43 protein-coding genes, 6 tRNA genes and 1 rRNA gene (1 of these 50 cut by a window edge) are annotated in these 53624 nt (G+C 45.4%); 33 read left to right on the top strand and 17 right to left on the bottom strand.

Going from position 1 to position 53624, the window contains the following annotated elements; all coding sequences use genetic code 11:
* Positions 1-111 (top strand): 5S ribosomal RNA (rrf, locus tag AB4351_RS05700); the annotation flags it as partial.
* Positions 112-182: 71 nt separating this feature from the next.
* A tRNA-Ser gene (locus tag AB4351_RS05695) sits at positions 183-273 on the top strand.
* 116 nt (positions 274-389) lie between these two features.
* Here the strand turns inward: AB4351_RS05695 and ilvY are convergent.
* Positions 390-1280 (bottom strand): HTH-type transcriptional activator IlvY, encoded by an 891-nt coding sequence (gene ilvY, locus AB4351_RS05690; protein ID WP_017061966.1) that lies wholly within the window; start codon positions 1278-1280, stop codon positions 390-392.
* Between the two features lie 146 nt (positions 1281-1426).
* Between ilvY and ilvC the strand changes: the two genes are divergently transcribed.
* Entirely contained in the window at positions 1427-2911 is a 1485-nt protein-coding gene (gene ilvC, locus AB4351_RS05685) for a ketol-acid reductoisomerase (RefSeq protein ID WP_017061965.1), read from the top strand.
* Positions 2912-3073: 162 nt separating this feature from the next.
* Here the strand turns inward: ilvC and ubiK are convergent, their stop codons facing one another.
* The 4 genes from ubiK to AB4351_RS05665 form a co-directional block, all read right to left on the bottom strand.
* Positions 3074-3325, bottom strand: a complete 252-nt coding sequence (gene ubiK / locus AB4351_RS05680) for a ubiquinone biosynthesis accessory factor UbiK (protein ID WP_017061964.1) — start codon at positions 3323-3325, stop codon at positions 3074-3076.
* Between the two features lie 119 nt (positions 3326-3444).
* Positions 3445-6573, bottom strand: coding sequence for a multidrug efflux RND transporter permease subunit (locus AB4351_RS05675; RefSeq protein ID WP_017061963.1), 3129 nt, complete (start codon positions 6571-6573; stop codon positions 3445-3447).
* Positions 6574-6584: 11 nt separating this feature from the next.
* Positions 6585-7691, bottom strand: a complete 1107-nt coding sequence (locus AB4351_RS05670; RefSeq protein ID WP_017061962.1) for an efflux RND transporter periplasmic adaptor subunit — start codon at positions 7689-7691, stop codon at positions 6585-6587.
* Positions 7692-7709: 18 nt separating this feature from the next.
* Positions 7710-8291, bottom strand: a complete 582-nt coding sequence (locus tag AB4351_RS05665) for a TetR/AcrR family transcriptional regulator (RefSeq protein ID WP_017061961.1) — start codon at positions 8289-8291, stop codon at positions 7710-7712.
* Positions 8292-8471: 180 nt separating this feature from the next.
* On the opposite strand from AB4351_RS05665, the gene rep reads away from it, so the two are divergent.
* Complete coding sequence (gene rep, locus AB4351_RS05660; RefSeq protein ID WP_372125331.1) at positions 8472-10490, top strand: DNA helicase Rep; 2019 nt, start codon at positions 8472-8474, stop codon at positions 10488-10490.
* Positions 10491-10571: 81 nt separating this feature from the next.
* Here rep and AB4351_RS05655 read toward each other — a convergent pair whose 3' ends face one another.
* The gene (locus AB4351_RS05655) at positions 10572-10985 is read right to left on the bottom strand and encodes a cytochrome c5 family protein (RefSeq protein WP_017063036.1); all 414 of its coding nucleotides are present in this window, start codon (positions 10983-10985) and stop codon (positions 10572-10574) included.
* A gap of 298 nt (positions 10986-11283) precedes the next feature.
* Here AB4351_RS05655 and AB4351_RS05650 point away from each other — a divergent pair.
* From AB4351_RS05650 to AB4351_RS05600, 11 genes are all read left to right on the top strand, one after another.
* Positions 11284-11360, top strand: a tRNA-Arg gene (locus AB4351_RS05650).
* A gap of 48 nt (positions 11361-11408) precedes the next feature.
* Positions 11409-11484 (top strand) — tRNA-His (locus AB4351_RS05645).
* A gap of 77 nt (positions 11485-11561) precedes the next feature.
* Positions 11562-11638: transfer RNA gene (locus AB4351_RS05640), tRNA-Pro, on the top strand.
* Between the two features lie 44 nt (positions 11639-11682).
* A tRNA-His gene (locus AB4351_RS05635) sits at positions 11683-11758 on the top strand.
* Positions 11759-11813: 55 nt separating this feature from the next.
* Positions 11814-11890: transfer RNA gene (locus tag AB4351_RS05630), tRNA-Pro, on the top strand.
* 890 nt (positions 11891-12780) lie between these two features.
* Positions 12781-14508 (top strand): ABC transporter ATP-binding protein, encoded by a 1728-nt coding sequence (locus AB4351_RS05625; protein ID WP_048607507.1) that lies wholly within the window; start codon positions 12781-12783, stop codon positions 14506-14508.
* Positions 14509-14602: 94 nt separating this feature from the next.
* Positions 14603-16156 carry an ABC transporter substrate-binding protein gene (locus AB4351_RS05620; RefSeq protein WP_017060133.1) on the top strand — a complete coding sequence of 518 codons (1554 nt, stop codon included), beginning with the start codon at positions 14603-14605 and terminating at the stop codon, positions 16154-16156.
* A 178-nt stretch (positions 16157-16334) separates the two neighbouring features.
* A complete protein-coding gene (locus AB4351_RS05615) occupies positions 16335-17312 on the top strand; it encodes an ABC transporter permease (protein WP_008218600.1) in 978 nt (325 codons plus the stop codon).
* Positions 17313-17314: 2 nt separating this feature from the next.
* Positions 17315-18253 carry an ABC transporter permease gene (locus AB4351_RS05610; protein WP_017060135.1) on the top strand — a complete coding sequence of 313 codons (939 nt, stop codon included), beginning with the start codon at positions 17315-17317 and terminating at the stop codon, positions 18251-18253.
* Between the two features lie 187 nt (positions 18254-18440).
* Positions 18441-19403 (top strand): SPOR domain-containing protein, encoded by a 963-nt coding sequence (locus AB4351_RS05605; protein ID WP_029235875.1) that lies wholly within the window; start codon positions 18441-18443, stop codon positions 19401-19403.
* A gap of 198 nt (positions 19404-19601) precedes the next feature.
* Entirely contained in the window at positions 19602-20843 is a 1242-nt protein-coding gene (locus AB4351_RS05600) for an NADH:ubiquinone reductase (Na(+)-transporting) subunit B (RefSeq protein WP_372125329.1), read from the top strand.
* A gap of 92 nt (positions 20844-20935) precedes the next feature.
* On the opposite strand, the gene AB4351_RS05595 is transcribed toward AB4351_RS05600, so the two are convergent.
* From AB4351_RS05595 to AB4351_RS05580, 4 genes are all read right to left on the bottom strand, one after another.
* Complete coding sequence (locus AB4351_RS05595) at positions 20936-21187, bottom strand: DUF6482 family protein (protein WP_017103429.1); 252 nt, start codon at positions 21185-21187, stop codon at positions 20936-20938.
* Positions 21188-21328: 141 nt separating this feature from the next.
* Positions 21329-23026 carry a hypothetical protein gene (locus AB4351_RS05590; protein WP_372125327.1) on the bottom strand — a complete coding sequence of 566 codons (1698 nt, stop codon included), beginning with the start codon at positions 23024-23026 and terminating at the stop codon, positions 21329-21331.
* Between the two features lie 201 nt (positions 23027-23227).
* On the bottom strand, positions 23228-24583 hold the full coding sequence (gorA, locus tag AB4351_RS05585) for a glutathione-disulfide reductase (RefSeq protein ID WP_372097542.1): 1356 nt from the start codon (positions 24581-24583) through the stop codon (positions 23228-23230).
* 187 nt (positions 24584-24770) lie between these two features.
* Positions 24771-25610 carry a 23S rRNA (adenine(2030)-N(6))-methyltransferase RlmJ gene (locus AB4351_RS05580; protein WP_137002170.1) on the bottom strand — a complete coding sequence of 280 codons (840 nt, stop codon included), beginning with the start codon at positions 25608-25610 and terminating at the stop codon, positions 24771-24773.
* Positions 25611-25889: 279 nt separating this feature from the next.
* Between AB4351_RS05580 and prlC the strand changes: the two genes are divergently transcribed.
* On the top strand, positions 25890-27932 hold the full coding sequence (gene prlC, locus AB4351_RS05575) for an oligopeptidase A (RefSeq protein ID WP_017071475.1): 2043 nt from the start codon (positions 25890-25892) through the stop codon (positions 27930-27932).
* A 91-nt stretch (positions 27933-28023) separates the two neighbouring features.
* Here the strand turns inward: prlC and asnC are convergent, their stop codons facing one another.
* Positions 28024-28488: a transcriptional regulator AsnC gene (gene asnC, locus AB4351_RS05570; protein WP_008218581.1), complete on the bottom strand. Its 465-nt coding sequence runs from the start codon at positions 28486-28488 to the stop codon at positions 28024-28026.
* A gap of 126 nt (positions 28489-28614) precedes the next feature.
* Here asnC and AB4351_RS05565 point away from each other — a divergent pair, with 126 nt between their 5' ends.
* The 3 genes from AB4351_RS05565 (at position 28615) to AB4351_RS05555 (ending at position 33361) form a co-directional block, all read left to right on the top strand.
* Positions 28615-31737 carry an EAL domain-containing protein gene (locus AB4351_RS05565; protein ID WP_372051201.1) on the top strand — a complete coding sequence of 1041 codons (3123 nt, stop codon included), beginning with the start codon at positions 28615-28617 and terminating at the stop codon, positions 31735-31737.
* Between the two features lie 112 nt (positions 31738-31849).
* Positions 31850-32629 carry a class I SAM-dependent methyltransferase gene (locus AB4351_RS05560; RefSeq protein ID WP_017063046.1) on the top strand — a complete coding sequence of 260 codons (780 nt, stop codon included), beginning with the start codon at positions 31850-31852 and terminating at the stop codon, positions 32627-32629.
* 141 nt (positions 32630-32770) lie between these two features.
* Complete coding sequence (locus AB4351_RS05555) at positions 32771-33361, top strand: hypothetical protein (protein ID WP_102394321.1); 591 nt, start codon at positions 32771-32773, stop codon at positions 33359-33361.
* Positions 33362-33508: 147 nt separating this feature from the next.
* On the opposite strand, the gene AB4351_RS05550 is transcribed toward AB4351_RS05555, so the two are convergent.
* On the bottom strand, positions 33509-34387 hold the full coding sequence (locus tag AB4351_RS05550) for a carboxylate/amino acid/amine transporter (protein ID WP_372125325.1): 879 nt from the start codon (positions 34385-34387) through the stop codon (positions 33509-33511).
* A 52-nt stretch (positions 34388-34439) separates the two neighbouring features.
* On the bottom strand, positions 34440-34874 hold the full coding sequence (gene uspA, locus AB4351_RS05545) for a universal stress protein UspA (RefSeq protein ID WP_017060149.1): 435 nt from the start codon (positions 34872-34874) through the stop codon (positions 34440-34442).
* 189 nt (positions 34875-35063) lie between these two features.
* Here uspA and ftnA point away from each other — a divergent pair, with 189 nt between their 5' ends.
* The 3 genes from ftnA (at position 35064) to AB4351_RS05530 (ending at position 37427) form a co-directional block, all read left to right on the top strand.
* Positions 35064-35591, top strand: coding sequence for a non-heme ferritin (ftnA, locus tag AB4351_RS05540; protein ID WP_017066029.1), 528 nt, complete (start codon positions 35064-35066; stop codon positions 35589-35591).
* 68 nt (positions 35592-35659) lie between these two features.
* Positions 35660-35983, top strand: coding sequence for a universal stress protein UspB (uspB, locus tag AB4351_RS05535; RefSeq protein ID WP_048661272.1), 324 nt, complete (start codon positions 35660-35662; stop codon positions 35981-35983).
* 250 nt (positions 35984-36233) lie between these two features.
* Entirely contained in the window at positions 36234-37427 is a 1194-nt protein-coding gene (locus AB4351_RS05530) for an NAD(P)/FAD-dependent oxidoreductase (RefSeq protein WP_213864798.1), read from the top strand.
* 128 nt (positions 37428-37555) lie between these two features.
* On the opposite strand, the gene AB4351_RS05525 is transcribed toward AB4351_RS05530, so the two are convergent.
* On the bottom strand, positions 37556-38449 hold the full coding sequence (locus AB4351_RS05525; protein WP_102432216.1) for a DMT family transporter: 894 nt from the start codon (positions 38447-38449) through the stop codon (positions 37556-37558).
* Positions 38450-38587: 138 nt separating this feature from the next.
* Between AB4351_RS05525 and rmuC the strand changes: the two genes are divergently transcribed.
* The 7 genes from rmuC to tatC all read left to right on the top strand — a co-directional run bounded on the left by rmuC (position 38588) and on the right by tatC (position 44923).
* Complete coding sequence (gene rmuC, locus AB4351_RS05520; protein WP_371713829.1) at positions 38588-40120, top strand: DNA recombination protein RmuC; 1533 nt, start codon at positions 38588-38590, stop codon at positions 40118-40120.
* Positions 40121-40185: 65 nt separating this feature from the next.
* Complete coding sequence (gene ubiE, locus AB4351_RS05515) at positions 40186-40965, top strand: bifunctional demethylmenaquinone methyltransferase/2-methoxy-6-polyprenyl-1,4-benzoquinol methylase UbiE (protein WP_026012235.1); 780 nt, start codon at positions 40186-40188, stop codon at positions 40963-40965.
* Between the two features lie 98 nt (positions 40966-41063).
* The gene (locus AB4351_RS05510; protein ID WP_017063051.1) at positions 41064-41669 is read left to right on the top strand and encodes an SCP2 domain-containing protein; all 606 of its coding nucleotides are present in this window, start codon (positions 41064-41066) and stop codon (positions 41667-41669) included.
* Positions 41666-43300 carry a ubiquinone biosynthesis regulatory protein kinase UbiB gene (ubiB, locus tag AB4351_RS05505; RefSeq protein WP_372125322.1) on the top strand — a complete coding sequence of 545 codons (1635 nt, stop codon included), beginning with the start codon at positions 41666-41668 and terminating at the stop codon, positions 43298-43300. The genes AB4351_RS05510 and ubiB overlap by 4 nt, the downstream gene beginning before the upstream one ends.
* A gap of 53 nt (positions 43301-43353) precedes the next feature.
* Complete coding sequence (tatA, locus tag AB4351_RS05500; protein WP_017060154.1) at positions 43354-43608, top strand: Sec-independent protein translocase subunit TatA; 255 nt, start codon at positions 43354-43356, stop codon at positions 43606-43608.
* 3 nt (positions 43609-43611) lie between these two features.
* Positions 43612-44019: a Sec-independent protein translocase protein TatB gene (tatB, locus tag AB4351_RS05495; RefSeq protein WP_017060155.1), complete on the top strand. Its 408-nt coding sequence runs from the start codon at positions 43612-43614 to the stop codon at positions 44017-44019.
* Positions 44020-44167: 148 nt separating this feature from the next.
* Entirely contained in the window at positions 44168-44923 is a 756-nt protein-coding gene (gene tatC, locus AB4351_RS05490; RefSeq protein ID WP_017060156.1) for a twin-arginine translocase subunit TatC, read from the top strand.
* A 288-nt stretch (positions 44924-45211) separates the two neighbouring features.
* Here the strand turns inward: tatC and AB4351_RS05485 are convergent, their stop codons facing one another.
* Positions 45212-45973, bottom strand: a complete 762-nt coding sequence (locus AB4351_RS05485; protein ID WP_017063053.1) for a TatD family hydrolase — start codon at positions 45971-45973, stop codon at positions 45212-45214.
* Between the two features lie 208 nt (positions 45974-46181).
* Here AB4351_RS05485 and hemB point away from each other — a divergent pair, with 208 nt between their 5' ends.
* The 3 genes from hemB to polA all read left to right on the top strand — a co-directional run bounded on the left by hemB (position 46182) and on the right by polA (position 51215).
* Positions 46182-47225: a porphobilinogen synthase gene (gene hemB, locus AB4351_RS05480; RefSeq protein WP_017060158.1), complete on the top strand. Its 1044-nt coding sequence runs from the start codon at positions 46182-46184 to the stop codon at positions 47223-47225.
* Between the two features lie 76 nt (positions 47226-47301).
* Positions 47302-47736, top strand: coding sequence for a GNAT family N-acetyltransferase (locus AB4351_RS05475; protein ID WP_017063054.1), 435 nt, complete (start codon positions 47302-47304; stop codon positions 47734-47736).
* A 680-nt stretch (positions 47737-48416) separates the two neighbouring features.
* Positions 48417-51215, top strand: coding sequence for a DNA polymerase I (polA, locus tag AB4351_RS05470; protein WP_372125321.1), 2799 nt, complete (start codon positions 48417-48419; stop codon positions 51213-51215).
* 507 nt (positions 51216-51722) lie between these two features.
* Here polA and AB4351_RS05465 read toward each other — a convergent pair.
* Complete coding sequence (locus AB4351_RS05465; RefSeq protein WP_017060161.1) at positions 51723-52322, bottom strand: GTP-binding protein; 600 nt, start codon at positions 52320-52322, stop codon at positions 51723-51725.
* Positions 52323-52540: 218 nt separating this feature from the next.
* Positions 52541-53200, bottom strand: coding sequence for a ribosome biogenesis GTP-binding protein YihA/YsxC (yihA, locus tag AB4351_RS05460; protein ID WP_017060162.1), 660 nt, complete (start codon positions 53198-53200; stop codon positions 52541-52543).
* A 148-nt stretch (positions 53201-53348) separates the two neighbouring features.
* Here yihA and AB4351_RS05455 point away from each other — a divergent pair, with 148 nt between their 5' ends.
* Positions 53349-53624, top strand: partial view of a cytochrome c gene (locus tag AB4351_RS05455; RefSeq protein ID WP_012602993.1) — the start only. Its footprint extends 342 nt past the window's final position; the window shows 276 of its 618 coding nt (coding positions 1-276); it begins with the start codon at positions 53349-53351; its stop codon lies beyond the right edge, outside the window.

Below are 53624 nucleotides of genomic sequence, written 5' to 3'. Positions count from 1 at the left end.
CGACCATAGCATTGTGGACCCACCTGATTCCATGCCGAACTCAGAAGTGAAACACAATAGCGCCGATGGTAGTGTGGGGCTTCCCCATGTGAGAGTAGGACATCGCCAGGCTTTAAATATCGTTACCTGTGTATACATGTAACAACATCTACAGTGTACTAATCTGTTGATGACAATTTTTTGGAGGGATGGCTGAGTGGTCGAAAGCACCGGTCTTGAAAACCGGCAACCGTTAATAGCGGTTCTAGGGTTCAAATCCCTATCCCTCCACCACCATTAGAAAGCCCGCTGAGAAATCAGCGGGCTTTTTTCTTATCTGCGATATACATAAATAAAAGGGGAAGGGCACTGACGTGCTCTTCCCTTTTTTGTATTTAAAACAATGACGACTAGTCCGCTAAATATTTCCCTTCTGCAACTTGCCAGAACGCTCGAATTAGAGGGTTATCTAGCTGTGCTCGCTTACAACATACGCCTAACTCAAATGGCTTGATAGGTTCTATCTTTAAGCGGCTAACTTTATCTCTTACTGGACTGTTGTTTATGACCACATCAGGTGCGATGCCAACTCCACATCCTAGTGCCACCATACTTACAATCGCCTCATGGCCAGAAACTTGCGCGTATATGTTGGGTTTTATCTTCATCTTTTTAAACCATGCATTGGCTCGTTCACGCGCTGTTCCTGCTTCTGGGATGATAAAGGGCACTTCATTCCAGTTTGGCTTATCGGATTGCAGTTGTTGGCTAAAGCTACTCACACCAGATGGAATGATGACTGACAGTGGAATATCGCTGATGGTTTCGAATTCTAACCTTGAAGGAAGGATGTCTGGCTTTGCTGAAATCGCGATATCCGCTTCATCGTTTAAGATCTTGTCGATGGATTGAGCTGGATCACCAGTAGAGAGCTTAAATTCAATATACGGATGAATAGCCCTAAATTCGGTTATGAGTTCAGGTAGGTGACTGTAGCTAGCCGTTACTGAACAAAATATACGGATCTCACCTTTAAGTTCTTGCTCTCCGCCCTTCAGGTGAAGGTTATATTGCTGCCACTCTCCCACGATGCTCAATGCTACAGGCAATAGGTGTTTTCCTGCTGGGGTAAGATCAACACTGCGGTTGTCTCTGATTAGCAGTTCTTGTCCTGTTTCCTCTTCAAGCTTTTGTATCTGACGGCTCAGCGCTGAAGGACTGACGTGCATAGCAGCAGCGGTTTTGCTGAAACTCTTGCTGTCGCATAAATGTATAAATAATTGTAGAGATTTTATGTTCATGTTCTGCGATCGTTTCCATGTTGCATTTATTGCAATAACTAATTGTGAATATATCACTTTCAGCAACGGAGTGTCTGTTTTAGTATGAAGTCATTCGATAGAGAGATATCGACCTTACGGACTTATTTTTAAAGGAGTGCCCTAGAATGGCTAACTATTTCAATACATTAAACCTTCGTGAACAACTAGACCAATTAGGTCGTTGCCGCTTTATGGATCGTGAAGAATTCGCGACAGAAGCTGAATACCTTGAAGGTAAGAAAATCGTAATTGTTGGTTGTGGTGCTCAAGGCCTAAACCAAGGTCTAAATATGCGTGATTCTGGTCTAGACGTATCTTACGCTCTACGCCAAGCGGCAATTGATGAAAAGCGTCAATCATTCAAAAATGCTGATGAAAACGGCTTTGTTGTGGGTAGCTACGAAACGCTAATCCCTCAAGCAGACCTAGTAATCAACCTTACTCCTGATAAGCAACACACAAACGTTGTTGAAACAGTAATGCCTCTAATGAAGCAAGGCGCTGCTCTTGGTTACTCTCACGGCTTCAACGTTGTGGAAGAAGGCATGCAATTACGTGCTGACCTTACTGTAGTAATGGTTGCACCTAAGTGTCCAGGCTCTGAAGTTCGCGAAGAGTACAAACGTGGCTTCGGTGTACCAACACTTATCGCTGTTCACCCAGAAAACGACCCTAAAGGCGAAGGTTGGGATATCGCTAAAGCTTGGGCTGCAGGTACTGGTGGTCACCGTGCAGGTTGCCTAGAGTCTTCTTTCGTAGCAGAAGTTAAATCTGACCTGATGGGTGAGCAAACTATCCTTTGTGGCATGCTACAAGCGGGTTCTATCGTATCTTACGAGAAGATGATTGCTGATGGCATCGAACCTGGCTACGCAGGCAAGCTTCTACAATACGGTTGGGAAACGATTACTGAAGCACTTAAGTTTGGTGGCGTAACTCACATGATGGATCGCCTATCTAACCCGGCTAAAGTTAAAGCGTTTGAGCTTTCTGAAGAGCTTAAAGACCTAATGCGTCCGCTTTACAACAAGCACATGGATGACATCATCTCTGGTCACTTCTCTAGCACAATGATGGCTGACTGGGCGAACGATGACGTGAACCTACTAGGCTGGCGTGAAGAGACAGGCGAAACTGCATTCGAAAACTACCCAGCTTCTGACGTAGAAATCTCAGAGCAAGAGTACTTCGACAACGGTATCCTAATGGTTGCTATGGTTCGTGCCGGTGTTGAGCTAGCATTCGAAGCTATGACGGCATCAGGCATCATTGATGAGTCTGCTTACTACGAATCTCTACATGAGCTTCCACTAATCGCAAACACAGTTGCTCGTAAGCGTCTTTACGAAATGAACGTTGTAATCTCTGATACTGCTGAGTACGGTAACTACCTATTCGCTAACGTAGCAACACCGCTACTACGTGAGAAGTTCATGCCTTCAGTAGCAACGGACGTCATCGGCCGTGGTCTAGGTGAGACATCTAACCAAGTTGATAACGCTAAGCTAATTGAAGTAAACGAAGCTATCCGTAACCACCCTGTAGAATACATTGGTGAAGAGCTACGTAGCTACATGAGCGACATGAAGCGTATCGCTGTTGGCGGTTAATCTTCCAGTTCATCACTGAATAAAAATAGCCCTGAACATTTGTTCGGGGCTTTTTTATGCTTGCAACTATTTTACCGGTGAAGGCTTGATAGATTGAGGAAAAAATAAAGGCTTACCCGAAGGTAAGCCTTTATTCGAACTTGAACTGATTGAAAAAAATGACTATTTGTCTGAAAGCTTTGCTTCTAGTTCAGCCAGTTTTTGTTCCATTTCAGTGAGCTTCTGGCGAGTGCGAAGCAGTACTTGTGTTTGAACATCAAACTCTTCACGGCTCACAACGTCTAGCTTGTTGAGTTGGCCTTGGATAACTTGGCGAACTTTTTGGTCTACGTCTGAACCAAGCTCTTTTACTGGTTGAGGCATAGAATCGTGGATCTGCTTAGCAATTTGCTCTAGTTTTTTTGGATCAAACATATCAATTAAAACTCCTTAATATTTATCACTATTCTATTTAATCACATCAAAGATGTCGCCTATGGCGTACAAAAAAAGGCCACCGAAGTAGCCTTTTTATTGTTAATACGACAGGGAAATTACTTATTGTTAGCTAATTCTCTGTGCGCCGCTTTTGCTTCATCAACACGGGCCAGCTTCTCGAGATCTTTATCTTCGAGGAAAACTGGAATTGGTTTATGTTTTTCGGCTAAGTAGCTATAAATAACCGGCAGAACAAACAGCGTAAACAGCGTACCAATCGCCAGACCAGCAACGATAACAATACCGATACTAAAGCGCTGAGCTGCACCTGCACCCGTGGCGTACATCAATGGGATCAGGCCTGCAATCATCGCCGCTGTTGTCATTAGGATTGGACGTAGACGTACCCTTGCCGCCTCCATAACCGCCTCTTTGCGTGATAATTTATTATGCAGCTGCTCTTCTTTTGCTACCTCACAGATCAAGATACCGTGCTTGGTAATCAGACCAACCAAGGTAATCAGCCCCACTTGCGAGTAGATGTTCATCGTCGCTGCGCCCCAAGCGAGCGCAATCAATGCACCACATATTGCGAGTGGCACCGACACCATGATAACCAATGGATCTTTTAACGACTCAAATTGAATCGCCAGAACCAAGAAGATGATCGCCAGTGCTAAACCGAACGTCACATACAGTGCGCTGCCTTCTGTTACAAACTGACGCGACTCACCCATGTAGTCATGGTTATAGCCTGCAGGTAATTTGGTTTGGGCAATGTTTTCAAACCAGTTTACCGCATCACCCATCGCCGCGCCCGGCATAGGAACCGCACCGACCGTCGCTGAGTTCAACTGGTTGAAGTGAGGAAGAGAGCGAGGCTCTGCCACCACATCAATTGTTACCAAGCTACCGAGAGGAACAGCATCACCATTGCTGGCTCGAACGTAGTAATGATTCATTGACTCTGGGTTTAAGCGGAACTTACGCTCAACCTGAGGGATCACTTCATAAGAACGACCGTTGAGGTCAATACGGTTAACGTAACCATCCGACATCATGGTGCTTAGGGTGACACCGATATCTTGCATCGTTACCCCATAAGCGCCCGCCATATCTTTATCAATTTGAATCTTCATCGTTGCTGAATCGTAGTTCAAATCAAGGTCAGAGTAGACAAAGAGAGGGCTATCTTTCACATCCGTTAAAATATCGGTTGCGATAGCGAATAAGCTCTCAAAGCTGCTTGGTGTGGTAATCACAAACTGGAGTGGTAGACCAGAACCGGCACCCGGCAACTCTGGCATTTGGAACGCGGTTACTGCCATGCCTGGGATATCTTGTAGCAATCCACTGATACGGTTCGTTACCTCAGATTGGCTAGCCGTGCGCTCACTCCATGGCACCATTGAGGCAATACCAAATGCTTGGTTTGAGTTTGGTACACCAGTGAAGGATTGAGCGTATTGGATTTCAGGCTGGGTCACCAAGATACCGCTCACGTCATCCATCGTGTTACTTAGGTAGTCTAGGTTAGCCGTTGATTGACCAGTACCAATCATCATCACCACCCCTTTATCTTCTGCAGGGGCAAGTTCACTTGGGATGAATTTAAACAGCATCGGCAAGCTTAAAAATACAATGACCGCAAAGCCAATGATAACCGGACGATGATCCATGATCGCATGCAGCATCTTAGAGTAACGGCCTGTCATACGATCAAGTACGCTGTGTACCTTCAGTTCAAACTTGCTCGGCTGTGCATTTTCTTTTAGCAGCTTTGAACACATCATTGGAGACAGTGTTAAAGCGATGATTCCAGAAACAAATACCGCGCCAGCGAGGGTTAATGCGAACTCTTTAAACAGCGAGCCTGTGATACCACCCATCATTGCGATAGGGGCATAAACCGCGCCCAATGTCAGTGTCATTGCAATAACCGGTACTGCAATTTCACGGGTACCAATGATGGCAGCCCTGAAAGGAGATTCCCCCAATTTGACGTGTCGATCGACGTTTTCCAGTACTACGATTGCATCATCAACCACTAGACCGATTGCTAATACCATCGCCAGTAGCGTCATTAAGTTCCATGAGAAACCCATGACTTGCATCACCATCGCAACACCAACCAGCGATAAAGGGATGGTTACGATAGGAATGATAACCGCACGCAATGAGCCTAAGAATAGCGTGATAACCACTAATACAATCAGCGCGGCTTCAACAATCGTGTGTATAACCTCTTGAATGGATTCATTAATCGCAATGGTTGAGTCATACATGATATTCATGCTGATATTGCTTGGTAGGTTTCGCTCCAACTCAGGATACAGCTGCATAACATCAGCAGCAATGTTGATCGGGTTAGCACTTGGCGCTGCATTGATGGCGGTTACAACCGTTTGTTTGCCATTAGCACTTGCGCGAACCACATCGTGGCTTTTTTCTAGTGAAACCTTAGCAATATCACCTAAGCGAACAATAGAACCGCCATTTTGACTGGTTTTGACCACCAACCTTTCTAATTCATCGGTATTGGTTACTTGGGTATTGGCACTGCCGTTGTACAGCATAAACTCACCAATTGCTTGGCCAGTTGCTGATTGGTAGTTGTTTGCATTAAGCACCGTCATCACGTCAGTGGCTGTCAGGTTTAATGCTGCCATTTTGGAAGGATCAAGCCATACACGTAATGCGTATTTGATCCCGCCGTACAAGTCGACCTTTGATACGCCATTAACGGTAAACAGTTGTGGGTTAACCACTCGCTCAAGGTAGTCGGTAATTTGGCTTGCAGAGAGTTCATCACTCGTAAAACCAATGTAGAGTACCGCCGTTGTTGAACCGGTAGACATAGTTACGGTTGGATCTTCGGCTTCTTTAGGAAGCTGAGAACGTACCGAGTTAGTCTTGGCCAGTATGTCAGACAGCGCGGCATTCGGGTCGGTATTGAGCTTCATATTGACCGTAATAGTCGAGCTACCGAGTACGGACTGCGACGTCATATAATCAATATTATCGGCTTGAGCGATCGCTTGTTCTAATGGCTGAGTTATAAAGCCTTGGATCAGATCGGCACTGGCACCGTAATAGCTCGTCGTGACCGTCACGATCGTATTTGTCATGTCTGGGTATTCACGAACCTGCATTTTGAAGATTGCTTGGAAGCCAAGCAATGCGATCAAAAAGCTGATTGAAATAGCCAGAACTGGACGTTTAATAAAAACATCAGTAAAGCGCATGATTCCTCCAATTACAGCATTGGTGTTTCAGCTGGCGGCGTCGTTGCATCACTTTCTACAACTCGAACTTTAGCATTGTTACTTAAACGAACTTGACCCGTTGTCACGACAACATCGCCAGGCTCTACGCCTTCCAGTATGTGAGCAATACTTTCTGTACGTTCACCTACTTTCACCACTTGTTGTTTCACACGCTGCACACCATCTTCTTCACGTAAAATATAAACATTGTCACCGTAAAGTGTGAAAGTGATGGCCGTCTGAGGCAGTGTCACTTGGTTTGCTAGTTTAGGTAGAATGATGTTAGCGCGCGCAAACATACCGCTACGTAACTTACCATCGTTGTTTGGGATATCGGCTTGTACTTGGATAAGACCACTTTGGATGCTAACCGCAGGCTCAATGGCACTAATAGAACCTTTAAACGGTTTTTCTGGGTATGCATCAACGAAGATGTCGATCGCCTGACCAACCTCAATACGAGAGATGTCATTTTGAGAAATAGTGAAGCGTAGGCGCATAACACTGGTGTCTTCTAGGCGAACGATGTCAGTGCCAGATTGTAGGTATTGGCCTAGATACACATTACGAATACCGACAGTGCCGTCAAACGGAGCGCGGATCTCGCGACGGGCAATCGATGCTTTAAGGCTTTCAATATCAGCTGAAAGAGAGAAGTAGTTAGCTTCTGCTTCATCGTACGCTTCTTTAGAAATAGAGCCTTTCTTGAATAGCCCTTGGTAGCGCTTGTATTTAGCTTCAGCAGCCGGTAAGCGTGCCTCAGAGCTTTTTAGATTGGCTTTCTCTACATCAGAATCAAGGCGGATCAGTTGTTGGTCATTTTTAACCTCAGTACCTGATTCGAAAGAAATTTGATCGATAACACCGCTGGTTTCGTTCGCTAGTGTCACACCTTGGTTAGGTTCGATGAAGCCGATAGCTTCAATCACTGGAACCCAGTCGATCGGCTGAACTTCAGTTACCGTTACTGGAAACTCTGGTTCAGGGCGGTTGGCCATATACTCAGCAATTTTTTGTTGTTTGAACATGTTAAACCCAATAACGCTGCCGAAAAGTAGTACAGCGATGAGTAACATGAAGAAAGTCCACTTTTTCATTATGGTCAAAACTCCGATCTAGTGTTTAATTATTGCGTCCCAACTGGCTTCGATTGCAGATTCTAGTTCTGCCTCATCAAGTTGGTAAAATCCTAAAGAATGCTTGCGTGCTAGAGAAACACTAGCCGCCAAGCTCAATCCACCTAATACTTCATTGTTAAGTGGTTTAAACAATCCTTGTTCTTTCCCCTCATTAAATAGCAGCTCAACTTGGGCAAACATTTTACGTTCTAGTTCCCTGAAGTTTAGGCTATTTGTGATGGGTAGAGAGTCATACTGAACCCGATTTTTTATTGCGGCTAAATTCGTTCCTGCTAAGTTCCATATGTTCAACCACATAGTACGGTAGCGTTGTTTAATTGGATCCGAATCATTAACCCCTTGTTGAACAGCATCAGCTACTCTTTGAGTCACGAGCATTCGAACATCTTCTATCAAATGCTCTTTATCATCGAAGTAGCGATAGATAGTGCCTGCAGCCACTCCCGCTTCTTTGGCTAATTTTTGCATTGAAAGGCCTTGGAAACCGACCTCTGCAATTAGCTTTTCAGCTGCAGAAAGTATTTGCTGGCGTTTATCCCGAGGTGCATGAGTTGTCATATTTCAACCACCAATGAATGAACGTTCATTCATTATAGCCTAATAACCACACACATGTGCAACAAAGTTTTACATAATCAGCGTAAAAATCTTGTATAAGAGAACGTAGCATTCGTGCTGTTGCAGCATTATTATAGGCGCGCAATTGAATTCGCCCCTCTAGACCAAACTGAGAATCAAATGAAACTGAACCCAAGACAAGATGAAGCCGTGAAATATGTTTCGGGCCCCTGCTTAGTATTAGCGGGCGCTGGATCCGGTAAAACACGTGTTATCACCAATAAAATTGCTTATCTGGTTCAGGAATGTGGCTATAAGGCGCGTAATATTGCGGCGGTGACCTTTACTAATAAAGCGGCACGCGAGATGAAAGAGCGTGTTGGGCAAACTCTAGGTAAGGGCGAATCGAAAGGGCTGATTGTTTCGACTTTTCATACCATGGGCTTAACCATCATTCGCCGTGAATACAAAGCGCTGGGTTTGAAAGCGGGTTTCTCTCTGTTTGATGACCAAGACCAGTTAGCTTTGTTAAAAGAGTTAACAGAGAGACAGATCGATGGTGATAAGGATTTGCTACGCGCTTTAATGGGCACCATTTCGAATTGGAAAAATGACATGCTGACGCCAGATCAGGCGAAAGCACGTGCTCAAGGCGAACAAGAGCAATTGTTTGCATTCTGTTTTGAGATGTACCAGAAACAGATGAAGGCATACAACGCACTCGATTTTGATGATCTGATCGCGATGCCTGTATTACTACTGAAAACCAATCAAGAGGTGCGTGAGCGCTGGCAGTCGCGTATCCGCTATTTACTGGTCGATGAATACCAAGATACCAACACCAGCCAATATGAGTTGGTTCGTTTACTGGTGGGAGAGCGTGGTCGCTTGACGGTAGTAGGTGACGATGACCAATCTATCTATTCATGGCGTGGTGCAAAACCGCAAAACTTGGTGTTGCTGGGTGAGGACTATCCAAATCTTCGCTTGATCAAACTCGAGCAAAACTATCGCTCAACCAGCCGAATATTACGTGCGGCGAACATCTTGATCGCCAACAACCCACACGTTTATGAAAAGTCACTATTCTCAGAGATCCCAGACGGTGAAAAGCTCAAGGTACTGAATGCTAAGAATGAAGAGCATGAAGCAGAGCGTATTACCGGCGAGATCATCGCCCACAAGTTTTTGAACCGTACTGAGTACAAAGATTACGCGGTGCTTTACCGTGGTAACCACCAATCGCGCTTAATTGAAAAAGCGCTGATGCAGAACCGCGTGCCCTACAAGATCTCTGGCGGAACCTCTTTCTTCGCTAGAGCCGAAATTAAAGACATCATGGCTTACCTACGAGTGTTGGTGAACCCTGATGATGACAACGCCTTCCTGCGTATTGTAAACACGCCTCGCCGTGAGATAGGCCCGGTTACGCTAGAAAAGCTAGGTAGCTATGCCAATATGCGTGGCAAGAGCTTGTTTGAAGCCAGCTTTGAGATGGGCTTAGAGCAGACACTGACGGGGCGTGGTTTAGAAAATTTGCGCCGCTTCGGTGACTGGATTGTTCGTATCTCAGACAATGCCGAGCGTGGTAATACGGTTGAAGCCGTTCGTTCTTTGGTTCGTGACATCAACTACGAAGATTGGTTGTACGAAACCTCAGCGAGCCCGAAAGCCGCTGAAATGCGAATGAAGAACGTCTCTGATCTGTATAGCTGGATTGTGGCCGATCTTGAGGGTGACAACTACGATAAAGAAGAGAAAACCCTGCGCGAGGTGGTTCAACGTTTAACGCTGCGCGATATGATGGAGCGTGGTGAGGATGATGACGATGCAGATCAAGTCCAATTAATGACATTGCATGCATCGAAAGGTCTAGAGTTCCCATATGTATTCCTGATGGGTGCAGAAGAGGGCATCTTGCCGCACCAAACCAGTGTCGATGAAGGCAACGTAGAAGAAGAACGTCGTCTTATGTATGTGGGGATTACTCGAGCACAGAAAGAGCTGACTTTTACTAAGTGTCGTGAACGTCGTCAATATGGTGAATTAATAAAGCCAACACAAAGCCGCTTCCTCGATGAGCTGCCGCACGATGATGTGGAGTGGGAAAGCGTTAAGAAGCCTCAATCCGCTGAAGAAAGAATGGAAAAAGGGCAGGCGCACATTGCGAATATTCGAGCGATGTTCAACAAGAAGTAATGCCCTACTTTAATCGCACTATATAGAAGCCAATAAAAAAGGTGACCATGAGGTCACCTTTTCTGAATCTGGCATTTTTAATTACAGACCGGCAATCATGTGCTCGATAGCATCTTTGATTTCGTCGTCTGAACAATCCATACATGAACCTTTCGCTGGCATCGCATTGAAGCCGTTGATTGCGTGGTCAGCTAGAATGTCGCGACCTTGAGCAATGCGAGGACCCCAGTCACCAGCATCACCTGTTTTAGGTGCGCCACTTACGCCAGATGCGTGACAAGCGATACAAAAGGTACCGTAAACTGCTGCGCCATCACGAGGGCCTGTTGGTTCTGCGGCTACTGGCTCGCTGCCGACTAGGTAAACTTGGCCAACTGGTTTGATGCGTTCAGCAATTGCATCGTGCTCCGCTTCGCTTAGGCCTGCAGCCATTGCGCCAGTTGAAAAGGTTAAAACTGCGATGACAACGCTTAAAATTCGACGAGACATATCCATTAAACTCACTTTACATTCCCAAGGTAAGTACATGCTTACCAATTTATAGTGTTGGAAGGGTGTTTTGGCTTTAACCAGCAAAGAGCAACTGTTAAACCAATGTAAATAATGGGTGATTATATCCCGATAAGTTGTTGCAATAAACAACAACTTATAAGCTGTGGCGGGTTGTAGTACTCAAATAAGGGGTTTATCACATATTAACTGTCGAAAAAGAGACCAAACAGAAAAAAAAGTTAAAAAAGTACTAGACGGCATTGGGTGATATACGTATTATTCCACTCCGCCGACAGGGCATGCGCCTGTAGCTCAGCTGGATAGAGCGTTGGCCTCCGGAGCCAAAGGCCGAAGGTTCGAATCCTTTCAGGCGCGCCATCCGGTCTCTTACTTCGGTAAGTGAGAAATTGGCAAAAAGAAATAATGGTGGCTATAGCTCAGTTGGTAGAGCCCTGGATTGTGATTCCGGTGGTCGCGAGTTCGAATCTCGTTAGCCACCCCATTCTTTCTTTACAAAATATCGGTAGCTTCGGCTTCCAGTGTTGATTCATTATTCCCAAGAGTCGATACAAAACTAGTCGGTGAATAGCGCAGCTTGGTAGCGCATCTGGTTTGGGACCAGAGGGTCGGGGGTTCGAATCCCTCTTCACCGACCACTATTTCAATAATCGCTTTTAAGCGGTTATATAAAAAATTAGTGGTGGCTATAGCTCAGTTGGTAGAGCCCTGGATTGTGATTCCGGTGGTCGCGAGTTCGAATCTCGTTAGCCACCCCATTAATTTTGGTAGCTTCTTTGAAGTTCCCAGTTTGAGAAATCAAACGAAACGTCTCGGTGAATAGCGCAGCTTGGTAGCGCATCTGGTTTGGGACCAGAGGGTCGGGGGTTCGAATCCCTCTTCACCGACCACCTTAAGAAGCCCTAGTCGAAAGACTAGGGCTTTTTTACATCTGAAACTTAGATAACTTGAACAGAGTGGGGTTCGCCTGATGTTCAAAGAATGTCTCTTCACTGATCACTTAAGAAGCCTCAACTAGCCGTCCGCGTCAGAAATGACGGGGCTTCTTACATCTATCTCCCCTTCTTATATAAGACAGATTCCTAACGATCTGCTTGATAATGGTGCTGCTACAGAGTTGCTTTCTTTATCAAATGTACAGTTCTATATCTAATTTTATATAAATGGAGTGCTCAATAATTCGACATATTAATGGGTTTGGTCTAAAGACTTTTATGAAAAGTGAAACCTGACCCTAAATTTGCTCACTAAGGCCTGAATTTGACAGCTTTGTACGCATTTGGTCGTTCAAAAACTCCTCTGATTTATTAGGCCTTTCGTTTGTCTGTTTTGTATTTACCAAAATAATACAGATGGTTAAATGTATGGCTAATTAACGTTTATCTGGTTGTTTTATTTGTTCAAATTAACAAAATTAGCGTTTGTTTCTATAGTGTTAATTGTTTTTTGGAATAATTATTTGTTTTTAGTGGCTGGTAGTGAGATCTGCTTTGAAGCACGGCTTTAACTCTACAAGTAAGTAGTGGTAAGGAGTTTGTGAGTATTTCTTGCCGATAATATAATGTTGATTTTTCTTACTATATGCTCTTTTGGTGAATAGTTATGTGGCACTTTTGCTTGCTAAGCGTTTAATGTCGACTTTTTATCCTATTTTTGTTGCTTTTCTGTGAATTATTTGCCAAATTGTCAACCGTATAAAATATCAGAACAATATTCTGGTAAGAATGGATTCAATTTTGCAGACAGGGCAGAAAGCTGCCAAAGCAGTAGAGGTCTGGTAATGTCACTTTTAGAAGTAAAAAATCTTCGTATCGAATACCCATCTCGTCATGGAGTTCACGCCGCAGTTAAATCACTTTCGTTCAACATTGAACGTGGTGAGATTGTTGGTGTTGTAGGCGAGTCTGGTGCAGGTAAATCAACAGTAGGTAATGCTGTAATCGATTTGCTGAGCCCTCCTGGCCGCATTGCTAGCGGCGAGGTATTTCTGGATGGCGAAAAAGTCTCTGGTTTATCTCCTGAACAGATGCGTTCTGTTCGCGGCTCAAAGATTGGTTTTATCTTCCAAGACCCAATGACTTCTCTTAACCCTCTATTTACAGTAGAACAGCAGTTAAAAGAGACGATTCATGCCAACATGAAGGTTTCGGATCAAGAAGCCTACCAGCGCTCATTAGACTTAATGAACCAAGTGGGTATCCCACAACCAGAAAACCGTTTAAAGCAGTACCCACACCAATTCTCAGGCGGTATGCGTCAGCGTGTGGTTATCGCGATCGCATTGGCAGGTGAGCCTGATCTAATCATCGCAGATGAACCAACAACGGCACTTGATGTTTCTATCCAAGACCAGATCTTGGGTTTGATTCGCGACCTATGTATCAAGAAGAACGTAGGTTGTATGTTGGTCACGCACGACATGGGTGTGGTATCTAACGTTACTGATCGCGTAGCCGTGATGTATCGTGGTGATTTGGTTGAGTTTGGTCCGACGGCGAAAGTCCTTGGTACTCCTGAACACCCATACACACACAGTCTTATCTCTGCGGTTCCTCGTTCAGATCGTAAACTCGATCGCTTCCCTCTTGTTAGCTACATCGAAGAAGCACAAGAGATGGAACCTCTAGATGTGAAAAACCACTGGTTAGGTCAAAGCCAAGATCACCGTGATTACACTGGTCCATTGTTGAATGTTGAGAACGTAAACTTGCGCTTCACCACCAAAGATTCTTTCTTTGAGAGCCGTCGTGAGTACGTTCAAGCATCCAACAACGTGAGCTTTGAAGTACATGAAGGTGAGACGTTTGGTTTAGTAGGTGAATCAGGCTCAGGTAAATCAACGATTGCTCGTGTGATTGCTGGCTTGTACGCACCCAACTCAGGCAAGGTAACGTTTGAAGGCGTTGACCTGACTGGGCTTAAATCTGAAAAAGAACGTCGCCCTATGCGTCGCCAAATGCAGATGGTTTTCCAAAACCCTTACACATCAATGAACCCTCGAATGAAGATATTCGACATCATTGCTGAGCCTATCCGATTCCATAAGCTTACTCGTAACGAAAATGAAACTCGTCAGATCGTGAACGATCTACTAGAGCACGTTGGTTTGGGCGTAATGGCCGGGGTTAAGTACCCACACGAATTCTCAGGTGGCCAACGTCAGCGTATTTCTATCGCTCGCGCCTTGGCAACTCGCCCTCGTCTTTTGATTTGTGATGAACCTACGTCGGCACTGGATGTGTCGGTACAGGCTCAGATCCTCAACCTATTAAAAGACTTACAAGACGAGCTAAACCTAACCATGCTGTTCATCAGTCACGATTTACCGGTTATTCGCCAAATGTGTGATCGTGTTGGTGTGATGCAAATGGGAGAGCTATTGGAAGTTGCGCCAACCGAGCAGCTATTCCAATCGCCTCAGCATGAATACAGCAAACACCTAATTTCTTTAATGCCTGAATTTACAGGTTTAAGAGAAGAAAAAGCAGTGGCACAAGCCGCGGTATAAAAATCAGCAGGCTGGAGTTTAGCTTGCTAAAAACAATAAACAGACGCAAATACAACAACTAGGGATCTGGATTCCCGCATGAAGGAGTTATGCAATGAAAACCATGAAAAGCAAATTAGCAGTAGCTTTAATGGCAGCTGGCCTAAGCTTTAGTGCAGCAGCAGCAGATATTACCGTTGGCTACGCAGCTGACCCAGTATCACTTGACCCGCACGAGCAGCTGTCTGGTGGCACACTGCAAATGTCTCACATGGTGTTTGACCCTCTAGTACGTTTCACTCAAGAGATGGATTTTGAAGGCCGCCTAGCATCTAGCTGGGAGCGTGTTGATGAAACGACTTTCCGCTTCAACCTACGTAAAGGTGTGAAATTCCACTCTGGTAACGAACTGACTGCTGATGATGTTGTGTGGACTTTTGAACGTCTACAAGCTTCTCCAGACTTTAAGTCTATCTTCACGCCATACGAAAAAATGGTAAAAGTGGATGACTACACAGTTGAGCTAGTATCAAAAGCGGCTTACCCACTAGTACTACAAACAGCAACTTACATCTTCCCAATGGACAGCAAGTTCTACTCTGGCCAAACAGCGGAAGGTAAAGACAAGTCTGAGCTAGTTAAGCACGGTAACTCGTTTGCTTCGACTAACGTTTCAGGTACTGGTCCATTTATCGTAACGCAGCGTGAGCAAGGCGTTAAAGTAACGTTCGAGCGTTTCAACGATTACTGGGACACAGAAACTGAAGGCAACGTAGACAAGCTAACACTTGTGCCAATCAAAGAAGACGCGACACGTGTTGCAGCACTTCTTTCTGGCGACGTTGATATGATTCACCCAGTAGCACCAAACGATCACAAGCGTGTTAAAAATGCTAAGAACATCGATCTAGTGACGCTACCTGGTACTCGTATCATCACGTTCCAAATGAACCAAAACAGCAACGAAGCACTTAAAGATGTTCGCGTTCGTCAGGCGATTGTTCACGCAATCAACAACGAAGGTATCGTTAAGAAGATCATGAAAGGCTTCGCAACAGCAGCTGGTCAGCAAAGCCCAACAGGCTACGCGGGTCACAACGAAGACCTAGTTCCTCGTTACGATCTGAAAAAAGCGAAAGAGCTGATGAAAGAAGCGGGCTACGAAGATGGCTTTACGCTAACTATGATGGCTCCAAACAACCGTTACGTGAACGATGCGAAAGTAGCGCAAGCGTCTGCGGCAATGCTGTCTAAGATTGGTATCAAAGTTGATCTTAAAACTATGCCTAAAGCACAGTACTGGCCTGAGTTTGACCTATGTTCAGCAGACATGATGATGATCGGCTGGCACTCAGATACAGAAGATTCAGCTAACTTCAACGAGTTCCTAACGATGACTCGTAACGAAGAGACTGGCCGTGGTCAATACAACTGTTCTGGCTACTCAAACCCAGAAATGGATGCGATCGTAGAAGCTTCTAACACTGAAACTGACCCAGTTAAGCGTGCTGAAATGCTGAAAGGCGTTGAAGCAACACTTTACAACGACGCAGCATTCGTACCGCTACACTGGCAAAGTGAAGCGTGGGGCGCGAAGTCTAACGTTGGTGCAGCAGACGTAGTAAACCCAATGGTTATGCCTTACTTCGGCGACCTAGTTGTAAAATAATCTAGCTTGCTAGAATCGAGAGCCTGAAGCTTTTCAGGCTCTCAAATTATTAAGATATAGATTTAAGTTTCGGTATTTGGTCTTCCTTCAGTCTGGCTAAATACCTTTTTTAAGACTGAATTTTGTTATCTAGTCGCGGATTTCGACTAGATAGTCATGGATAGATAAGGGGCAAGGAATGGTTACGTTTCTGGTCAAGCGCCTGTTTCAGGCACTGATAGTGATGTTTGTGATCAGTTTGGTGGCGTTTGCCATTCAGGATAACCTGGGCGACCCGTTGCGTGAGTTAGTCGGTCAATCTGTTTCAGAATCGGAGCGTCAAGCGCTGCGTGATGAACTCGGCTTAAATGATCCCTTCATTACAAAATACACTCGCTTTGTGGGCGCAGCTCTACAAGGTGATCTTGGTACTTCATATTTCTTTAAACGCCCAGCTGTGGACGTAATCTTAGATAAACTAGTCGCAACGCTTGAGCTTGTGTTCGGCGCTTCTCTGATCATTGTTTGTCTGTCGATTCCACTTGGCGTTTATTCTGCAATACACCCAAAAAGCTTCTTCACTAAACTGGTGATGGCGGGCAGTAGTATCGGCATTTCTGTGCCTGTTTTCTTAACCGCAATCATGTTGATGTATGTATTCTCTATTGAGTTAGGTTGGCTGCCGTCGTTTGGACGTGGTGAAACCGCAAACTGGTTTGGCTGGGAGTCTGGTTTCTTAACGATAGATGGCCTTGCACACTTAGTGCTGCCGAGTATTGCTCTAGCATCTATCATGCTGCCTCTGTTCATTCGTCTAGTACGCTCTGAAATGCTAGAGGTTCTTAGCTCTGAATATATCAAGTTTGGTAAAGCAAAAGGTCTAGCGCTGAACAAGATTTACTACCAACACGCTTTGAAAAACACAATGCTGCCAGTACTAACGGTAGGCGGTGTTCAAATCGGTACTATGGTGGCTTACACCATTCTTACTGAAACTGTATTCCAGTGGCCGGGTACCGGCTTCCTATTCCTTGAAGCGATTAACCGAGTGGATACACCACTGATTACCGCATACGTTATCTTCGTTGGCCTGATCTTCGTAGTAACTAACACCATTGTTGACTTGCTATACGGCATCATTAACCCAACAGTGAACATCACAGGGAAAGGAGCATAATCATGGAACAAACAACAACAGCTCCATCTCGTTGGGAGCGATTCAAGCAGTCAGACATTCTGTACTACTTCTTACGTGACAAAGTGGCAATGGTGAGCTTCGCTATCTTTGCAGCTTTCCTTGTTATGGCATTAGCGGCACCTATTCTAGCGCCAACAGACCCGTATGACGTGACGTCTATCGACATCATGGATTCTGAGTTGCCACCATCTTGGATGGAAGACGGCGAAGAACGCTTCCTACTGGGTACTGATGAGCAGGGTCGTGACATCTTATCTACGATGCTTTACGGCTCGCGTCTGTCATTGACGATCGGTTTCCTAGCGGTAGGTCTTCAGCTGACTCTCGGTATCATCATTGGCTTGTCTGCAGGTTACTTCGGTGGTCGTATTGATAGCTTCCTGATGCGTTTTGCCGATGTTCAGCTTTCGTTCTCAACCATGATGGTTGCGATCATTGTCTCGGCCATCTTTAAGGCGAGTTTCGGTAGTGACTTCTACGCGCAATATGCGGTTGTTATGCTGGTGGTGATCATCGGTATTGCTGAATGGCCGCAGTATGCTCGTACGATTCGTGCATCGGTATTGGCAGAGAAGAAGAAAGAGTACGTAGAAGCGGCACGTGTGATGGGCTTTAGAGCGCCTCGCATCATGTTCCGCCATATTCTGCCTAACTGTTTATCACCGATTTTGGTTATCTCTACGGTACAGGTGGCAAATGCCATCATGTCAGAAGCGGCACTTTCTTTCCTAGGTTTAGGTCTTCCGGTAGACCAACCATCACTCGGTGCCCTGATCAGTACTGGTTTTAACTACATTTTCTCAGGAGCATGGTGGATCACAGCATTCCCAGGTGTGCTTTTGGTAACATTGGTTCTCGTTATTAACCTATTAGGCGACTGGTTACGTGACGTGTTTAACCCGAAAATTTATAAAGGGTGATAGCCCGGTTTGATTTTTAGTAAAAAAAGTCACTAAATTAAGAGCCGTAAGCAATTACGGCTCTTTTTTTGCTTAATGGATCTGGAACTTAGTATTATTGACAGTGTCAATAATAGTTAAAATGGAATTCATGTTTTATCGACATAGATTCGGTAATAATTAGCCCGCAAGGGTTTAAGTGGTGGTTATGAAATTGACAATGAATGCTGTATGTCGTGCTGTGACGAGAAATTATCGTATGGGACTTATCGCTGCATCTCTTTTGGTATCGAGCCAAGTGAATGCAGAGTCGGTTCTATGTGATGCAACTCAGGCAAGCACCAACCAATTACCACAGCTAGAGCAATCATGTCCGATCGGTAAGGGCGTGTGGGGCAGTAAAGCACCAAAACGTCATTCAGATAACGAACTGTTTTGGGTTCAATGTGGCCTGCTGAACAAGCCTTTGTCACTGAGCCGAGCAAAGCCTCTGTATGAGAAGATCTCGACCAACGTTTGGATGAAGCCGGAAGGCGGAGACTACCGTTGCTTAATCGGACCTTATTCTACCTTCTCTGATGCGAGAAAAGACCTAGCTCAGGTACGTAAGGTTTCTGGTTACGGTGAAGCCTTTATTCGTATGGTCGATAAGTCGAAAACCTCATCACAGCCTATTGTGGCAAAACCAGCAGAGCCAAAAGCGGTGACGCACAAGGCTCCTGCAAAAGTAGAAGCTAAGCCTGCACCGAAACCTGTGGCTACTAAGCAAGTGGCGGCGGTAGCGAGCGCTGCAGCAATTCAGACGCTACCAAGCGGTAACGCGAGTTCAGACAATGATCTAGAGATCGAGATTCGCGTGAAAGCAGACATTGCGGGTAGCCAATATGCTATTCCTTACCTTCTAGATCATCAACAACAGTTCTACATGGAGCAAGGTAAGCCTTGGAGCCGCCTAGATTACGATAGCGCTGAATTGGTGTGTAATCAGGTCAACATGAAGCTGATGAGTGAGAAGCAATGGCAAAGCATCTTGAGCTCAAAGGTTATGGAAAAACAGAACTGGCCAATGCATCTCCCTTATTGGGGCGCAGATAAGAAAGGTCTGTTTACCAACGGTAACGTCAACCAGTTGAAAGGTTCTTCATTGCTTAATGTGATGTGCGTTAAGTAACGACGACCGTTACCAAACCAAATAAGCCTCAGCCATTGCTGGGGCTTTGTTGTTTATACGCCTCTCTTTTTCAACATCGGTTCGACTTTTAGACACTCGTTCTTCAAGACGAATTTGATTAAAAATCGTTAAAAATTGTTCAAATAGCGCGGCTGATGCGTAGAAAACCATAACTCAAGTAATAAGGTGATTGAGATTATGAGTTTAAAGAAACGATTAGAAGACGTGGCTCCACGCTTTGAAGCCGGAGGGAAGTACGAAAAGCTCTACCCAGTGTATGAAGCTTTCGCGACAATATTCTATACACCCGGAAACGTAAACCGCGGTATAACCCATGTTCGTGACAGCATTGACCTAAAGCGCATCATGATTCTGGTATGGCTGGCGACTTTCCCGGCAATGTTCTGGGGGATGTATAACGTCGGACACCAAAGCGTCCTCGCATTAACCTCCAGCTATCAACTTAACGAACTTGCCTCGGTTATTGAAAGCAGCTGGCGTCTGTCGTGGGCATTTGGTGATGCGCAGTCATTGGTGGCAAGTGGCTGGGAAAGTCAGATGTTGCTTGGTGCACTCTATTTCCTACCCGTTTATGCCACGGTGTTTGTGGTAGGTGGCTTCTGGGAGGTTTTATTTGCCGTTGTACGAAAACATGAGGTGAATGAAGGTTTCTTTGTTAGCTCGGTACTATTCGCACTCATTCTTCCGCCAACCATCCCGCTTTGGCAAGCCGCTTTAGGTATCACCTTTGGTATCGTTGTCGCCAAAGAGCTGTTCGGTGGTACAGGACGAAACTTCTTGAACCCAGCCCTTGCAGGCCGCGCGTTTCTCTATTTCGCCTATCCAGCCAACATGTCGGGTGGGCTTGTGTGGGTTGCCGCTGACGGCTATTCAGGCGCGACACCGCTGAGTCAATGGTATGAAGGCGGCAGCACGTCACTCATCAATAACATGACTGGCGAGGCGATCACCTGGATGGATGCCTTTATCGGTAATATTCCAGGTTCGATGGGTGAGGTGTCGTCACTGCTGATCATGCTGACGGGGTTGATTTTGATTGTGATGAAGATAGCGTCTTGGCGCATTGTCGCCGGTGTGATTGTTGGGCTTGTGGCGACCTCGAGTTTACTGAACTGGATAGGGTCGGATACTAACTCGATGTTTTCGATGCCGTTTTACTGGCACTTTGTGTTGGGTGGTGTAGCGTTTGGTACCTTCTTCATGGCAACAGACCCTGTATCTGCCGCGTTTACTAATCAGAGTAAGTGGGCTTACGGGATTCTGATCGGTGTGATGACGGTCGGTATTCGAGTGCTCAACCCTGCTTATCCAGAGGGCATCATGTTGGCGATCTTGTTTGCTAACCTGTTTGCTCCGCTGTTCGACTTTGTAGTGAAAGAGCAAAACATCAAACGTAGACAGAAACGAACATTACGCTGATTTCAATGCGGAGCAGGGAAAGTTACTCCCATAAGAAAGGCTTGCATCGCTGCAAGCCTTTCAATTTTTATTGCGATTGATTTGAAGTTGATTTAACTCCATTTCAAATCAATTTCGAACGGTTGGGTGTTACCACAATGCTCACCGCACATCTCGTCGTATGCACTGTTGTGTATCAGCATTGCTGACGATACGCCTTGATCACTGAAGTGGTCGCGGGCTTGGTTAACACTCAAAAACTTCATTGGGTGCTGGTGGTCGTCTTTGATTAACTGCTTTTGCTCGCCAATGATTTGGTAAGCCAAGTAGATCCCGCCTTCAAATGATTCAATGAGTAGATTCATAACAAACTCCATGTTGTTCTCGATAGTTCTTTGTTTCTGTATCTACGTTGATGGTTGTTTGAAGGTTCATGTGTGTTAAAAATGAAAAAACCAGAAGCTCAGCTTCTGGTTTATTAATAAGTCATCAAACTAACTCAAAGGTTAGTTGATTTTCTGCATGATGCTAACACGGCCTGTTGTTGATCCGTCTGGAGTCATTTTACGGCGAGTTAGCAACCCTTCATCCCAGTTAGTACCTGCTGGCTGATACTCCCATTTAATGATGTATTCTTGATTATTACCATTTGCATCAACAGGACATTTATCTCCTGAACCAGGAATATAACCATTGTCAGTATCATCACAGAAGCGCACGACTGAGTTTAGATCTGTCAGTGTTGCTTTTGATTCACGTCCTGAAATGTTAAACCACCAATAGTCAATTGCAGCAAGCTCTTTATAGGTATACTTCTTGCCTGAGTCTTCAAGATCTGCCGGTGAGTTTGCATTGCACTCTTTCCCTGATACGGTAGCGCCCTCAGAATCAAATACCATTCTCATGACAGCATTTTGTCCATCAGCGCAAATCTGAGTGGTATCCCAAGACCCAGTGAAATCCACGTACCTTTCGTCACTAGGTGTTTCTACGTGATAGTAGAAATTCAAACTTTCTTCGATACGCTTTGCTTTACTTGATTCGCTTGATGGGTCGCTTAACTCTGTTTTTGAACGAATTTGTGTGTATATTTTTGTAATTGGGTCATAGCTACCTGAAAGAGTTTCATATTGGTATGAAGGGGTTGCATCGCCTTCATCTCGATCATCTTCCAGTTTGTTTGGCGTGTAGTGGTTGAGGACTTGTTGATTCCCTTCAATGAAAGGTGCCCAACCGTAACTCTTTGGTTTAGGTGTGGTATTTTCTTTGCTTTTATCAAGTAGAAGGTAAGAAAACGGAGCGTTTAGGGTGAAGTCTGGGTTAGCTGTTTGATTGCAGCCTGCAGAACTCCCTGCCAATACACAGCTGATGTACTTTTCAGCGTCTGCGTATGACAATAAAGAGTCGCTGTCACTTACAGCAATAAGACCATTGGCTGAATCTTGATAAGTGAAGTAAGGCGTGCCACGTGTATGTTCAAACACAGCTTTAGGGAGCATTTTGTCAGCGTGAACTAACATTGTTTTGTCGTTAGGGCGGTTGTTTGGATCGTTAATATCATACTGTCTCACCATGATTGAGCGAATAAATTGCCCATTTTTCGCTACAAATGGATTGGCATCAGCGCTGCCGCGAACAGTCCCTGATTTTTCTCCGAATGCTTTCTCCATATGAGCCAATGCTTCAGTTTCATTAGTAATTGAAGTGACTCCCATCGCTGTTAGGAAGTCTGTAACAGAATCACGGTCATCTAGACTTAGGTTTTTCATCTTCGCTAACGTCGCAGCATCAGGTTCGCGCAACGCATCTGGAATTGTCAGTACTTCATCAGAAGCGCTACCAAATTGGTTATCCAGAGACTGAAGTAGAATTGCTAAATTTAGAGCTCGGTCGTATTTGCCCGCCGCTTCAAATGGTGTCAGTACATCACGGTTTGATGCTGCCCCTACTTTCAAGCCATTTTCACCACCAATGAAGAAGGTCACCGTATCGTCAGACTTAGCGGTAAATTCGCCTTCGCTGTTTGTGATGCCCTTTGAACCAGAGCTAGTGCTGTAGTAGATACCTTCAACAGCGGCATCGATAAATTTGTTGGTTGTTGTTGATGGTTCTGTCGGTGTTGTGACACCTGAATTAGAACTGTCGCTACCACAACCTGTTAAAGCCACTGCAATCGCCGCTGCGAGAATACTCACTTTTTTCATTACTCGTACATCCTTTCTGTAATAGAGCTATTTGTTATTTTTATGCGTGTAATTTTATAGCGCGCGATTGTAGCGTGATCTTTCTTCCAAGTTAAGTGTGTAAAATGCTGTTCGGTTAATAAACATTCAAACATACGGTAAAAAACAAAAAAAAGCCGACAGATGTCGGCTTTTTCATAATATTTCTTTGACTTACAAAGGTTAACGCATGGTAACAAACTCTTCGCTGCCCGTTGGGTGAATTGCCACAACAGAGTCGAAGTCTGCTTTGGTTGCGCCCATCTTCATTGCAACGCCGAAGCCTTGAATCATCTCATCAACCGTGAAACCGATGCCGTGTAGGCCAACGACAGTCTCTTCTTCGCCAGCACATACTAGCTTCATCTTACAAGGTTGACGGTGCTTGGTTACTGCTGTGTACATCGCAGTGAAGCCAGATGTGTAAACCTTGATGTTGTCTTTGCCGTACTTCTCTTCAGCTTCTTGAGTCGTTAGACCAATCGTGCCGATAGGTGGGTGGCTGAATACAACAGTAGGAACTAGGTTGTAGTCCATTTTCGCGTTAGTTTGACCGTTGAATAGACGCTCAGAAAGCTGACGACCTGCTTTAACCGCTACAGGAGTTAGCTCGATACCGCCTTCCATGATGTCGCCAACACAGTAGATGCCAGGAACGTTGGTTGCTTGGAATTCGTCTACTTTGATGTAGCCACGGTCGTTAGTTGCAACGCCAGTTGATGCTAGGTTGATAGCGTCAGTTGCTGGGTGGCGACCGATAGCCCAGATTAGGTGGTCAACGTTTTGAGTGTTGCCGTTCTCTAGGTGTAGAGTCAGTGTGCCGTCTGCTTCTTTCACTACTTCTTTTGGAACAGAGTGTGTATGAAGTGTTGGGCCTTCCGCTTCCATTACTTCTACTAGCGTTTCGATGATCATTGGATCGAAGCTACGTAGTGGAGATTCTTTACGACAGAACAAGTGTGTTTCTGTGCCTAGTGCGCTTAGTACACCTGCGATCTCAACTGCGATGTAGCCAGCACCGATAACCGCAACGCGTTTTGGTTGCTCCATTAGGTCGAAGAAGCCATTTGAGTCGATGCCGTATTCTGCACCTGGGATGTTTGGAATTGTTGGACGACCACCTACCGCGATCAGGATGTGATCTGCTGTGTAGTGTTCACCGTTCACTTCAACTGTCTTTTCATCAACGAACTTAGCAAAGCCTTTGATTACGTTTACTTTGTTGTTACCTAGTACGCGGTCGTAAGATTGGTGGATACGACCAATGTACGCTTGGCGGTTTTCAATCAGCTTGCTCCAGTTAAAGCTTTTTACTTCAACGTCGAAGCCGTAGTCCTCAGAGTATAGGTTGATCGCTTCAGCAACTTGAGCGCCGTGCCACATTACCTTTTTAGGAACACAACCAACGTTTACACAAGTACCACCAAGGTCTTGAGCTTCGATAAGTGCAACCTTTGCACCGTGCATTGCTGCGCGGTTTGCTGATGCGATGCCGCCTGAACCGCCGCCGATACAGATGTAATCAAAATGAGTCGCCATTACTTTCTCCATTTATTGAAGGCTGTGGGTACAGTGAGCGCACTGAACACCTACGTCCTATAGATTCTTAAATTGTCTAATTATTATATTGAGGGCAGATCGGTTGAACTCAATCTCCCTGTTTAAAATTTATTCGTCCACATCACAGTCTATTGAAGATTCTTCTGTCTATGATGTGGATTCGAGATTACTCGGGTACGATCCACTCTACTTTGAAGTGACCGGTCGCCGGCGCAATTGCTTCCTTCAAGAATGGAAGAATCTCTTTCATTTGGCTTTCTAACTTCCAAGGCGGGTTAATCACGATCATGCCTGATGCTGTCATACCACGCTCGTTGGTGTCTGGTGATACGCCAAGTTCGATTTGTAGAATCTTGTTGATGCCTAAGCCTTCAAGGCCTTCGATCATGTCTTCGATGTCACAACGGTTTACTACCGGGTACCAAATTGCGTAGATACCGGTTGCCCAACGCTTATGGCTTTGAGCGATTGCTGTCACGACATCACGATACTCTTTTGCCAGCTCATAAGGTGGGTCGATCAGTACTAAACCACGACGCTCTTTTGGTGGCAGGCTTCCTTTTAAGCGTTGGAAGCCATCTTCTTTGTAGATAGATACCTGACGGTCGCGGTGGAACTCTTGCTCAAGCAGCGGGTGATCGGCTGGGTGAAGCTCAGTCAGTACCATGCGGTCTTGGTCACGCAGGTGTGCACGTGCAACACGTGGAGAACCCGGGTAGTAACGCAGTTTCTCGCCATTATTGAGAATGGAAATAGACTCAAGGTAGCTTTGAATGTCTTCAGGAAGGTCTGTTTGCTCCCACACACGAGCAATACCTTGCTTGTATTCACCGGTTTTTTCAGACCATTCATGCGTTAAGTCGTAACGACCTACACCAGAGTGAGTGTCATGATAAACAAAAGGCTTATCCTTTTGTTTCAAAGAATTAAGAATAAGGCTCTGTACGATATGCTTTACTACGTCGGCATGGTTACCTGCGTGGAAGCTGTGGCGATAACTTAACAAATTAAACTCTCGTAACACTCTCGAATTAGAGTGTGGTTAGTGTAGGTGGGGTTAATCAGACCATTATAACCCTCAATGGACCATAAATTCTCGAACAATTCAGGGACAGTCGTCAGCTATCTGCAGTTAGTTATTGGTTCTACTATTGAAATTTGCCTTTATGGGCACTATTTAATAACTATTCGCAGGTGATTTTTTAGGGCGAACTTTAGCCTGATGACTGTAAGACGACCTCATTACAAAAAAGACGAAAGTCTCTAAAGCCAAAGGAATGTTTATATGTCTAATCCGCTATTAACCTTCACGGACTTACCTCCGTTTTCACAGATCAAGCCAGAGCACGTAAAGCCTGCAGTTGAGCAAGTGATTGAAGCGTGTCGCAACAAGATAGAACAAGTACTTGAAGGTAATACTTCACCAAGCTGGGACAACCTAGTTGCTCCAATTGAAGAAGTGGATGATCGTTTAGGTCGCATTTGGTCACCTGTAAGCCATATGAACTCTGTCGTGAACAGTGACGAACTGCGTGAAGCGTATGAGAGCTGCTTACCTGTGCTATCTGAATACGGCACTTGGGTTGGCCAACACAAAGGCTTGTTCGAAGCGTATAAAGCGATCAAGGCGAGTGAAGCATTCTCTGCACTGAACCGAGCTCAACAAAAAACTATTACCGACGCACTGCGCGACTTTGAATTGTCGGGCATTGGCTTACCTGCAGATGAACAGCATCGTTACGGCGAGATCAGCAAGCGCCAGTCTGAGTTAGGCTCTCAATTCTCAAATAACGTGCTTGATGCAACCATGGGTTGGAGCAAGCAGATCACAGACGTAGCTGAGCTGGCAGGTATGCCTGAATCAGCACTGGCGGCAGCTCAAGCGGCGGCTGAGTCTAAAGAGCAAGAAGGCTACCTACTGACTTTAGATATCCCATCATACCTACCTGTGATGACCTACTGTGATAACCAAGAACTGCGTAAAGAGCTTTATGAAGCGTACGTAACGCGCGCTTCAGATCGCGGTCCAAACGCAGGTAAGTGGGACAACACTGAGATCATCACCGAGCAACTTAAGCTGCGCCACGAGATCGCGCGCATGCTTGGTTTCAGTACTTACAGCGAAAAATCACTGTCGACTAAGATGGCAGAAACGCCAGACCAAGTGCTTGGCTTCCTAAACGACCTAGCAGTAAAAGCCAAACCGCAAGGTGAGCGAGAAGTTGAAGAGCTACGCCAGTTTGCTGAGAAAGAATTTGGTGTCTCTGAGCTAAACCTGTGGGACATCGCTTACTACAGTGAGAAACAAAAACAGAAACTGTTCGAGATCTCTGATGAAGAGCTTCGTCCTTACTTCCCAGAATCTAATGTGGTTTCAGGTCTGTTTGAGGTACTGAACCGCGTGTTTGGTATGTCGGTAACAGAGCGTCAAGGCGTAGACACTTGGCATGAGTCAGTGCGTTTCTTTGATATCTTTGATGCGACTGGAACACTGCGTGGTAGCTTCTACCTAGATCTATACGCACGTGAACACAAACGTGGTGGCGCTTGGATGGATGACTGTCGTGGTCGTCGCATTACCGAATCTGGCGAGCTACAGACCCCGGTTGCTTACCTAACGTGTAACTTCAATAAGCCAGTTGGTGATAAGCCAGCACTGTTTACTCACGATGAAGTGGTGACCTTGTTCCACGAATTCGGTCACGGTATCCACCACATGCTGACGCAAGTAGAAGCGGGCGCAGTTGCGGGTATCAATGGCGTGCCTTGGGATGCGGTTGAATTACCAAGTCAGTTCCTAGAAAACTGGTGTTGGGAAGAAGAAGCGCTGTCGTTCATCTCTGGTCACTTCGAAACGGGTGAAGCGCTACCAAAAGAGATGCTAGAGAAGATGCTAGCGGCGAAGAACTTCCAATCTGCGATGTTTATCCTGCGTCAGCTAGAGCTTGGTTTGTTCGATTTCACGCTACACACAGAATACGACCCTGAAGTGGGTGCTCGCGTACTAGAAACGCTAGCGGATGTTAAGTCTAAGGTGTCGGTACTGCCAAGCCTAGATTGGAACCGTTTCTCACACAGCTTTGGTCATATCTTTGCTGGTGGTTACAGCGCGGGCTACTACAGCTACCTGTGGGCAGAAGTGCTATCGGCAGATGCGTTCTCAGCATTTGAAGAAGAGGGTATCTTCAACACTGAAACGGGTAATCGCTTCCTGAACAACATCCTTGAAATGGGTGGCAGTGAAGAGCCAATGGAGCTGTTCAAACGCTTCCGTGGTCGTGAGCCACAAATCGACGCAATGCTGCGCCACGCGGGAATCAACGCATAATCACGGTAACTATCTAGTTTATTGCGAAAAGAGCCTCTAGTTAGAGGCTCTTTTTTTGTCTGTGCGTTATGCCAAGCAAGGCGAATCAATGTTATGGATTCACATTGCGGTTGATAGGGTTCTGCAATGAAATCAGTGTCTCTGTCGACTGAACTTCATCGATCGCTTGCAGCTTATCGATCAATACAAACTGCAGCTCTTCTATCGACTTACACATCAGCTTTACAAAGATATTGTAAGCACCAGTGGTGTAGTACGCCTCAACCACTTCGTCTAAGGCATTCAGCTTAGCGATCGCCGAGTGGTAATCTTTGGCAGCATTAAGGTTGATGCCAATAAAGCAACACACGTCGTAACCCAGTTTTTTGGTGTTTACCACAACTTCCGTTCGCTCGATAATGTCTGCCGATCTCATCTTTTCGATGCGAACGTGAATCGTCGCAGGGCTGACATCGAACTGCTTTGCCATTTCAGCGTAAGGAGTTCGTGCATCTTCCATCAAGGTTTTGAGAATGGCACGGTCTAGATCATCTAGACGAGCTGTGGTTGTGGACATGCATAATCCTTAGGTTGAATGAAAAACATACCGGCTTGAGTACACATCATAGCCAAGGGTGATAATATTAGCAGTAACTATAGGGTTAGGGTGAATTCAGTGCGATTTTCGTTATTTTTTATTGTGATGTGTTGGAGTGTTTTTGCTTCAGCTCAGGCAAAAGATGTGTTGGTTATTCACTCTTATCATCAAGGCTTTTTCTGGACAGATGATTTCCATAAAGGACTTTCTGATGAGCTCGATCGCGATGGGTTATCTTACCGGGTTGTTTATCTCGATACCAAGCGAACTCAAAACGCTGAATACTTAGAGCGAATTTATCAGCTATACCGCACTAAGCTGTCGCATGAAGAGTTTGCCGCTGTAGTCGTCAGTGATAATAACGCCCTCAATCTGATGAAACGCTTAGCGCCCGAACTCAATGGCACGCCCGTTATTTTTGGTGGCATCAACAATTTTTCTCCGCAAATGATTGAAGGCTTGCACGCAACCGGTATCACTGAAGATATTGATATGGCGAGCAATATTGAGCTGATCAATCGACTTCAATCGACGGTTAAAAAAGTTTACGTGGTTACCGATCACTCGGTAACGGGTGAAGCTATTCGCGCTCAAGTGGATTTATTTCTACAAAAACGCCCTGAGTTTTCTGGGATGGTGGAGCAATATACGCCTGATTCTTATCAAGAACTGATGACGTTCGCGCAACGCGCTGATCTAACTAAAAGCTTGTTGTTCTGGGCCTACTACCGCGACATCAATGGTCGGGTCAGCAGCAAAGAAGACTGGCGTCAGCTCAACAAAAAAACTCAGATGCCATTGTATATTGTGCATGATTTAGGACTTGGGTTTGGTGCGATTGGTGGCGTGATCCACAGTGGAGAAACGCAAGGTCGAGACACGGGGCGCGTGCTGTTGAGCGTGCTGAACAATCCTAAGGCTCCATTGCCATTGGTGGTTGCTGGCGCGCCAGAAATCAAACTCGATTACCAACAGATCTCACGTTGGGATTTGGGTGCAGAGAATGAAGCCTCAGTAACCTTCCTCAATAAGCCGAAGTCATTCTTAATGCGCTATCGCGATGAAATTCGCACCATCGGTTTAATGTTCTTGAGCATGTCGTGTGTTATCGCGGTGTTGGTGTATTACCTTAACCGTCTGAAGAAGAGCGAACGTGCAAGTCGCCAAAGCCAACGACTGTTGGAGTCGATATTTGATCAGAGCCTGCAATTTATGGGCATCATTGATAAGGGTGGCGTGCTGCTGTCGAGTAACAGCAAGTTACATGAGCTGCTTTATAATCAAGGCTATAAACTGGGAACGCCGCTGCAACAACACCAACATTGGGAAAGTTCTGCGCGAGAAGTGCTAGCCGAATATTTCATCGCAAAAAGTGAGCACCCAGCCTTACGATTTGAAGCCGAGGTGTGGTGTCGAGATCGCGGTGCGATGGTGTTGGATATTTCATTGAAGCCGATGCCGGGCAGTGAAGACGAAGACATTCAGTTTCTCTTTGAGGCGCGCGACGTGACCTCACGTAAGCTTGCTGAGAATAAGCTGTTCCAACGTGAAGCAAACTTGAAGCTGTATTACGACAAACAGCCGGTGATGATGATTACGCTCGATGGCAATAATCGCATTCAACAAGTGAACCAGTTTGCCGAAGAGCTTTTGGGATACCCTCTCGATCAGTTGTTGGGCCATCGCCCTAGAGAATTCTATGTTGATGAGAACGCGATGATTCCTCGTCATATCTTGCTGCAACCTCAGCATAAGATTCGTGGTGTGTGGCGTCGTGATATCGAATATCGCCATGCCGACGGCAGCAAGAGCTGGATTCGTGAAAATATCCGCCCGTTGGTGGAGTCTGATCAGCTGTTGATTGTGGGTGAAGACATCACCGAAACGCACGAGCTTTCTGAAAAGCTAGAGTATCAGGCTCGCTATGACCTACTGACTGACACCTTTAACCGCAACCACTTTGAGCAAGAGCTGCAAAAGGCGCTGAAAGAGGTTGAGAGCCACATGCGAACTCACGCAATGTTGTTCCTAGATTTGGATCAGCTGAAAGTGCTGAACGATACCGCAGGACATGAAGCGGGTGATGCTGCGATCTTGTTTAGCGCCAAACTGCTAGAAGACGTACTGCCTTACAATGCGGTGTTAGCGCGAATGGGTGGTGATGAGTTTGCTGTGCTGATGAAAGACTGTACTGAACGAGATGCGGTGAATGTGTGTCGCAGTATTATCTCGATGATGAGTGAGAATCCATTCTTGTGGGATGATATTCGACTCAACCTGACGTGCTCTATCGGTATTCGATTGATCGACCATACAGCAGCTTCACCACAGATGGTGCACGCTCAGGCGGATGCAGCTTGTCATGCCGCTAAAGAAGAAGGTCGCAATCGCTATCATCTTTACCATCAAGATGATGAAGACCTGCGTCGTCGCCATCTTGAGATGGAGTGCGTTAACCTAGTGCATGAGGCCTTGGCTAACGATCGCTTAGAGTTGTTTGCGCAGCGAATTCTTGGCCTAGATGAAGACAGCGATAAAATGCACTTTGAAATCTTGGTCCGCATCAAGAACATCCAAGGGGAATACATCTCCCCGGGGATCTTCATGCCAGCCTCAGAGCGTTATAACATCGCGCATTTGATTGACCGCCAAGTCGTCAGTCAAACCTTGGGTTGGTTGGAGCAACGCCCTGAGGTTATTGAGGAACTGGGGATGTGTTCAATCAATCTTTCCGGTCACTCGATGGGTAACCGTGAGTTTGTCGAATTTTTGATAGATAGCCTGAGCGATTCATCGATACCGTGTCATAAGATTTGTTTAGAGATCACCGAAACAGCGGCCATGAGTAACATGAAGCAGGCGATCAAGTTCTTCACTCGAATCAAAGAGCTTGGCTGCATGATTGCATTGGATGATTTTGGCTCAGGGCTATCGTCATTTGGCTATCTGAAAAAGCTGCCTGTCGATATTGTGAAGATCGATGGCTTGTTTGTACGTGATATTGATGTGAATGAGATGGACCATGTGATGGTTCGCTCGATCAATGATCTTGCCAAGCAGATGGGCAAGCACACCGTGGCTGAGTTCGTTGAAAATACCCAGATTATCGACAAGCTTATCGAACTGGGTGTGAACTACGCGCAGGGCTACATCATAGGGCGACCTAAGCCACTCGCAGAGCTTGTTGAAGAGTTAAGACAAGAGCGAGAGACAGAGCCATTGGTTTAGGTAAGCCGACTTTAGCTGGGAATACTTTTCACCGCTAATATGTATTGTTGAGGCAATCAGGTAAACTGGTTGCCTCTTTTGTTTTGAATACTACTGTCTGTTGGAGACGACCTTGCAACTACAACTGATTTGCGAAGATGCTACCCAAATCGATCATTTGAATGACTTAGCGACCCGCTGGAACTTATCTCATGATGAAAGCAGCGATTTTGCTTTGGTACTGACTAGTGAGCGACTTGAGCTACGTAAAGTCGATGAGCCCAAGCTTGGCGCTATCTTTGTTGATTTAGTGGGAGGCGCAGTTGGTCACCGACGTAAGTTTGGCGGTGGTAAAGGTCAGGCGATTGCCAAAGCAGCTGGTTTAAACAAAGGCGCAACGCCAACTATTCTTGATGGTACTGCAGGCTTAGGGCGCGATGCGTTTGTGTTGGCTTCTCTAGGTTGTAAGGTGCAAATGGTCGAGCGTCACCCCGTTGTGGCCGCACTGCTTGATGATGGCTTGCAGCGAGCGCAACAAGACCCAGATATCGGTGGTTGGGTAACTGAACGCATGAAGTTGATTCACGCATCCAGTCACGATGCTTTAGACAAGCTCAGTAACGATCCTGACTTTGAACAACCTGATGTGGTGTACCTCGACCCTATGTACCCACACCCAGAGAACAAAAAGAAATCGGCTCTGGTCAAAAAAGAGATGCGCGTATTCCAATCTTTGGTGGGTGCCGATCTGGATGCTGATGGCCTATTTGAGCCAGCGATGAAGTTGGCATCGAAGCGAGTTGTGGTTAAAAGACCGGATTACGCAGCTTGGTTAGACGAGCAAAAACCGAGCATGGCGATCGAAACCAAAAAGAACCGTTTTGACGTCTATGTGAAAGCATCAATGACTTAATTGAAGCATCAATAACTTAGATACACGCTAAGAAAATTTCCCGTCATAAATACGATAAATTGCCATTTAACACTTGCGATAGTCGCGTTACAGATGTATATCTAACTAAGAATCATTATTATTCTTAGCTGGAGTTGAAGCATGGCTAAACGCTTTTGTAAGTTAAACCGTCGAGATATCACCGAACACTTGGGCGAGATCCACAGCTTGGTGACTGAACCTAAGTTCGTGTGTCGTTCTTGCGCGCGTTCTTCGGCGGATCAAGCGAATCTATGCAAACCCACCGCAATTCCACCTCTTGGTTGTCAAAACAAACCCGTTGAAGAGAAAGTCGCATGCGGCCTGCTAGCGGAAACATTACCTGCACCAGAACTGTCGCTTGCGGAAATCAACGAGGCAATTGAACCGAGCGTACAAATGTTCGATCCAGCCGCCGCTGATATGGCCCCTGAGCTTGCCAAAAAAGAAGCCGCACAGAAAAAAGCCAAGCTGAAAAAACTGATGGCGAAGGCGAGCGGCGATGAGAAAGCTGAACTCAAACAAGCGAAGAAAGCGGCGAAGAAACAAGAGAAGTACAACAAAAAGCTCGCGAAGATGATTAAGAAGCAGCAAAAGCTGTTTAAGAAAAGCCAAAAACTGGAAAGTGACCTGGAACGCATCAACCTACAACTTGATGACGTTGCCTTCACTGAAAGTAAGACTCAGGTGGTGAGCCACAATCACATCCACTGAAGTTAATTCGAAGAGCTTATTGCTACACAGATGATTTAAAAAGAGCGACCTACGGTCGCTCTTTTGCTTTCTGGATATTATTTTAAATAAGAATCTTGCTAGTCAAACAAAGCTTATTAGTTAAATACAGCTTGTTAGCTTAACGCGCTAGGCATTGCTAGCATCTCTCGCAACACGCTTCTTCACCCACGTCTCATTGACGAATAAAGAGAATAAGATAACGGCGCCACCAATAGACAAGCGAACCAAATCGACATCTCTGTTCCAAATCAGGATATTCACCACCAGACCAGCAGGAACCAAGGCATTGTTCATCACTGCCAGCGCGCCAGCATTCACCATGCACGCGCCTTTATTCCACATAAAGTAACCCAGCCCCGACGCAATCAAGCCAAGGTAGATCAGGATTCCCCATTGAAGTGTGGTGGTGGGCAGTTTCTCTGGGTTGCCTAGTAGCATGAAAGCCACTGACGCGACACATAGCGCCCCTAAGTAGAAGTAACCAAATACGGTTCGCTGAGGCAACTCGGTCGATTCCTTCTCCATCACCACCTTGTAGCCCACCTGACCGATAGCAAAACAGAGGTTCGCGCCTTGTACGACAAGGAAGCCAACTAAAAAGTTTTCGTTGATGCCTGCGAATTTAATGAATACCGCGCCCAATACCGCAATTGCAGCTGTCACTAAGTACCACGGAGAGAATTGCCCTTTAAGAAAGTCATAAATCAGCGTGACGTAAATTGGCGTGAAAACGGTAAACAAAAGGACTTCAGGAACAGATAGCAGTAAGAAAGACTGATAGTAGAAGCAGTACATCAGGCCAAGCTGGATACCACCAATAGTCATCAATTTAGCGATCAGCTTACGTGATACGCCGCGAAACTTTAGGAAAGGAAGAAATACGACGCCAGCAAGGGCAACACGCATTAAAACAGAGAACCAAGAATCAACCTGACCCGCAAGGTAAACGCCGATCAGGCTAAAGGAGAAGGCCCATAGGAGGGTAACACCAGCTAAATAGCTCATAGTAAAACTTCGTTAATAAGATATGAGCTGTATGTTACCTAACCTTAAATCATTAGTCTTCTGAATCTCTTAGAGGCACGACCAGCATATCAACCGGAGAGGCGTTGATCAGTTGTCGTGTTGAAGAAAGCAGTTTGCTCCAAAAGTCTTGATGGTGACCGCAAACCACGAGATCAACATTGAACTCGTTGATGGTGTCACACAGCTCATGACTCAAATCGCCACTGCCCACCAGGGTATGGGTGATCGGGTATTGAGCGTGCTCCGCAAAATTTTGCAGCTGAATACGAGATGCTTCCATCGCGTTATGTTGCGTTTCGGCCATGTTGATATCAATCAGGCCAGTGTAGAGTTCCGCGTAGTTAATATCGATATGGATAAAAGAGACTTTGGCTTCCAATGGCTTTGCCAGTGCTACCGCTTTATCCACAATTAATTTGCTGTCTTCTGATAAATCGACCGCGACCAAAATATGTTTGTAACTCATATCTCTACCTCCTTTATTCATTGTCTGTTTAAAGATTAGCACTATGCGGTGGCTTTTTTTGCTGAAGTGATCTCATATCCACTGTCTTGCGTAATGACAGCTCGAAATATTGGTTAACTAATGGCCTGCGAGATATTCATTAAAAAGTGATATAGTAGAGAAAATTGAGGATGTAATTAGGAGTCTTAAATGCTGTCAAAAACTATGGTTGAGCAACTGAATGATCAAATTAACCTAGAATTTTTCTCATCCAATCTATACTTACAAATGAGTGCTTGGTGTGAAGACAAAGGATTTGAAGGTGCAGCAGAGTTTCTGCGTGTTCATGCAGTAGAAGAAATGGAACATATGCAGCGTCTTTTCACTTACGTAAGCGAAACAGGTGCAATGCCAATTCTGGGTGCAATTGAAGCACCAAAACACGAATTCGAAAGCCTTGGCGCAGTGTTCCGTGAAACTTATGAACATGAGCAGATGATTACTGAAAAGATCAACAAACTGGCTCACGTTGCTTTCAGCACACAAGACTACTCAACCTTTAACTTCCTGCAATGGTACGTTGCAGAGCAACACGAAGAAGAGAAGTTGTTTAAAGGTGTATTGGATAAGCTAGAACTTGTTGGTGAAGACGGTAAGGCACTGTTCTTTATTGATAAAGACCTAGCGCAATTGGCAAAAGATGGTTCATCTTCAATTATGGAAGCTCCTGCCGTTTAGGTAGTACGAGAAAGACACTGATTATCTTTTTCTTTTGAGTTTTCTTATGAAGATGTAGGGAGGAAAGGATGATCAGCGGCGACACTATTCTATTTGCACTAATGGTTGTGACTTGCGTGAACTGGGCGCGTTATTTTACTGCGCTAAGAACGCTCATTTATATTATGCGAGAAGCGCATCCTCTACTTTATCAACAAGTAGACGGAGGCGGTTTTTTCACAACTCATGGCAATATGACCAAACAGGTTCGTCTGTTTAGTTACATCAAAAGCAAAGAGTATCACCATCACCATGATGAAGTGTTCACTTCCAAGTGTGATCGTGTGAGACAGTTATTCATACTCTCTTCCGCCCTTCTGGGTGTAACGTTGCTGGCTTCTTTCATCGTCTAAGTTATTTAGTGCGTGTGAAGTAGAACTTAGTTTTTGATGTAAAGCTTTGGTTGTTGGTTTGCTAAGCCAAGTCGTGGTTTTGATGTTGTCTGCAAATTGTACAATTGAACATCAATTGCAAAGTTTAAAATTGCCGCTAAAATAGCGAGCAATTAGTAAGGATGTGCTGTTTATGCACATCCTTTTTTATTGATGGCATTTCGAGAACAGGGCGTACTCGGGCTGCAAAAGTGAAGAAAAGCAGAACCACATGAGTGAAAAATTTGATGTAATCGTAATTGGTGCGGGCGCCGCGGGCTTAATGTGTGCTGCGGAAGCTGGTAAACGCGGCCGACGAGTGCTGGTGGTTGATCATGCAAAGAAACCAGGCAGAAAAATTTTAATCTCAGGTGGCGGCCGTTGTAACTTCACTAACTATGATGTTTCAGCCAACAACTTCTTGTGTAACAACCCTCACTTTGTGAAGTCAGCTTTATCTCAATACACCAACTGGGATTTTATCTCGATGGTGAGCAAGTACGGTATAGAGTTCGAAGAGCGAGACCACGGTCAGTTGTTCTGTGTGAATGACCACACCGCAAAAGACATTGTGAGCATGTTGCTTGAAGAGTGTAAGCTGGCGAAAGTTGAACAGCGCTACCGTTGTGACGTTCACTCCATCGAAAAGACGGATATTGGCTTCAAGATGCACCTCAATACCGACCAAGTTGAGTGTGACTCACTGGTAGTAGCGACCGGTGGTTTATCAATGCCTAAGCTGGGCGCAACGCCATTTGGCTACAAGATTGCCGAGCAATTTGGTTTGTCTGTGATGCCAACTACCGCAGGCTTGGTGCCATTCACTCTGCATAAAGAAGATAAAGAAGCTTTCGCTGAGCTTTCTGGCATCGCAATTCCTGCCGAGATCACCGCGCAAGACGGAACCTTGTTCAAAGAAGCGTTGCTCTTTACCCACCGCGGCCTATCGGGTCCTTCAGTTCTGCAAATTTCTTCGTTCTGGAAAGCGGGTCAGTCGGTTTCGATTAATCTAGTACCTGAAGTCGATTTAGCTGAGTTGCTGGCTAACTCTCGCGAGAAGCACCCAAATCAGAGCCTGAAAAATACCTTGGCGAAAGCACTACCGAAGCGTTTTGTGGAAGTGTTGATTGATCGTAAAGAGCTGGAAGACAAGCCGCTTAAGCAGTTCAATGAAAAACAGCTGAATGATATCGTAGAGCACCTAGAAAATTGGAAAATCGCGCCAAACGGTACCGAAGGCTACCGAACGGCCGAAGTAACTCTAGGCGGCGTGGACACCAATCACCTATCTTCAAAAACCATGGAATGTAAGAGCGTCTCTGGCCTCTACTTCATCGGTGAAGTGATGGACGTAACAGGCTGGCTTGGAGGTTATAACTTCCAGTGGTGCTGGAGTTCTGGCTTTGCAGCAGGTCAGTGGGTTTAAGCTTACCCATAGATTTAAAATTACATAAAAATGGCGAGTCATACGACTCGCCATTTTTGTATCTAGTTTAGAGTTAAAAGTAACTCAATTGATGACTTTCTCGATCAATCGAGTCTTTTCGCTCTTATTTACGCAGTTTTGTTTTTTGAAAATTTGATCTGCTGAACCACTAAACCAGCAATGATCAGTACCAAGCCAAACAGTGTCGCTGGGTGAATTTCTTCGCCGATAATCGTGGAAAGTAGCATCAACGAGATAAATGGTGATGCGAAAATCAGGTTGCTGATACGAGCTGTGTTGTTGGTTAGCTTGAGTGCTGATAACCACAATACAAAGGTAATGCCCATCTCGAATAGACCAACGTAAGTCACCGCCATCCAACCCTTCGCCGTAATTTGGCTAAAGCTTTCGCCCTCAAAAATGGTTAAACCGATCGCGAAGGGTAATGCCACTAAGAATCCAAGCAGTACCCCCACCACGGGATCAGCCTTGTTTTTGGTGTTGAGAATCCAGTATCCCGCCCAAAGCAAAGTTGAAAGCAGCGCTAGCGCCACACCGAGTGGGCTATCGAACTGCATGCCTAACACGTCGCCTTTGGTCGCAATAACTACCACACCCGCATAGCTGAAGGTACACGCAATCCAATCTTGTTTACGAATCTTTTGCCCTAGAAAAACCGCTGCCATTAAGGTTAGCGTGATCGCCCAGCTGTAGTTGATGGCTTGAGCTTGTGAAGCGGGAAGCAGGTCGTATGCTTTGAATAGAATCAGGTAATAGGCCAATGGGTTGACCAAGCCGAGCAGTAAGTAATACCAAGGGTTTGAAAGGAACGTAGTACTCAGCTGAGAAAGCTTGCCCTGAAAGGCGCAGACTGCGATCAGCGCAATCGACGACACAATGCTAGCGATAGTCAGCATTTGAATAGGTGAAAACTCAGCAAGGGTCAGCTTAAAAGCAGTAGCGACCGTTGACCACAGCAGTACTGCGGAAAGGCCAAAGCCTAAGGCACGACGTTCGTTCATGGCAACTCATTCTAATTTGATGGGACAGAATACGGAGCGCCTAGTCTATCTGTCGAATTTTAATACGGCAAACTGGACATTTATCCAGTATCAAAATACCATTTAATGAGTTATTTCCAATTAGGCTAAATCATTATCATGCAATGGATTATCGAACATCAGGCAACGCTTATTGCTGCAATTTCTGGCGCGCTCGTCAGCGGTGGCGTCGTGGGTTGGTGGATTAAACAGAAGCTCTCTTTTCAGCAGCGATTGCTCGAGCAGCAGCTAGAGTCCGATCGTTTGTTGCATGAATCTCAGCAAGCTCAGCTCAAATCATCACTCGTAGAGGCGCAACAAGAACTCAATGAGTTAGATGATGACCGAGACAAAGCGGCATTCGAGCTCAAGCAAGCACACGGTAAGGTGATGGCTGCGATGGAAAAGCTGCGCTACTTTGAGGCGGTAAAGCAAGAGCGCCAGCAGTACGCTGATGAGATCAATGTGCTGAAAGACCATAAATCTGAATTGGAAGCCGAACTGCGCGAACAAGAAGCAAGGCATGATCAAGAAAACCTCGCCAATAGCGAAAAGCTGCAGTTGCTAGAACAAGCTGAATCTCGACTTAAGCAGCAGTTTGAATTGTTAGCGAACCAACTTTTTGAGAGTAAAACCGCCAAGGTCGATCAGCAGAACAAGCAGAGCCTAGAAGGTTTGTTGTCTCCACTAAGAGAGCAGTTGGAAGGCTTTAAGAAACAAGTGAACGACAGCTTCAGCCAAGAAGCCAAAGAGCGTCATACTTTGGTGCATGAGCTTAAAAACCTGCAACGTCTTAATGAGAGTATGACGCGTGAAGCGGTGAACCTGACTCAAGCGCTAAAGGGTGACAACAAACAACAAGGTAACTGGGGCGAGGTGGTGCTGGCTCGCGTGCTTGCTGAATCAGGACTGCGCGAAGGCCACGAATACCAAACGCAAGTGAACCTGCAAAACGATGCGGGCAAGCGTTATCAACCGGATGTGATTGTGCATCTGCCACAAGATAAGCAAGTGGTGGTCGATTCCAAAATGGCGTTGGTGGCATTTGAACGCTACTTCAATGCCGAAACCGACCAGCAGCGTGATGCTGCATTGCGTGATCACTTGGTGTCGTTAAGAGCGCACATCAAAGGTTTGAGCCAGAAAGATTATCATCAGCTCAAAGGCATCCAAAGCTTGGATTACGTGTTGATGTTTATCCCGGTTGAGCCAGCATTCCAAGTCGCTATTCAAGCCGACCCTAGCTTGGTGAAAGACGCGATGGAGCAAAATATCATCTTGGTCAGCCCAACGACCTTGCTGGTGGCACTGCGTACCATTGATAACCTGTGGCGTAATGAAAGACAGAACCAGAACGCTCAAGTCATCGCAGAGCGTGCAAGTAAGCTTTACGACAAACTGCGCTTGTTTGTGGATGATATGGAAGGCCTTGGTAGCTCGTTAGATAGAGCCAACCAAAGCTATCAAGGTGCGATGAATAAGCTAGTAACAGGCCGTGGCAACGTGATTCGTCAGGCCGAAAGCTTCAAGCAATTGGGTGTTGAAGTGAAGAAACCGATCTCGATTGGTTTGGCTGAAATGGCGCAAAATGAGGCTTTTTCAGAAAATGCCTCCTTAGTAGAAAGACAACCTGCTGAGGATAAAGTAAACTAATCGGCCGCAGCGCCTCTAAACACAAAGAGCGCTGTCGATGAGAACTTACCATGGTAGATAACAGCATTATGGACACAAGCGTGCAGACAAATTCAGCAGTAGAGTCAGAAACCACACACTTTGGTTTCGAAACAGTCGCAAAAGACGAAAAAGTCGCGAAAGTAGCAGAGGTATTTCACTCTGTAGCCGCTAAATACGACATCATGAATGACTTAATGTCGGGTGGTGTTCACCGCTTGTGGAAGCGATTCACGATTGATTGCAGTGGCGTTCGCCCTGGTCAGCGTATCCTAGATCTTGGTGGTGGTACTGGCGACCTTACTGCGAAATTCTCGCGTATCGTTGGTGAAAAAGGCCACGTGGTTCTTGCTGATATCAACAACTCAATGCTGAATGTTGGCCGTGATAAGCTGCGTGATAGCGGCATTGTTGGCAACGTACACTACGTACAAGCGAACGCTGAAGAGTTGCCATTCCCAGATAACTACTTCGATTGCATTACGATCAGCTTCTGTCTGCGTAACGTAACCGATAAAGACCAAGCGCTGCGTTCTATGTACCGCGTACTTAAGCCGGGTGGCCGTCTGTTGGTTCTTGAGTTTTCTAAGCCAGTGCTTGAGCCACTATCAAAGGTTTACGATGCCTACTCTTTCCACCTGTTGCCAAAAATGGGTGAGCTGATTGCCAACGACGCAGACAGCTATCGTTACCTTGCAGAATCAATCCGCATGCACCCAAATCAAGAGACTTTGGAAGGCATGATGCAGGAAGCGGGTTTCGAGAATACTAAATACTTCAACCTAACGGGCGGCATTGTTGCGCTGCACCGCGGTTACAAGTTCTAGTCGAACTTGGTAGCAGGCTCGTAGGGCGTGCTAAACAATAAGAATAAAGACAGAACGGATAGGTTAAGGCTTATCCGTTTTCAAAGGTAAGGACAGTCATGCCATTTGATCCATTGGTAACCGCGGTTATTGAAACCTCTTTAAATACTTTCGTGAACGATGATCCAGCCTTGGTTCGTCGTTTGTCTCGTTTAAAGGGGCAGATCATTCAAGTTAATTTGAAAGAGTTGAATAAAACACTCACTTTCGTTTTCAGCCAACAGATTGATGTGTTGTCAGAATACGAAGGGCAGCCTGACTGCTACCTATCTTTGAACCTATCGGTGTTACCTGAACTGCGTGAGCAATCGAACATCACCAAGCTGATCAAGCAAGATAAGCTGATCTTAGAAGGTGATATTCAACTCGCACAAAAATTTGCTCAGCTGATGACAGACTGCAAGCCGGACTTAGAAGAGTGGCTATCGCGCGTAACGGGTGATGTGGTTGCGCATACCTTGGTGCAAGGCGTTAAAAACGTCGGTGGCTTTGTAGCAAAACAGGCAACTAAGCATCAAAATCATGTTGCTCAAGTTCTGACTGAAGAGTGGAAGATCGCACCTGCACCGTTAGAAGTTGCGCACTTTTGCGACCAAGTTGATGACGTAAAAAGCTCCGCTGCTCGTCTTGAAGCTAAGTTGAACGCTCTGTTGGAGAAAGCATGACCCCAGCAGAACTGAAACGTCTTTATCATATTATCAAGGTACAGTTGGAATATGGCCTTGATGAGTTGATGCCGGAACACCAACTGACTAAAGCTCCTTTGTTGGCGCGAAAGTCACTGTTTTGGCTTAAGAACAAGCATCAAGATAAAGAGTTGAGTCATCGCTTGCGCCTTGCGCTGCAAGAACTTGGTCCAGTGTGGATCAAGTTTGGACAGATGATGTCGACACGTCGTGATCTGTTCCCTCCTCATATCGCCGATCAGTTGGCGTTGTTGCAAGACCAAGTTGCGCCGTTTGATGGTCAACTGGCGAAGCAAGATATGGAAAAGGCGTTGGGTGGCAGTTTAGACAACTGGTTTACCGACTTTGATATCGAGCCACTGGCTTCTGCTTCTATCGCTCAGGTGCATACCGCAAAGCTTAAAGAGAGCGGTCGTGAGATTGTTCTGAAGGTCATTCGACCTGATATTCGCCCGGTGATTGACGCAGATCTAAAACTGATGCACCGAATGGCGCGTATAGTCGCTAAGTCGCTTCCTGAAGCACGTCGTTTGAAACCGGTTGAAGTGGTTCACGAGTACGAGAAAACGTTACTTGATGAACTCGACCTGCGCCGTGAGGCGGCCAATGCCATTCAACTGCGACGTAATTTTGAAGGCAGTGAAGAGCTGTATGTTCCAGAGGTTATCCCTGATCTAAGCAGCGAAACCCTGATGGTGTCAGAGCGAATCTATGGTATTCAAGTCTCCGATATTGAGACGCTAGAAGCCAACGGCACCAACATGAAATTGCTCGCGGAACGCGGTGTGACGGTATTCTTCACCCAAGTATTCCGAGATAGCTTTTTCCATGCAGACATGCACCCGGGCAACGTATTTGTTAACCCAGAGAATCCAGATAACCCTCAGTGGATTGGTTTGGATTGTGGCATTGTTGGTACGCTCAATAGCGAAGATAAGCGCTATTTAGCAGAGAACTTGTTGGCTTTCTTCAATCGAGATTACCGTAAAGTTGCTGAGCTACACGTTGATTCGGGGTGGGTGCCACACGACACTAACGTCAATGATTTTGAGTTCGCGATCCGTATGGTGTGTGAGCCAATCTTTGCAAAACCACTTGGCGAGATCTCATTTGGCCATGTGTTGCTAAACTTATTTAATACAGCAAGACGTTTCAACATGGAGGTTCAACCTCAGTTGGTGCTTCTGCAAAAGACCTTGTTGTATGTCGAAGGCCTAGGCCGTCAGCTGTATCCGCAACTTGATTTGTGGGCAACGGCGAAGCCTTTCCTTGAAACCTGGATGATGAATCAGGTGGGGCCGCAAGCTGTGATCAACGCAGTAAAAGAGCGTGCGCCATTCTGGGCAGAAAAACTGCCAGAGCTGCCAGAGCTACTTTATGACAGCTTGCGCCAAGGTAAAGCGATGAACCACAGAATGGATCAGCTTTATCAAGGTTACCGAGATAGTAAGCGTCAGCAAGCAACTGGAAAGTTTTTGTTTGGCGTTGGAGCCACTTTAGTCGTATGCTCCGCAATATTAGTTTCAAGCCCTTATGAGCAGCTATCTATGGGCTGTGGCATCGCAGGTGTCACATTTTGGTTGCTTAGTTGGCGAGCTTACCGTCGTTAGACAGTAGACTCTCTTAATATTTTTATGTGTAGACAGACCCGAGGACAATGACAATGGGTGGTATCAGTATTTGGCAACTTCTAATCATTGCTGTAATTGTAATTTTGCTATTCGGAACAAAGAAACTGCGCGGTATGGGTGGTGACTTAGGTTCAGCGGTTAAAGGCTTCAAAAAAGCGATGAGCGATGAAGACAAGCCTGCAGATAAGAAAGATGCAGACTTCGAACCAAAGAATATTGAACAGCAGAAGACAGAAGCTCACGCTGAAACAACTGCTGAAACAAAGAAAGACAAAGAGCAGGCGTAAATCGTGTTTGATATCGGTTTTTGGGAACTGGTATTAATATCTGTCGTTGGGTTAGTGGTTTTAGGGCCTGAGCGTTTGCCCGTGGCGATTCGCAGTATTTCCAAGTTTGTTGGACAAGCGAAAAGCATGGCAAACAGTGTGAAAGATGAACTTTCTCATGAGCTTAAGGTGCAAGAGCTGCAAGAAAACCTACGCAAGGCGGAAAAAATGGGTATGGAAGATTTATCTCCAGACCTTAAAGCGTCAGTCGATGAACTCAAGCAGGCCGCTGCTGAGGTTCAACGTCCGTATGCTAAGCCTGAGTCTGATAAGCCAAGTGAGACTAAACCTAGTGTCATGGAAACTGTGGAATCTGAAACCATTCAGGTCAACAGCGAAGCTTCAGCACCGTCAGATAAGAAAGCCGAATAGTCTCGCAAGGAGGAGTCGCCGGATACTTGATTCGCTAGATGTTTAAATAGATATCTATTCAAGTAAATAACTATTCAAGTGGATACCAATTCAACTGGATAGATACACGCGCGGCTCCTTTTCGATCTTCCTGTTTAAGAGGTTTGACATGTCTTCGACTGAGCAGACACAGCCTTTAATTAGCCACCTTCTAGAACTACGTAATCGCCTACTACGTGCGATTGTCGCGGTGCTAGTGATATTTGTCGGGCTAATTTATTTTGCTAATGATATTTATGAATTCGTATCAGCACCTTTGGTAGATCGTCTACCGGAAGGGGCGACGATGATCGCAACCGATGTTGCATCGCCATTTTTCACACCGCTGAAATTAACCTTGATCGCGTCTATATTCCTCGCGGTTCCGTTTATTTTGTATCAGGTGTGGGCTTTTGTTGCTCCGGGTTTATACAAGCATGAAAAACGCTTGATCATGCCGCTATTGGCTTCAAGTTCATTGCTGTTTTACTGTGGTGTGGCGTTCGCTTACTTTATTGTATTCCCGTTGGTATTTGGCTTTTTTACGGCCATATCATTAGGGGGAGTAGAGTTCGCAACCGACATCTCAAGCTATCTTGATTTTGTACTCGCGCTGTTCTTTGCTTTTGGTATTGCCTTTGAAGTGCCTGTTGCGATTATCTTGTTGTGTTGGACGGGGGCAACAACGCCTCAATCTCTGTCTGAAAAGCGTCCTTACATTGTGGTGGGTGCTTTCATCATCGGTATGATGCTGACACCACCAGATATGATCTCGCAAACACTGTTGGCGATTCCAATGTGTATTCTGTTTGAGATTGGTCTGTTTTTCGCACGCTTTTATACGCGTAAGCCAGATGCGGATGAAGAGGAAGAAGCTGAATCTTGATTCGGAATGCTTCAGTAAAAATCACATAATAAAAAAGCGGCCTAGGGCCGCTTTTTTATTATGTCTGTTTATCGAATCTTTAACTGATAGCCACAGTTCTGACATATATAGAGCTCTTTGATGCCCAAAATTTTATGCCATAGGGTTCGATGTTGACGTTGTAAGTGTTGTGAATGGTCACACATAATCAACTACCTCTATATGCAGGTGGTTGATACTATACATGTCACTTAGCTTTCTCAAATAAATTCAGGAAAAATCCGTAATAATTACTTATTAATAGATTTGTCATAAATTAAACAATGCCTTAGCATTTTTGGTGGTTATGTTTTCGACTTCTTCAAGGGTAATTCCGCGTAATTCGGCGATGCGTTTTGCTACTAATTCTGTGTAGGCTGGTTCATTGCGTTTACCGCGATTCGGTGTTGGTGCCAAGTATGGGCAATCTGTCTCTAGAATGACGTAATCCATATCGAGATGTGGAATCACCTTGTCCATCCCAGAGTTCTTAAAGGTCGAAACGCCGCCTAAACCTAAATGAAAGCCTAGCTCGTTGATCGCTTGAGCTTCCTCTAAGCTGCTACCAAAGCAGTGGAATACCCCGCGTAAGCTGCCATCTTGTTCTTTACGAAGTAGGGCAAGTGTCTCTTCAATGGAATCACGAGTGTGGATCACCACAGGTAGATCAAGCTCTTTTGCCCACTGCAGTTGAGTCACAAACGCCATCTCTTGTTCAGCCTTGAAGGTTTTATCCCAGTACAAGTCGATACCAATCTCACCCACGGCGATAAAGTCATGCTTATCAAACCAAGCTCGAATGGTTTTGAGGGTTTGCTCGATATTCGCATCCACATAACAAGGGTGTAAGCCCATCATTGAACGGCACACATCAGGAAACTGCGCTTCCGTTGCTAACATTGGTTCGATAGATTCTAAATCGATGTTCGGCAATAGAATGGTATCAATCCCTTGAGCCAGTGCGCGCTGCACAACTTGTTCGCGGTCTTCATCGAATTCACTAGCGTAAATATGAGCATGGGTGTCGATCATTGTTTTGTCCTGAAAGCGGTCTTTACTGAGTTGTCATGAGTATACGGCAGTGTGAGGAGAAGGTCATTTTTTGCCACTTATCCCTATTTTTGAGTGGGTTTCATATTTTACTGCTAGCGTCCTGAGCCATCAGTGATATGCTTTTGCCTGTATTTAGCACTTTTCATATCTAAGTATTTCGGTGCTTAGACTAGGCAAGGAGAATCTAGTGTCTGTTTCAATTCAAGGTCAATTCCCAGGTCGCCGTATGCGCCGTATGCGTAAGCACGACTTTAGCCGTCGCCTAATGGCAGAAAATCAATTGTCTGTGGATGATCTAATCTACCCAATGTTTATCCTGATGGGTAAAGACCGCCGCGAGCCTGTCGAGTCAATGCCAGGTGTTGAACGCTTGTCGATCGACTACATGCTTGAGGAAGCAGATTACCTGTCAAAGCTGGGTGTTCCTGCGATTGCTCTATTTCCAGTCGTGAACCAAGATGCTAAAAGTTTATGCGCAGCTGAAGCTCATAACTCAGAAGGTTTGGTGCAGCGCGCTGTACGTTTACTAAAAGAGCATGTGCCAAACATTGGCGTTATTACTGACGTAGCACTAGACCCGTTCACCACTCACGGCCAAGACGGCATCATCGATGAAGATGGTTACGTGATGAATGACGAGACGACTGAAGTCTTGATCAAGCAAGCATTATCACACGCTGAAGCGGGTGCTGACGTAGTTGCCCCATCGGATATGATGGATGGTCGCATTGGTAAGATCCGTGAAGCGTTAGAAGAAGCGGGCCATATTCATACTCAGATTATGGCGTACTCTGCAAAATATGCATCGTGCTACTACGGCCCATTCCGTGATGCAGTTGGCAGTGCTTCGAACCTGAAAGGTGGTAACAAGAAGAACTACCAGATGGATCCAGCCAACAGCGATGAAGCGATTCATGAAGTCGCGATGGATCTTAATGAAGGTGCGGACATGGTGATGGTGAAACCAGGCATGCCTTACCTTGATATTGTTCGTCGTGTTAAGCACGAACTGCAAGCGCCTACGTTTGCTTACCAAGTATCTGGTGAATACGCGATGCACAAAGCGGCGATTCAAAACGGCTGGCTGAAAGAGCGCGAAACCGTCATGGAATCACTGTTGTGCTTTAAGCGTGCTGGTGCTGATGGCATTCTTACTTACTTCGCTAAAGATGTCGCAGAGTGGCTTGCTGAAGATAACGCACAAGCTGCTGAGCATTTAAAAGAAAAGTAACCGTGTAGATCTCACTTAAGTGATCAGTAAAGGGTTGGCCATTGTGCCAGCCCTTTCGTTTATAAGGATGAATAAGATGTCAGTTGTCGTACGTGAAGGTTCTTTAGAAGAAGTGGTGTCTGTGGTCGAGCAGATCTCTGAGTTCGCTAAAAAAGAGAGTGTCGCTTCTCTGTCAGAGCGGCTGGCAGGGAAAAAGAGCCTTATCTTAGTGGCTGAAGAAGCTGGCGTGTTGCTTGGCTTTAAGATCGGCTATGAATTGGATCAAGATACTTTTTACAGCTGGTTTGGTGGCGTGTCACCGCTCGCGAGGAACAAAGGCGTTGCACAGGCGCAATTAGACGTTCAGGAACAGTGGGCGAAAGAGCAGGGCTACAGACAGTTAAAGGTTAAGTCTCGTAACCAGTTCCCTGCAATGTTGCGCCTGTTATTGAGAAACGGTTACCTAATCGAAAGATTTGAAGAAAAAGAAGACATTAATGACCATAGAATCCATTTTTTGAAGCAAATTTAAGCACTGCTGTTAACGGTTTATAAATCAAATGAGATTTATTATCATTTAATTATTGACTATTAAATGATAATCATTATTATTAACTTCGTCTTAGGGAATGAGGAAATGTTCACAAGGATGTTAAGTACTCAAGTATCTACTTGGTTACCCAACAGAATTCTCGCGAACTTGTACTAAGTTCTTTTTGACACGACATTGCTCACATTGCTTCCAGTGTAATTTATAGCTTTTAGGTAAAGCTGTGGTATTCAATTTGAATGGCTTTACCGGTTTTTGCTAGGCGACATCTTCGGGTGTCGCTTTTTTTTATACCTACCATTTCAACAAGATGCATATTTAGTGGCACGTATTTTTATGAATAAAACGCCATCAGCATTCTTTTCCACAACGCAAGATCGAGAAAAGATCGTTGATCATCTGTTCGATCTGTAAAATTATTCTTTATTTTCAGTTGTTTATTGGTGTTTTTTGAGTTGTTCACCGTAGTTCTCAACAGGGTGGATAAATAATATAAACAGAGTTATCCACAGAACGCTTGCGTCTAAGAACAAAAAATAACAACAAATCGATTATAACGAACACAACCGAGTGAACGGATACAGATCGACAACGTGGAATCCAACCAACAGACGTGGCATTCTTAACAGATAATTTCTGTAATTACTGGATACACAAACATTATGGCTCGTATTCCTGATAATCCATTGATTCTGATCGATGGCTCTTCTTACCTATATCGCGCGTTTCATGCTTACCCTGGCACCATGAGCAATGGTGATATCCCGACTAACGCGGTTTACGGTGTAGTTAACATGCTGCGCAGCATGATGCGTCAATTTGCTTCTGATCGTATTGCGGTTATTTTTGATGCAAAAGGAAAGACGTTCCGTGATGACATGTACCCAGAGTACAAGGCTAATCGTCCACCTATGCCGGATGATCTACGTTGTCAGATCGAACCTTTGCACAACGTGATTCGCGCAATGGGTCTACCACTTATCTCGATCCCAGGCGTTGAAGCGGATGATGTGATTGGTACGCTAGCTTCTCAAGCATCTAAAGCGGGCATGCCGGTTTTGATCAGTACTGGCGATAAAGATATGGCGCAGCTGGTTGATGACAACGTTACTTTGATCAACACCATGACCAACGTGGTTATGGATCGCGAAGGCGTGATAGAGAAGTTTGGCATCCCACCTGAGCTGATTATCGACTACCTTGCACTGATGGGCGATAAAGTGGATAACATTCCTGGCGTTCCAGGTGTTGGTGACAAAACAGCAACTGCTCTACTACAAGGCATTGGTAGCATCGAGAAGTTGTACCAAAACCTAGATGATATTGCGGCGCTTGGCTTCCGTGGTTCAAAGACCATGGCTAAGAAGCTGATTGATAATAAAGACAACGCTGAGATGTCTTACCAGCTTGCAACGATCAAACTGGACGTCGAGCTAGAAGAGACACCAGAGTCACTCGTAAAAACCCAACCAAACACGGATGAGCTGATTAAGCTATACGGTCAACTGGTCTTCAAATCTTGGTTGAACGAGCTACTTGAAGGCGGCAGCGGCGTGGTTGAGGCGGATGAAAAGTCGGGTGCTGTGCGTAGCAGCACGGCATCAACCACTTCTACCGTAGAAATGAACACCTCTGCAGTGACGATTGATCGCAGCAACTACGAAACCATCTTAGATGAAGCCTCTTTTAATGCGTGGCTAGAGAAACTGAAAGCGTCAGAGGTGTTTGCCTTTGATACTGAAACAGACAGCTTGGACTACATGGTGGCTAACCTTGTTGGTCTATCATTCGCAACCGAAGAAGGCGTTGCCGCTTACGTACCGGTTGCCCATGATTACCTAGATGCACCTCAACAACTCGACCGTGATTGGGTACTTGAACAGCTTAAGCCGATTCTTGAAGATGACGCACAGCCTAAAGTCGGTCAAAACCTGAAGTACGATATGAGCGTTTTAGCGCGCTACGGTATCGAGATGAAAGGCATCAAGCACGACACCATGCTAGCGTCTTATGTTTTTAATAGCGTTGGCGGCAAGCATGATATGGATAGCCTAGCGCTGCGTTTCCTTCAGCACAGCTGCATCTCATTTGAGCAAATCGCAGGTAAAGGTAAGAAGCAGCTTACTTTCAACCAGATTGAGCTGGGTGAAGCGTCTCCATACGCAGCAGAAGATGCTGACGTGACTTTACGTCTTCATAACCGTTTGATGGAAAACATTGAGCAAGATGAAAAGCTAAAAGCCATCTATGAAGAAATCGAAGTACCACTGATCCCTGTAATGTCTCGCATTGAACGTACCGGCGTATTCATCGATGACATGTTGCTGGGCGCTCAATCGCAAGAGATTGCGGTTCGATTGGATGAGCTAGAACAGAAAGCCTACGAGATTGCAGAGCAAGAGTTCAACATGAACTCGCCAAAACAGCTGCAAGCGATCCTGTTTGAGAAAATGGGTCTGCCTGTTATCAAGAAAACGCCATCAGGTGCACCTTCAACCAACGAAGAAGTGCTGCAAGAGTTGGCTCTTGATTACCCGCTACCTAAGCTGATCATTGAGTATCGTGGCCTTGCGAAACTAAAGTCGACCTACACAGATAAACTACCGAAGATGATCAACGCTGAAACGGGTCGTGTTCATACGTCTTATCACCAAGCGGTGACAGCAACGGGTCGATTGTCTTCAACAGATCCAAACCTGCAGAACATCCCAATTCGTAATGAAGAAGGCCGTCGTATCCGCCAAGCATTCGTTGCACAACATGGTTGGAAGATTCTAGCGGTCGATTACTCTCAAATTGAATTGCGTATCATGGCGCACCTTTCGGGTGATAAAGCGCTTCTGGAAGCATTCCAACAAGGCAAAGATATCCACGCGGCAACGGCTGCTGAGATCATTGGTGTTGATATTGAGAGTGTGACCACTGAACAACGTCGTCGTGCTAAAGCCGTTAACTTCGGTCTTATCTACGGTATGAGTGCCTTTGGCTTGGCTAAGCAACTGGGTATTCCTCGTGGCGAAGCACAGCACTACATGGACACTTACTTCGAGCGTTACCCTGGCGTAATGCAGTATATGGAAGACACGCGCAGTGCTGCTTCAGAGCAGGGCTTCGTTGAAACCATTTACGGTCGTCGTTTGCACCTTCCTGAGATTCAATCTCGTAATGGCATGCGTCGTAAAGCTGCTGAGCGTGCGGCGATCAACGCGCCAATGCAAGGTACAGCGGCAGACATCATCAAGAAAGCGATGCTATTGGTTGATGAATGGATTCAAGCGGAAGGCGATGGTCGTGTAAAACTGCTTATGCAGGTACACGATGAATTGGTGTTTGAAGTGGAAGAGTCATCTTTAGCCGAAATTGAAAGTAAAGTACAAGAATTGATGGAATCCGCTGCAGAGCTAGAAGTGCCGCTTGTCGCGGAAGCTGGCCACGGTGACAACTGGGATCAAGCCCACTAATCAGTTTTTGACCTTAATAAGCAAATTAGTATGAGCCAGTGCACAAACACTGGCTTTTTTTTGTCTCAAATAAAGTTAAGTCGTAATAAGAATTTAGGTGTTTTAATAAAACATTCATGAAAAAAAACCACAAAAGTTGTTTTCATTTCTGAGCAATTGTTGTACATTAAATCTCGTAGGGTACAGAGGTAAGATGTTCTATCTTTCAGACCTTTTGTTTCACGTTATTGGATTAGGCTGATTCAGCCGCCCCAGTCAGTATTTGACTGGGGCGTTTTTTCTTGTGCGAAAGAAAAATATTTCCAACCTATCATTCCCCCGTAAAACCTCTCATTTTTAGTGCCTTTTATTACACTTTCTCAAGCATAGTGATAAACCCCTGATTTGCCTTAGATCTGAAATTCGATCAGCTTTTGGTAATTTAAATCCGTCTCTAAGTCGATTGTTTTATCACTTGAAATAACTTTTATTTTACAAGTTATCGATAAAGGATTGATGGATCACGCCTTATTTATCAGTGTATTGAGTCGGTGAATGCTCAATGTAATCCATGATTTTCTGTTGTTTCTCGGTGCTATATTTCAGAGCTTCGGCGGTGATCTGGATGGATTGCGCCATTGAAGAGATATTGTTGGTCGCTTTTACCAAGGTTTGCTGCATTGGTTTCAGGATAAGCAGATAGATAGCGGTCAAAGCGATAATAATGACAGCGATAACGGCCGCCAGCGCAATGATGATCTTGGTCTGAATGTCATCCAACAGCATTTGACTGGTTTGTTTAAAGGCGAGTCGAGATTGGTCTAAGGCTTGTGGCAGTTGATTGAGTGATGTCTTGGTGGAGCTCGCAAGCTTATTGATACTTTCAACGGTTTGATTGAGGGCTTGTTGCTGGTCGTCGCTTAGGTTGGGGTTGTTGACTATCGCCTGCAAAGATTGCGATATCACCTCAAGAGACTCACTCGCGTCTTGGGCGTACTTTTCCATGCCATCGAGGTCTAAGGTCATATCGACATTGATCAGTGGGGCTTGTTCTTGTTCTGCTTCAGAGGCAAACCCTGTCAGTGAGACCAACATAAGTGCAATGATGGCCAATGGTGTTTTCCACATGAGTATTCCTTTCTCATTGTTCTGATTATTTAGATGTGTCTTTTAGTATGGTTCACTTCTATTGGTTTTAGTGGCTAAATCCGATTTTTAACACTAAAAACTTATGCTTAACTCACTCATTTTTGGGCAAAAAAATACCCCACCTATATAAGGAGGGGCATTGATAAGGCTAAATCACGTGTTGTAAGTGCTCTAACCTATAGCGATAAGTAGAGGAACTACTCTGAGTCGTTGTGCTCTTCGTCTGCTAACTCATCAATGATTTGATCAGCAAGCGCAGGCGCAAACCACTCATCCATCTTGGCACGCAGTTGGTCAACGCCGATGCCCTTCATTGAAGAGAAGACATCAACCGCAACATCACCACCGAAAGATTTTGCATCGTTACGGATTTTCAGTAGCTGTGCTTTACGCGCACCACTTTTCAGTTTGTCTGCTTTTGTTAACAAAACCTGTACTGGGATGCGGCTATCGATAGCCCAGTAGATCATTTGTTGGTCAAGGTCTTTCATTGGGTGACGGATATCCATCAATACCACTAAACCTTTCAGGCTTTCACGTCGTTGTAGGTATTCACCTAGCGACTTCTGCCATTTTTTCTTCATCTCAAGTGGTACTTGAGCAAAGCCATATCCAGGTAAATCGACGATATGACAACCGTCCGTTACCTTAAATAGGTTGATTAGCTGAGTTCGACCGGGTGTTTTACTGGTTTTCGCCAAGCTTTTTTGGTTTGTAACGCGATTTAGCGCGCTAGATTTACCAGCATTGGAGCGTCCTGCAAACGCAATTTCGATCCCTTCGTCTTCTGGTAAATGACGAATATCAGGTGCACTGGTAATGAAATGCGTGTTTTGATAATGAATTTTTACGCTCACTGTTAACTCCATCTCGACTTTGTGTAGTCGATTGATTACTTTTTTGTGAATTTGTGTAAAATAACCGTGCTCGGCATAAGGTCGCCTATTGTACCATGAGTGGCAACATAGAGTGGTACTGGAAGCTTGATAATTATAATGGAATGTCATGAAGAAATTAGCGCTAATTTTGAGTCTTTTAGCCAGCTGCTCAGTATGGGCTCAAGGTAGTATTGAAGCTGGTAAAGCCAAATCACAAACATGTGTTGCCTGCCACGGTGCTGACGGCAACAGCCTGATCACTCAGTACCCTAAGCTGGCTGGTCAACATGAGAAGTATCTAGAGAAGCAGTTAAAAGAGCTTAAGCTAGGTATGACAAGTGGTGGTAAGCAAGGTCGTTACGAACCTGTAATGGGTGCAATGGCGATGCCTTTATCTGAAGAA

The sequence above is a fragment of the Vibrio sp. 10N.261.51.F11 genome (genome assembly GCF_041471665.1).
GTDB lineage: Bacteria > Pseudomonadota > Gammaproteobacteria > Enterobacterales > Vibrionaceae > Vibrio > Vibrio crassostreae_C.
This window is presented reverse-complemented; position numbering and strand designations above follow the sequence as displayed.

What these genes read in the sequence shown, in the direction of transcription:
- ilvY (WP_017061966.1), bottom strand. Translation starts at nt 1,280, where the DNA reads ATGAACATAAAATCTCTACAATTATTTATACATTTATGCGACAGCAAG.
- ilvC (WP_017061965.1), top strand. Translation starts at nt 1,427, where the DNA reads ATGGCTAACTATTTCAATACATTAAACCTTCGTGAACAACTAGACCAA.
- ubiK (WP_017061964.1), bottom strand. Translation starts at nt 3,325, where the DNA reads ATGTTTGATCCAAAAAAACTAGAGCAAATTGCTAAGCAGATCCACGAT.
- AB4351_RS05675 (WP_017061963.1), bottom strand. Translation starts at nt 6,573, where the DNA reads ATGCGCTTTACTGATGTTTTTATTAAACGTCCAGTTCTGGCTATTTCA.
- AB4351_RS05670 (WP_017061962.1), bottom strand. Translation starts at nt 7,691, where the DNA reads ATGAAAAAGTGGACTTTCTTCATGTTACTCATCGCTGTACTACTTTTC.
- AB4351_RS05665 (WP_017061961.1), bottom strand. Translation starts at nt 8,291, where the DNA reads ATGACAACTCATGCACCTCGGGATAAACGCCAGCAAATACTTTCTGCA.
- rep (WP_372125331.1), top strand. Translation starts at nt 8,472, where the DNA reads ATGAAACTGAACCCAAGACAAGATGAAGCCGTGAAATATGTTTCGGGC.
- AB4351_RS05655 (WP_017063036.1), bottom strand. Translation starts at nt 10,985, where the DNA reads ATGGATATGTCTCGTCGAATTTTAAGCGTTGTCATCGCAGTTTTAACC.
- AB4351_RS05625 (WP_048607507.1), top strand. Translation starts at nt 12,781, where the DNA reads ATGTCACTTTTAGAAGTAAAAAATCTTCGTATCGAATACCCATCTCGT.
- AB4351_RS05620 (WP_017060133.1), top strand. Translation starts at nt 14,603, where the DNA reads ATGAAAACCATGAAAAGCAAATTAGCAGTAGCTTTAATGGCAGCTGGC.
- AB4351_RS05615 (WP_008218600.1), top strand. Translation starts at nt 16,335, where the DNA reads ATGGTTACGTTTCTGGTCAAGCGCCTGTTTCAGGCACTGATAGTGATG.
- AB4351_RS05610 (WP_017060135.1), top strand. Translation starts at nt 17,315, where the DNA reads ATGGAACAAACAACAACAGCTCCATCTCGTTGGGAGCGATTCAAGCAG.
- AB4351_RS05605 (WP_029235875.1), top strand. Translation starts at nt 18,441, where the DNA reads ATGAAATTGACAATGAATGCTGTATGTCGTGCTGTGACGAGAAATTAT.
- AB4351_RS05600 (WP_372125329.1), top strand. Translation starts at nt 19,602, where the DNA reads ATGAGTTTAAAGAAACGATTAGAAGACGTGGCTCCACGCTTTGAAGCC.
- AB4351_RS05595 (WP_017103429.1), bottom strand. Translation starts at nt 21,187, where the DNA reads ATGAATCTACTCATTGAATCATTTGAAGGCGGGATCTACTTGGCTTAC.
- AB4351_RS05590 (WP_372125327.1), bottom strand. Translation starts at nt 23,026, where the DNA reads ATGAAAAAAGTGAGTATTCTCGCAGCGGCGATTGCAGTGGCTTTAACA.
- gorA (WP_372097542.1), bottom strand. Translation starts at nt 24,583, where the DNA reads ATGGCGACTCATTTTGATTACATCTGTATCGGCGGCGGTTCAGGCGGC.
- prlC (WP_017071475.1), top strand. Translation starts at nt 25,890, where the DNA reads ATGTCTAATCCGCTATTAACCTTCACGGACTTACCTCCGTTTTCACAG.
- asnC (WP_008218581.1), bottom strand. Translation starts at nt 28,488, where the DNA reads ATGTCCACAACCACAGCTCGTCTAGATGATCTAGACCGTGCCATTCTC.
- AB4351_RS05565 (WP_372051201.1), top strand. Translation starts at nt 28,615, where the DNA reads ATGTGTTGGAGTGTTTTTGCTTCAGCTCAGGCAAAAGATGTGTTGGTT.
- AB4351_RS05555 (WP_102394321.1), top strand. Translation starts at nt 32,771, where the DNA reads ATGGCTAAACGCTTTTGTAAGTTAAACCGTCGAGATATCACCGAACAC.
- AB4351_RS05550 (WP_372125325.1), bottom strand. Translation starts at nt 34,387, where the DNA reads ATGAGCTATTTAGCTGGTGTTACCCTCCTATGGGCCTTCTCCTTTAGC.
- uspA (WP_017060149.1), bottom strand. Translation starts at nt 34,874, where the DNA reads ATGAGTTACAAACATATTTTGGTCGCGGTCGATTTATCAGAAGACAGC.
- ftnA (WP_017066029.1), top strand. Translation starts at nt 35,064, where the DNA reads ATGCTGTCAAAAACTATGGTTGAGCAACTGAATGATCAAATTAACCTA.
- uspB (WP_048661272.1), top strand. Translation starts at nt 35,660, where the DNA reads ATGATCAGCGGCGACACTATTCTATTTGCACTAATGGTTGTGACTTGC.
- AB4351_RS05530 (WP_213864798.1), top strand. Translation starts at nt 36,234, where the DNA reads ATGAGTGAAAAATTTGATGTAATCGTAATTGGTGCGGGCGCCGCGGGC.
- AB4351_RS05525 (WP_102432216.1), bottom strand. Translation starts at nt 38,449, where the DNA reads ATGAACGAACGTCGTGCCTTAGGCTTTGGCCTTTCCGCAGTACTGCTG.
- rmuC (WP_371713829.1), top strand. Translation starts at nt 38,588, where the DNA reads ATGCAATGGATTATCGAACATCAGGCAACGCTTATTGCTGCAATTTCT.
- AB4351_RS05510 (WP_017063051.1), top strand. Translation starts at nt 41,064, where the DNA reads ATGCCATTTGATCCATTGGTAACCGCGGTTATTGAAACCTCTTTAAAT.
- ubiB (WP_372125322.1), top strand. Translation starts at nt 41,666, where the DNA reads ATGACCCCAGCAGAACTGAAACGTCTTTATCATATTATCAAGGTACAG.
- tatA (WP_017060154.1), top strand. Translation starts at nt 43,354, where the DNA reads ATGGGTGGTATCAGTATTTGGCAACTTCTAATCATTGCTGTAATTGTA.
- tatC (WP_017060156.1), top strand. Translation starts at nt 44,168, where the DNA reads ATGTCTTCGACTGAGCAGACACAGCCTTTAATTAGCCACCTTCTAGAA.
- AB4351_RS05485 (WP_017063053.1), bottom strand. Translation starts at nt 45,973, where the DNA reads ATGATCGACACCCATGCTCATATTTACGCTAGTGAATTCGATGAAGAC.
- AB4351_RS05475 (WP_017063054.1), top strand. Translation starts at nt 47,302, where the DNA reads ATGTCAGTTGTCGTACGTGAAGGTTCTTTAGAAGAAGTGGTGTCTGTG.
- polA (WP_372125321.1), top strand. Translation starts at nt 48,417, where the DNA reads ATGGCTCGTATTCCTGATAATCCATTGATTCTGATCGATGGCTCTTCT.
- AB4351_RS05465 (WP_017060161.1), bottom strand. Translation starts at nt 52,322, where the DNA reads ATGTGGAAAACACCATTGGCCATCATTGCACTTATGTTGGTCTCACTG.